Source organism: uncultured Sphingosinicella sp. (assembly GCF_963974575.1).
Classification (GTDB): Bacteria; Pseudomonadota; Alphaproteobacteria; order Sphingomonadales; family Sphingomonadaceae; genus Sphingosinicella.
This window is the reverse complement of sequence record NZ_CAXBBQ010000005.1, coordinates 227,514-284,589: the sequence shown is the minus strand read 5'-3', so window position 1 is coordinate 284,589 and position 57,076 is coordinate 227,514. Positions and strand designations below refer to the sequence as shown.

Sequence of the window (57,076 nt, the reverse complement as noted above, 5' to 3'; positions counted from 1 at the left end):
CGTTCGCGGCCGCGCATCGCGCTGTCGCTGCCGCCGCGCGCGTTCATCCCACCGCCGAAAGTGGATTCCGCGGTGGTCCACATCGTGCCGTCCGAGGCGCCGGAAGGCGTGCCGGTAAAGGCCGTGGAGCGGGTGACGGCGGCGGCGTTCGGTCAGCGTCGCAAGATGCTGCGCGCAAGCCTCAAGGCGCTACCGGGCGGGCTCGAAGCGCTTGCCGCGAGCGGCATCGACGGCGCGCGACGCGCGGAAACCCTGGCTGTCGGTGAATTCGTCGCGCTGGCGCGCTGCTGGACCGAGCAATAGTTCAGACGGTTTAGTTGATCTTCGGCGCAGGCTTCTCGGCGGCCGCCGTGACCGTCGCCGGAGGCCCCTTTTCGATGGCAGCCGCGAGCGTCACCGCATTCTGGCATTCGCTCTGGCAGAGCTTGCGGATGCGCGCCAGATTGTCCTTCGCGAGCGCAACCGCACCGCGCGCCATATAGGCCTCGCCCTGCTCTGAGAGCGCGGTGAGGTCGTTGGGATCGATGGCGAGCGCTTCGCGGTAGAATTTCACGGCGCGGCCGGGAAGTCCGAGGATCTCGTACGAGCGCGCGATACCGATGTAAGCGCGGGTGTTGCGGGGATCGACGGCGAGCGCGGTTTCGAACTGATCGATCGCGGCCTGCGCCTTGTGGCCATTGAGGAGCGCTTCACCGCTGCGTGTGAGCTGCATCGAAAGCGGCGCGACGCTCGGCTCCACCGTCTTGCAATAAGCAACGCTCGACGCCGTGGCGATGGCGACAGCGATTCCGGCGAGCATGATCCTGGACTGCATGAACACTTCCCTCAACGTCACTCCCCCAGAGGCTCGCTTTAGCATGACTTTTCATAACCTGCGATGAAGAAACCGTCCGTTTCGTCGCGATCAGGACGCAGAATTTGTGCGCCGCCGACATCGAGCGCCAGGTCGGAATGCGTCTTGCTGAGCGCCTCTGCCTGAAGCCGCCCTTCCTCGGGAAGCAGCGAGCACACGGCATAGACCAGCCTGCCACCCGGCTTCAGCAGACGCGCGCCAAGATCGGCGAGATGGGCCTGCAGCGCCGTGAGCCGCGCGAGCCGCTGCGGGGTGAGACGCCAACGCGCTTCCGGATTGCGCCGCCATGTGCCCGTTCCGCTGCACGGGGCATCGATGAGCACCACGTCGGCGGCGCCCAAGAGATCGCCAAGCGCTTCGGCTTCGCGGCCCGGATCGAGAAGGCGCGTTTCGATGTTCGCGGCGCCTGCACGCGCCGCGCGGGGGCCAAGGCGCGATAGTCGTGAACGATCGGTATCGCAGGCGATAAGGCGCCCACGGTTTTCCATGTCCGCGGCCAGCGCGAGCGTCTTGCCGCCCGCGCCCGCGCAAAGATCGACGACTGTCATGCCCTGCTGCGCGCGGCAGGCCGCGGCGATAAGCTGGCTGCCTTCGTCCTGCACCTCGACGCGGCCGTCGTTGTAGGCGGGCAGATCCTCGACATTGAGCGCATCCACGAGGCGGAGGCCATCTTGCGCGCGCGCGGTCGGCACGGCGCCCGGAATGAGCGGTAATACCGCGCCGCGCGTTGTTTTCAGACGGTTGACGCGCAGGTCGAGCGGTGCGCGCTCAGCAAGCGCACGCAGCAGACTTTCGGCATCGGCATATTCCGCGGCGAGCTTCGCGGTGAGCCATTCGGGGGCCAAACCCGGCGCGGCGGTGGGCTCATCTTGGGCGAGAACCGCGGGACCGTGCGGGTCGTCGCCGAAATGCGACAGCAACTCCGGAGCTTCGGCGCGTGCATAGCCGATCATGGCGGCGCGGCCGCTTTTCGGGCGTTCGCCGAGCGCGCGGATGACGCGATAGACGAGATCGCGGACGGCGCGGCGGTCCTTCGAGCCCGCATAGCGCCGTGTCTTGAAGTAGCGCTGGATGAGCGTGTCCGCCGCAGCGCCGCCGCCCGCAGCAGCGTCGATGATCTCATCGAGCAGCACGATCGCCGCCTCGACGCGCGCGGCGGGCGTCACCGGTTTGCCTTAGCGCGTCGGATAATTGGGCGCCTCGCGCGTGATCGTGACGTCGTGGACGTGGCTTTCGCGCAGGCCCGCATTGGTGATCCGCACGAACCGCGCACGCTTCTGCAGGTCCGCGATCGTGCGCGCGCCGGTGTAGCCCATCGCCGCCTTCAGACCGCCCGCGAGCTGGTGGATGATGTCCTTCGCTGGACCCTTGTAGGGCACCTGCCCCTCAATACCCTCGGGCACCAGCTTCATCTGGTCCTTGATGTCCTGCTGGAAATAGCGGTCCGCCGAGCCGCGCGCCATCGCGGCGACAGAGCCCATGCCGCGATACGCCTTGTAGCTGCGGCCCTGGTAGAGGAACGTCTCGCCCGGCGCTTCCTGCGTGCCGGCCAGCAGCGAGCCGACCATGACGGCGGAGGCGCCCCCCGCGATGGCCTTGGCGATATCGCCCGACGTGCGCAGGCCGCCGTCCGCGATCACCGGAACGCCGGACTTCATGGCTTCCTCGGCGGCATCCTGAATCGCCGTGAACTGCGGCACGCCGACGCCCGCCACGACGCGCGTTGTGCAGATCGAGCCCGGCCCGATGCCGACCTTGATGCCGTCCGCGCCCGCATCGATGAGGGCGCGCGTGGCCTCAGCCGTCGCAACGTTGCCGGCGATGATCTGGACGGTGTTCGAAAGCTTGCGGATACGGCTCACCGCCTCGGCGACGCGGACCGAGTGGCCGTGCGCCGTATCGACGACGATGAGATCGCACTCGGCATCGATCAGCGCCTCGGTGCGCTCGAAACCGGCATCGCCCGTGGTTGTCGCCGCCGCGACACGAAGGCGGCCCGCGGCGTCTTTGGTGGCTGTCGGGAAGGTCACGGCCTTCTCGATGTCCTTCACGGTGATGAGGCCGATGCAGCGATAGGCATCGTCCACCACGATCAGCTTCTCGATGCGACGTTGATGAAGGAGCCGCCGCGCCTCTTCGTGCGTCACGCCGGGGCGGACGGTGGCGAGGTTGTCCTTCGTCATGAGTTCGCTGATCGGCTGCTCGGGATGCTCGGCGAAACGCACGTCGCGGTTGGTGACGATGCCGATGAGCTTGCCGGGCTGGCCGCTCGGGCTGCGCTCGACGACGGGGATGCCGCTGATGCGGTGACGCTTCATCAGGTCGAGCGCCTCGCCGAGGGTTTCGTCCGCGTGCATCGTGACGGGGTTCACCACCATGCCCGATTCGAAGCGCTTCACCTGGCGCACCGCTTGCGCCTGCTCCTCGATCGTGAGGTTGCGATGAAGCACACCAAGCCCGCCGACCTGCGCCATCACGATCGCCATGTCGGCCTCGGTCACCGTGTCCATGGCCGAGGAAAGTATCGGAATATTCAGGGAAATTTCGCGCGTCACGCGCGTCGAGAGATCGGTTTCGCTCGGCAGGACTTCGGACTCGCCGGGCACCAGCAGGACATCATCGAAAGTGAGTCCGAGCCGGATGTCCATGCCGTTTTCCTTGTTGCCGATTTTCGAGGTGGCGGGCTTATGCCACCGGTTCCCGGGAATTGCTACGGTCGCCGCTGATATGGTGACGATTTCGTCCATGTGGGCCATTCGCGGCTGTTCGCAAGTCCCTGACCAACACCGAGCAGGAGGTTCATGTCGGCCGCCGCGCCGCGATAATCGATGGGCAGCGTCACCGCGTCCGTGGGCTGGTGATAGTGGTTGCCCATGTAGTCGCCGAAACCGCTCCCGGTGAAAATACCGGTCGCGATAACGGCGGGCACGCCGACCTCGGCGAAGGCGAAATGGTCGGAGCGCGCGTAGAAACTCTGGACGTCGGGCATCGCGATGATCCGGCGGCCCTGCGCTTTCGCGGCATCGGCCAGCCGCGCGTCGAGGCTGGTGAGTCCTTGCCCCAGCACGATGACATCGTCGGAAGGACCGTTCGCGGCGATGGTATCGAGGCCGAACGCGGCGACCATACGCCCTGCGTCGATGGGGCCTGACGCGGCGAAGTGCTTGCCGCCGAGCAGCCCGCTTTCCTCGGCGGACGTCGCGAGGAACAGCACGGAGCGCTCGGGGCGCCTGCCCTTCGCGAAGGCTTCGGCAAGTTCGATGAGGCCGCCGACACCGCTCGCATTGTCGACCGCGCCGTTACAGATCGTGTCGACGCCGGTTCCGCAGTGCCCAAGGTGGTCCCAGTGCGCGAGATAGACAACGTATTCATTCGGCCGCCGCCGCCCCGGGAGCACGCCTGCCAAATTGTAAGAGGTGAAGCGCGTCAGCCGATTTTCAGCGGAAAGCGCGCCGGAACCGAGCGTCCTCGGTTTGAAGCCTGCCCCGGCGGCTTCACTTTTCAGCATCGCAAGGTCTACGCCGAGGCCCCTTGCCAGCGCTGATCCGGCCTCACGGCCGACAAGGGCATAAAGCGGTGTTTTTACAGGTGTACCAGCGTCGATCTGCACCTCGGCGCGCCCGGCGAAAGCGCGCACGCGCCGCCACTCGTCCTCTCCGGGGGCCAGATCATAGATCAGTATGGCTCCGGCCGCGCCCGCGCGTGCAGCGTTCTCCAGCTTCACAGTGCGCAGGGATTGCCGCCGCATAGCCTCCGACGGCTCCTCGCTTCCATTGGGAAGGCCCGCGAAAACGAGCGCGATCTTGCCGCCGAGGTCGAGGCCACCGAAATCATCGCGCCCCTCTTCAGGAAGCACGACACCATAGCCCGCGAACACGATATCCCCCTTTGCTGCTGCGCCCTTCTCCGTCATCGGCGCGCGAATCGTCGCCGTCTCGCCGCTTTCGATCGTCACCGATCCTGCCGCTATGCGCCCGGCCCCCACTTCGGATTTCAGCAAAGGTACAGGGAGGCGATAGGTTTCGCCCGAAGCCGGCCGCAACCCGATGCGGCGATACGCAGCTTCGATGTAAGCAAGGGTCTTCGCTTCCCCCGCCGTGCCGGGCTCACGCCCTTCATAGGCGTCCGACGCGAGTTCAGTGACGTGTGCGGCGATGCCCTCGGGCGTGACGACGGGATCGCTTCGCGGCGCAGTCGCACACGCGGCTGCCGAAAGAAGAGCGAAAAGCGGCAGAAAAAAGCGTGATTTCAACATGCGATAACACGCTAATGGCCGAAGCATCGCCTGCCAAGCCTAGCCAACAGGTCTTTCCATTACCGCACAATGGGCGTCGACAAGCGTCGACGCATAGCCTTACGCCCGGCTTTGCAACCGCAGCTCGGCATCGATGTCGCCGAGGATCAGCGTTTCATACGCGATGAGTTCGCGGCATCCGGTGAGCGCGCGGTAATATTCGCGGTTCATCATCGCGAGGCTGACCTGCGCGCAGATAAGACGCACGCGCGGGTTTTCCACCACGTCCATGAACGCATCCATATGCTCGCTGAAACGCGGATAGTGGCTGTCCGCCGCGTCGGCATCGAGATAGGAGAGCATACAGACGAAATACAGGCGGGTTGCCGGCGTGCGTGCCTCATCCTCGCGAATGACATCGCTGTCGCGAAGCACACCGGCCTGATTATCCACCGTCAGCACGGCATGCTGATCGCCGTTGACGATAACAGCACCGTTGACAGCAAATTTCTCGCCCGGATCGAGCGACAGTTTAAAAGCCACGGCCAATTCCCCCTGAAAATCAGCCGCACGATACTTTCATATCGGAAAGAACTTCTTAACGGCGTCAGCCGACTTCTATGATCTGCGTCGCCAACCGATCCACCTCGCGCTCGTCGTGCGTAACGTAAAGGATGGGCAGCTTCAGCGTATCGCGGATGCGTTCGACGACGTGGAGCACCTCCTCGCGGCGCGCGCGATCGAGGAACGAGAGCGGTTCGTCCAGCAGCAGCGCGCGCGGCCCCGAAAGCAGAGCGCGGCCGATGGCGACGCGGCGTGCTTCGCCGCCCGAAAGCCCCTTTGGCCACCGGTCGAGCAGATGCGCGATATCGAGCAAGCGAACCGTGTCGTCGTAGTCCATCCAGCGGTCCTCCGGCCGTGCGAGGCGATGACCATAACGCAGGTTCTCGCGAACCCGGAGATGCGGGAAAAGCCGGGAATCCTGGAACACATAGCCCAGCCGGCGGCGTTCCGGCGGGACATTGATGGCCGCGGCGTCGAACAGCGTCTCTGCGCCGATGCGGACATGGCCCCGCTCGGGCGTGAGCAGGCCGGCCACCATGTTGAGCACCGATGTCTTGCCCGCGCCCGACGGGCCGAAGAGCACGACGAGCCCGCTTCCGGAAAAGCAGGCGGATACCTGCGTTTCGCCGACGCGGCGTGTGACATCGACATCAAAGGACATGGCGCCCCCGCGCGGCACGACGCGCCAGGATTTCGGAGAAGACGAGCGCCGCGAGCGACAAGCCGATGGCGATGGCGGCAAGGCGCAGCACCTGCCCCTCCCCGCCCGGAAGCTGGAGTGCACTGTAGATCGCGAGCGGCAGGGTTTGCGTTTCGCCCGGCACGTTCGACACGAAGGTGATCGTGGCGCCGAATTCCCCGATCGAGCGTGCAAAGCCGAGCACTGAGGCAACGAGCACGCCCGGGGCGGACAGCGGGAGCGTGACCGAGAAAAACACGCGCGTCCGGGTCGCACCGAGCGTGCGCGCGGCGCTTTCGAGGCCGCGATCGACGTTTTCGATGGAGAGCCGCAGCGCCCGCACCATCAGCGGCAGCGCCATCACCGCAGCGGCAATGGCAGCGCCGGTCCAGCGGAACATCACCGTTATGCCGAACCCGTCTTCGAGCCACGCACCGACCGGCCCGTTCCGACCGAACGCAAGCAGCAGCAGCCAACCTGTGACGACGGGAGGCAGTACGAGAGGCAGGTGCACAAGGCCATCAAGCAGCACCTTGCCCGGGAAGCTCGCACGGGCGAGCAGCCATGCAAACGCGAAGGCAATGGGCAGCGTGGCCAGCACGGCCGTGATGCCGACCTTGAGCGTCAGCAGCAGAATCTCAAGCTCGGCAGGCGAGAGCATCAGGGTACTGAAAAACCGTGCCGCGCCAAAATGACCCGGGCCTGGCGCGAACCGAGAAACGCGAGGAATGCCGAAGCATCCTTCGCCTTCGCCGTCTTCAGCTGTGCGGCGGGATAGCGGATCGGCGGATGGCTCGATGCCGGAAACACGCCGACCACGCGGACCTTGCGCGAGGCGGCGGCGTCCGTGGCGTAGACGATGCCGAGCGGCGCCTCGCCGCGCTCGACGAGCGCGAGCGCGGCGCGCACATTCTCGGATCGCACCACGCGTGGTTCAACCACCGCCCAGACGCCGAGCGCTTCGAGCGCGGCGCGGCCGTACCGTCCGGCGGGGACGGCGGCGGGATCGGCCATCGCCAGCCGCCCGGCGCCGAGCGCGCGGGCAAGCGGGAAGCCTTTCGCGATCCTGAGCGTCACGGGCGAATCCAAAGGCGCGATCAGCACCAGCCGGTTGCCCGCGATGACACGGCGACTGCCGGACGCAAGCAGGCCGCGCTGGTCGATATGGTCCATCCACGCTTCGTCGGCCGAGATGAAGAGATCAGCGGGGGCGCCTGCCTCAACCTGCCGTGCGAGGGCCGAGGAGCCGGCGAAGGAGAGTACCGGGCGTGGATGGCGCTGCCGGGCCCAGGCATCCGCCGCCTCGCCCAGCGCTTCCTGCAGCGAGGCTGCGGCGAGGACAACGGGGGCGGCGCTTTGCGCGCGTGCCGGGAGGGCGCCGAAAAGGGCGAGCAAAACGAGAGCGACGATGCGGGCTGCGTGGGTCATTTGCTATATTCTGGCTTATATAGCCCTTACCGCTGCCGCAAACAAAAAGGGCGGCGCCGAGGCACCGCCCTCTTCAAGCTCTCCGCAGGCGGATCAGTTCACGGTCGCTGCCGTCTGCGTGCCGCCCTTGCTGCTGAGATGCGCGAGCCAGAACTTCGCGATGTCGGCGCGCTTGCCACCCTGCACCATGTTGAAGGCCGCTTCCGCGCCGGCCTTGTCGCCGCTGCGAGCGAGCGCGATGCCGATGCGGGTGTTGACCTCCGCCGCGTCGACGCCGCCCTTCTGGAGCGCCAGACGGTAAAGTTCGACGGCCTTGGCGTTCTCACCGTAGCCGAGGAAACCGTCTGCCGTGGCCTTCGCCATGCGACCGGTCTTGTCGGCGCGCGCTTCCTTCTCGAGGCCGGGCAGTGAGGCGCGATCGCTCTTCACCTTCGGCGTAACGATGGTCACGAGTTCCTTCACATATGCCTTGCTGGTGGAGAGCGCGCCCTTCGCGGTGCCCGCGTCGATGACGCTCTTGGCCTCGCCGGCAAGACCGCGCTTGTCGGCGGTTTCGGCATATTCGAAATAGTCGCGTTCGCCGGTGAGCGCGTTCGTGTCGTGCATCAGACGCATGACATCGAGGTTGCCCTGATCGTCGAGGCCGGAGGTTTCGCGGAAGATCACGAGGACGTCGCGCCAGTTCGTCGGCGTCGGATAGGCCTGCACGAGCGCGACCGACGCCGGCGTCACCTGATTCGCGAGCTTGCCGTCGTAAGCGAGCGCGAGCGCGCGCTTGTACCAGCTTTCCTCGACAGGCTGACCCGCCGCCTGCTTCGCCTTGATCGCCTTGTCGATCGTAGCGACGGCTTCGGGCGTACGGCCGGCGCGATTGTACATCTCGCCGAGGCCGACAACGAGGTCCGCATCGTTCGGGTGTTCCGCCACCATCGCCTCATAGACCTTGATGGCACCCGGCACGTCGTTCTTCTGCACCGCGAGCGCGGCGAGGCTGCGCTGGAACTTCAGCTTTTCCTCGGGCGTGGTGCTGCCGCTGTCGATCGAGCCCTGAAGCCCTTCGGCAAGCATCGCATTGTCCTGCTTCGCAAGCGCGACGTTGATCTTGAGCGCATTCGCCATGTACTTGTCGTCCGGCGTCTCAGCGAGCGCTTCGGCCTCGCGAATCTTGACGAGCGCCCCGTCGTTGTCGCCCTTCTGCTGCAAGGCCTGCGCCTCACCGAGCGCCTTCTGCGCCTTTTTGGAGAACTTGAACTTGCGCGCCTCCGGCGCGGCTTCCTTCTTGTCCTTTTCCTTGGCGATCGCGGGCGCAACCATGGCACCACTCGCGATACCGAGAGCAAGCGCGAAGCCGAGCGCCGTGCGTGAAACCATCTTCATTCGTCCAGTCTCCCCAGTGCAAGTTCCCGTAAATCGCCGGGAAAAGCCAAATATGCCGCCGCAGCATGTCGCGTCCGTGACGGTCTGCGTCAAGCCTTGATGCGATGCATAGATGGCACAGCCATGGTGAACCGCGCTTGAACCTCGTTCAGGCGTGTAAGCGCACGATAATCTGCTAAATCCATAACACGACTCGATCCCCGGGGGTGATCCTGCCATGGCTCAACGCATCGCGCTTCCCGCAAGCCTCGCCGCAATCGCGGCGATCGCCTACTTCATCGCCATGAACGCGGGGCTGCCGTTCGCGCTGCATGTCGCGCTGAAAGGCGCCTGCGTCACGATCCTCGCCATCGCCGCCGCTATGGCCGCGCGCCGCACCGATGGGTGGCTGCTTGCAGGCGTCATGGCCTTCGGCGCGCTCGGCGACATGTTGCTCGAATTCGACCTGATGATCGGCGCGGCCGCTTTTGCTGTCGGCCACGTCGTCGCGATCTGGCTCTACCTCCGCAACCGGCGCGCCGGGTCGATGCCCATCAGCCAGCGCGGCGCGGCGCTCGCGCTGCTGCTCTGCGCGCCGCTCCTCTATCTGATCGCGGGGCCGGCCGCGAACGCGGGGATCGCGCTCTACAGTTTCCTGCTCGCCGCGATGGCGGCCGCAGCGTGGACGAGCCGCTTTTCCCGGTACCGGACGGGAATCGGCGCGATCCTCTTCCTCGCCTCCGATGCCTTCATCTTCGCGCGCCTCGGAGGCCGCATGGCCCCGGAGCAAGCCGCGCTCTTCATCTGGCCGCTCTATACGGCGGGGCAGATTCTCATTTTCGTGGGGGTTCGGCAGCGACTAGCGGCGGAGGGGCGTTAACCATATCCCCAGCCGTCCCCACCTGTAGCGGCTCTGCGCGCACTACCGCGGTGAGGGGCAGCGGGCCGTAAATGTGGGGAAACAGCTGGCCGCCGCGTGAAGGTTCCCACTTTACGCCTTGCAGCTTCGCAAGATCGACTTCGACGAGCACGAGATCGTCTCGTCCCGCGAAGTGTTTTGCCGCGGTTTCGGCGACCTGATCGGGCGCGGAGAGGTGGATGTAGCCGTCCGCCAGATCAACGGGCGCGCCGGCGAACGTGCCTTCGGCGTTCAGGCTTTCCCACTCGCCGCGCGTGAGGATCTTGTAGGCGGTGGGGCTCATTCCGTGGGCGCGGCTTCTGCTTCCTCGACGTCTTCGCCTTCGGCGTCTTCCTCGCCATCGGTTTCGATCTTGGCGGCGGAGACCACGTGTTCGTTGTCGGCGACGTTGAACAAGCGGACGCCGGCGCTGTTGCGGCCGATAACGCGAAGCGTGTCGAGGCCAAGGCGGATCATCTTCGCCTGATCGGTGACGAGCATCAGCTGCTCGCCGTCGTGCGCCGGGAAGCTCGCCACGACGGGTCCGTTGCGGGCGATGTTGTCGATATTGCCGATGCCCTGCCCGCCCCGGTTCGTGCGGCGGTACTCGTAGGCGGAGGTGCGCTTGCCGTAACCGTTCGCGCAGACGGTGAGGATGAACTCCTCGGCGGCCGCGAACTCGGCCATGCGCTCGGGCGACAGCGTCGGTTCGTTCTCGTTGTCCTTCCACGGCGCAGCGCGGAGGTACGCCTCGCGCTCATCGGGCGTTGCTGCGAAGCTGCGCAGGATGGAGAGCGAGATGACCTCGTCATCGCCCTTCAACGTCATGCCGCGCACGCCGGTCGAAGTGCGGCTCTGGAATTCGCGCACCGCGGTCGATTCGAAGCGGATCGCCTTGCCCTGCCGCGTGGCGAGCAGCACGTCGTCGTCCTCGGTGAGCAGCGCGACGCCGATCAGACGGTCGTCGCTGTCTTCATCGAAACGCATCGCGATCTTGCCGTTCGAAGGCACGTTGGTGAACGCATCCATCGAATTGCGGCGCACGGTGCCCTTGGCGGTCGCGAACATCACGTGGAGCTTGCTCCACTCCGCCTCGTCCTCGGGGAGAGGAAGCACGGTGGAAATGACCTCGCCGTCGGCAAGCGGCAGCAGGTTCGCCATCGCCCGGCCGCGCGCCTGCGGCGCGCCTTCGGGGAGCTTCCACACCTTCATGCGGTAGACCTTGCCCGCCGTGGAGAAGAACAGCACGGGCGTGTGCGTCAGCGTCACGAACAGGTTCGTGATCGCATCCTCGTCCTTCGTGTTCATACCCGAGCGGCCCTTGCCGCCGCGCCGCTGCGCGCGGAAGCTATCGAGCGGCGTGCGCTTGATGTAGCCGCCCATCGTGACGGTGACGACCATCTCCTCGCGCTCGATGAGGTCTTCATCATCAATGTCGTCGAGGTAGGGCACGATTTCCGTGCGTCGGGGCGTGGCGTAGCCTTCCGAAACGGCGACGAGTTCCTCGCGCATCACCGCGTAGAGCTTTGCGCGGTCGCCGAGGATCGCGAGCAGCTCGGCGATCGAAATCGCCAGCTCCTTGAGTTCGGCGCCGATCTCTTCGCGGCCGAGCTGGGTGAGGCGGTGCAGGCGAAGATCGAGGATGGCGCGGACCTGCGTCTCGCTCATCTTATAGGTGTCGCCGTAGACGGCGCCTTCCACGGCCTCGACGAGTTCGAGATAGGGCCGGATCTCGCCCATCGCCCACTCCCGCGCCATCAAGGTTTCGCGGGCTTCGGCAGGGTTGGAACTGCCGCGGATGATGCGCACGACCTCATCAAGGTTCGACACCGCAACGACGAGGCCGAGCAGGATGTGGGCGCGGTCGCGCGCCTTGTTCAGCTCGAACTTCGAGCGGCGGGTGATCACTTCCTCACGGAAGGTGATGAACGCCGCGATGATGTCGCGCAGGTTCAGCAGTTCCGGGCGACCGCCGCGGATCGCCAGCATGTTGAAGGCAAAGCTCGTCTGCGCGGGGGTGAAGCGGTAGACTTGGTTCAGCACCACTTCGGGGGTCGCATCGCGCTTCAGCTCGATGACGACGCGCACGCCCTCGCGATTCGATTCGTCGCGAATGTCGGACACGCCCTCGATGCGCTTGTCTTTGACCGCCTCGGCGATCTTCTCGACAAGGCCCGCCTTGCCGACCTGGAACGGAATTTCAGTGAGGACGATCTGGCGGCGATCACCGCGACGATCCTCGACAATGCTGCGCGCGCGCATGATGACCGAGCCGCGCCCGGTGGTGTAGGCGCTGAGCAGCCCGCCCTTGCCCATCACCATCGCGCCCGTGGGGAAGTCCGGCGCCGGCACGAACTCCATGAGCTCCTCGACCATGATCGCCGGATTGTCGATGAACGCCACCGCCGCCGCCACGACCTCGCCGAGGTTGTGGGGCGGAATATTCGTCGCCATGCCGACCGCGATGCCGCCCGCGCCGTTCACCAGCAGATTCGGGAAGCGCGCCGGAAGCACCGAGGGCTCGCTTTCGGAACCGTCGTAGTTCGGCACGAAATCGACAGTATCCTTGTCGAGATCGGTCAGCAGTTCATCAGTGACCTTGGCGAGGCGCGATTCGGTGTAGCGCATCGCGGCGGCCGCATCCGGGTCCATCGAGCCGAAATTGCCCTGACCGTCGATCAGCGGCACGCGCATCGACCAATCCTGCGCCATGCGGACCAAGGCATCGTAGATCGCGCTGTCGCCGTGCGGGTGATACTTACCCATCACGTCACCGACGATGCGCGCGGACTTGCGATAGGGTTTGTTCGCCGTGAAGCCGTTTTCGTAGGCGGTGTAGAGAATACGGCGGTGGACGGGCTTCAGACCATCGCGAACATCGGGCAGCGCACGCGACACGATCACGCTCATCGCGTAATCGAGATAACTCGTCTTCATCTCCTCGACGATCGAGATGGGGCGGATATCGGACGGCTCGGCGCCGCTGGTCTCTGGGGCGTCCACTCGGTTTCCTGTACGCTCTGGGGATTATGGTCGGCTTTGACCGATGTCTCTACATGCGCGCGCGCGTGAAGGCCAGCGTTACGATTGGATGACGGCGAGCCGCGAACGGAACCAGTCGGCAGCCGCATCCTCGGGGAGCGTGCCCGCCGCCAGATCGAGCATCATGGCGATCGCATCCGCGGCGCTGAACCGCAGTTCATGGCCGTTCAGTGCAAGGAACAGGCGCGCGATCACCCACGCGGTGCGCTTGTTGCCGTCGATGAACGGGTGATTGCGGGCAATGCCGAATGCATAGGCGGCGGCAAGCGCGGCGGGATCGTCTTCGCCATAGGTCCAGCGGTTGACGGGCCGGGCCAAGGCCGATTCCAGAAGCCCGGAATCGCGTACTCCGGCCCCTCCGCCATGTTCGGCAAGCTGGCGATCATGAATCGCGATGGCATCCTTTGGATCGAGCCAGTTTGGCTCGATCCGCTGATCGACCGTCATTGCGCCAGAACGCGCAGAATATCGCGATCCTCACGCATGATCTTCTCGGCGAGCTTCATCTTCGCCTCGAAATCGGGATTGGATGCCGTGAGGCGCACGCCATCGGGCGATTCCGATACGTAAAGCGTATCGCCAAGCTCGACACGCAGACGCGCAAGCAGCTCCTTCGGCAGGATCACGCCTGTCGAGTTGCCGATCTTCACGAGTTTGAGCGATGCGTTCATACGCACGTTATAACGGCGATGGCCGCAAATATCAACGGGGGAAGAGTCCGGCGAGCACCGCCTCTACCTTTTCGAACTGCGCCGCGCGCGTCAGCCCGTCCGCCGCGCCTGCGGGGAGATCGGGGAGGCGACCGTTTGCGCGCTCCGCGAGCTTTTGCGAAAGCCAATCCGCGATCGTCGCCGGGTCGTTACTGACGAGGCCGATGCCCGTGCGCCGGATGATGTCCGCCGCCTCGCCTTCCTGCTGGCCGTGGCACAGCACCGGCCGGCGGGCGCCGATATATTCGTAGAGCTTGCCGGCAACGACGTGCTTTTCGCCTTCGGTGGAAAAGCGCAGCAGCAGCAAGATATCCGCCGCGCGCTCGATGCGCAGCACCTCGCCGCGCCCGATCGGCGGGTGTGCCTGCACCAGATGGGCAACGCCCGCGCGCTCGGCCATCGCCATCGGCACATGGCTGTCCTCGCCCCAGAAATGCACGACGAGCTTCGCGGGATCGGGCTTCAGGAGCGCAAGCGCCGCGAGCAGCGGCTCGGGTGAGCGGCCGCCGTTGTAGGTGGACCCCGCGTGCACGATGCTGAGCCGATCGGCATCGAGCGCCGGCACGTCTTCCAGGCCGACGAAATCGGCCGGATCGTAGCCGTTCGCCGCGCACACGACAGGCTTTCCGTAGCGCCGCGCGAGAATTTCCGCGCTGCCTTCGGTCACCGCCACCAGCGCCGACGCCTTAGAGAGCGCGCGCCGCTCCATCCAGCGGTTGACGCCATTCGCGATGAAGCTTTCGTTCTGGTAGATATTGTCCGCCCAGAGGTCGCGGAGTTCAGCGACGAAGGGCACGCCCCACGCACGCGACAGCCGCGCCGCCGCCATGTGGCTCGAATGCGGCGGACCGGTGGAGAAGATCGCATCGGGCTTCCAGTCCCACGCCAGCGCGGCCTCGACCGCCGGCTCGATCCAGGTGATGTGCGGATCGGGGAGGTAGGAAAGCTGCCAGATCAGGCGTCTGAGGCCGCCCGGCTGCGCGGCGGTTTCCACGCTCGCCTTCGCGCCCGGCTTCGGCTGATCCGCCTCTGTCATCGGCGCCGCCCGCCCACGCCGCACATAGGGCACGGCGGTGATGCGCTCGGTGGGAATCTCGGGGTCGACCGCCGCCGGAAACTGCAGATTCTGTCCCGAAAGCACCCGAACGTCGTGGCCGCGATCCAGCAGGAAGCGCGCGAATTTCGGCGCGCGCACGGTCGCCGTAGGGGCGTTCGGCGGGTACAGCCCCGTGACGATCAGGATGCGGCGCGACATTCGGCAAGGCTCATCGCAAAGAGCGCGCCACCATGCAACACTGGACGCAGGCACCCCTTCCCCATATTTCCGCGCGGATGAAAACACATGTTCACGTCATTGGCGGCGGCCTCGCCGGTTCGGAAGCCGCATGGCAGCTCGCACGCGCAGGCGTTCCCGTTGTTTTGCACGAGATGCGGCCCGTGCAGGGGACGGACGCGCACCATACGGACGGGCTTGCCGAACTGGTCTGCTCGAACAGCTTCCGGTCGGATGATCCCAATGCGAGCGCGGTGGGCGTGCTGCACGAGGAGATGCGTCGGCTGGGCTCGCTGATCCTCACTTGCGGGGACGCGGCGCGGGTGCCCGCGGGCTCGGCGCTCGCCGTGGACCGCGACGATTTCTCGGCGCGCGTAACCGCCGCCATCGAAGCCGAACCGCTGATCGAGATCCGCCGCGAGTGCGTGGAGGGCCTGCCGCCGGCCGAATGGGGCCAGACCATCATCGCCACCGGGCCGCTCACCGCCGCGCCGCTCGCCGAAGCGATCCGCGCGCAGACGGGCGAGGACGCCCTCGCCTTCTTCGACGCGATCGCGCCCATCGTCCACCGCGAGAGCATCGACATGGAAACCGCGTGGTTCCAGTCCCGCTACGACAAGGGCGACGGCAAGGACTATATCAACTGCCCGATGGACGAGGCGCAGTACGGCGCGTTCATCGACGCGCTGATGACCGGCGAGAAGACCGTGTTCAAGGAATGGGAGGCGAACACCCCCTATTTCGAAGGCTGTATGCCGATCGAGGTGATGGCGGAGCGCGGGGCGCAGACCTTGCGTTTCGGGCCGATGAAGCCCGTGGGCCTCACCAACCCGCGCACGGGAAAGAAGGCCTACGCCGTCGTCCAGCTTCGGCAGGACAACGCCTCCGCCACGCTGTGGAACATGGTCGGTTTCCAGACCAAGCTGCGCCACGCCGAGCAGGTGCGCATCTTCCGCAGCATTCCCGGCCTGGAGAACGCCGAGTTCGCGCGGCTGGGCGGGCTGCATCGAAATACTTTCATCAAATCGCCGGTGCTGCTCGACGGCAGCCTGCGCCTGAAATCCGATCCGCGCATCCGCTTTGCCGGGCAGATCACCGGTTGCGAAGGCTATATCGAAAGCGCCGCAGTGGGGCTGATGGCCGGGCGCTTCGCGGCCGCCGATGCGCACGGCACCGCGCCCGACCTGCCGCCGCGCACGACGGCGCTCGGCGCGCTCCTGGCGCACATCACGGGCGAGGCGGTGGCGGAGACCTATCAGCCGATGAACGTGAACTTCGGCCTGTTCCCGCCGTTTGACGCACGCGTTCCTAAAAAGTCGCGGAAAGCGGCCTATGCGGAACGGGCGCTTGCCGATCTCGATGCATGGATCGCCGCCGAGGCAGGTTAGTCAGCGCAGCTGCAATCGGCTTTCGGCTTCGTGGCGGCGCGCACCGTCCGCGTCTTTTCGAACTCGACGGCCACGAGGTCGCCGGACCTGTCGGCATCGGCATCGTCGAAGCGCGCATTCTGCTTCACGGCGTATTCCGCGAAGCTGAGCACGCCGTTGCCGTCCGTATCGAACCTGTCGAACGATTGGCGGCGCGCGCGCAGATACTCTTCGCGGCTAACGCTGGCGTTGCGATCGCGGTCGTAGCGGCGGAAACGCTTTTCCTCGCGCGTCGCCTCGCTCGCCTGCGGCGGCTCGGGCAGCGCGGCGGGAGCAGCGACGGGGGGCGGCTCCGGTAGCGGGGCGGTTTCCGGCTCGTCGTCCACGCTCACCACGACGGCTGCCGCCACGAGCAATGTTACCGCAATGCCGCCGACCGCCCAGCGCCAAACCATTGTCATCCCTACCCTTTCGATGCGACTCGCGGGATAGAGCCTAACGAGTTCGTTCCGGCAGTGTCACGCTTTCCCTGTCAGCACGTGGCGCAGGATGGCGAACTGCCGTCCTGCCGCGCCGCGCGGCTCCCGCTTGCCGGCAGCGTCGCGCCGGGCGACGGCGGCAAGCGCGGTGACGGGCCGAACGGCGGGCGGGAAGCGCATGCGGCCAGGCTCCGGCACGGCCATCTCAGCGCCCCGGCGGCGCGCCGACGCCATCGCCCAGAACCGGCCGGCATCGGCGAGCCCCATGGGTTCCTCGGCCCCCAGAAAGGTAGCAGCGCAACGGAAAAGCTGCGCTCCGCTCTCGCCGATCTCGGCACCGTCGAGCACATCCATGTGCGCCTCCGCGAGCGCCGCTAGTTGTACCGGATCCAGCGCTGCAGCTGCGACCGCAGCCAGAACGGGCTGGCCCGCCACCGGCTTTTCGCGCGCGCCTTCGACGCTATCGCGCCACCATGCGAGCCGGATCATGCCGATCTGCGGCTCGGTTGTCGTGCGGACCACATCGGCGAGCGACAGATCGAAAGCGTGGAGCGCAAAAAGACGCGGCCTTGCGGCGGGCGGCGCGAACAGCGTCGCGACGTAGCGGTCCCGGTCTTCGGCCCGCACAAAAGCTTCCGTTTCGGAAATCGTTTCGGCAACGCCCGGAATTCCGCCGATCCCGTCTCTCATTAACCAGTCACCTCAACAGCTTCTTAGGCATTTCCCCTTATGCATCCTTGATCATGCGCCTGTTCGCAGGCGGTGCACGGGGGTGAACACTATGTCGCTGGGCAGCAATACGCCGGGCCATCGCATGAAAGCCATGCAGTCGTCGACCTTTCTTTCACGCCTGAGACGCGACCAGAAAGGCAACGCGCTCGCCATCGTTGCAGCATCCGTCATTCCGCTCGTCGGCGCCATCGGCGGGGGCGTCGATCTCACCCGCGCCTACATGGCCGAGGCCCGACTGGCGCAGGCCTGTGATGCGGCTGCGCTCGCTGGGCGCAAGGTGATGACGAAGGACGACACGGACAGCGGCGGCTCCGTGCTCGACAATTCGACCGCCGATCAGGAAATCCAGAAGTTCCTCGATTACAATTTCCCCGAAGGCAAGTTCGACACGGGCGAGATCACGCGCACCGCGCAGGTCGATGACGAGGGCGAACTCACGATCACGCTCGCTACGACGATCTCGACGCAGTTGCTGCGTATCACGGGCATCCAGTCGATGAACATCAGCGCCGAGTGCTCCGCCCGCCGCTCGGGCGTGAATGTCGACGTCGTTCTTGTCGTTGACGTGACCGGATCGATGCGGTGGGACGTGGACAGCAACAGCGGAAGCGACAACGAGCGTATGATCGCACTGCAGGGCGCTTCCAAGAAGTTTCTCGACATCCTCAAAGACCTTCAGGATCAGCTGAGCGGCAGCGGGCTTCGTGTGCGCGTCGGCATCGTTCCCTATTCGCAGGGCGTGAACGTCGGCAAGCTGCTCTACGATGAAAACCCCGATTACATCGATTACTCGGGTGAGCCCTATTCAACGAACATCGGCGAGCCGTACATGGAGACCGTGAGCGGAAAATACGCCTGGAAGAATTATTCCGTGACGGGCTCTTACGACGATGAAAATCTGGATCTCGACCAGTTCGTTTCCCTCGGGCTCGCGGAAACGACGCCTGCCAATCCCTATGCGTGGAAAGGCTGTGTCGAGGCGCGCGGCACAGTCACGACCATCGACGCATCGAGCTCACCCTACACAACCATCCCGGTGGGTGCGTGGGACGTTATCGACGCTGCGCCGGGCACGGAAGTCGAGGGGCAGATCGCGCCGAAATGGCGGCCTTATTTCGCATCGCCCTGGACGAGTTCATCGGTCGGCGGTGTCAGTGTAACCGGCAACAAGTACCGGCCAAATGCGACGTACATGGACATTACGAAGCAACCCTGGGCCAACCTCAACTGGCGTATGCAGAATGACAGCTACACGTACTCGAGCAAGGCAGTTCGCTATGACACGAGCTACTCGAGCCTGACAGCGGCAAGCCACTACGCGGACGGCGTGGCCACGACCGGGCCCAACAAGAGCTGCCCGAACGAGGCAAAGCTGCTTACGCAAATCGATGCCGACGGCGTGACGGCGCTCGGTAGCTATATCGATGCCCTCAAACCTGCCGGCGGCACCTATCACGAGCTCGGCATGTACTGGGGTCTGGCACTTATCAGCCCCGGTGCGCCGTTCCCCAACGAAGACACTTACCTTGCCCCCGGACACACGGGCGAGGAACGGGGCGTCAACCGTTATCTCGTCTTCATGTCCGACGGTGAAATCGATCCCGGCATCAGCTATTCGGCCTATGGCCAATATCTGTGGGATCACCGAACGCGATCCAACACCACCGAACCCAAGCCCGAACATCGCGCGCGTTTCCGCATGATCTGCGAAGCGGCGAAGAAGCAGGGCATCAAGGTTTCAACGGTGGCATTCTCCACCTCGATCGGCACAACGGACAAGAACGCGATCCAGGACTGCGCAAGCTCGGAAGACGATTATTATGTCGCGGAGACCGCCGAAGATCTGAACGAGGCTTTCGAGAAGATCGCGCAGAACATCGGCTATCTCCGCGTGTCTAAGTAGGCACCGCCATGAAGCGCCTCCGCAACCCGCTACGCCGTCTTCACCGGGATGAACGCGGCAGCTATATCATCGAGTTCGCTTTGCTGAGCCTGCCGATGATAACGCTGCTGATGGGCGGCATCGAGCTCGGCTATCTTGCCTATGCGAAATCGAACGTTGAAGGTGCGCTGCGTGAAGTCTCGCGCCTCGCCGCGACCGGGGGCTCGACCCCGGAGGAACTCGACGCGATCCTCGACGCGAAAATCGGGCAGATCAAGGGCGCCCACGCGGAGATCGATCGGAAGAGCTACTCCAGCTTCGGAGCCGTGGGCCAGCCGGAACCACTTACTTCCGATGTCGCGCCTCTGGGCGGTGAACCGGGGCCCGGCGACTGTTTCCTCGACATCAACGGGAACAAGCAGTGGGATGCGGATCGCGGCAGCGACGATCTCGGCAATGCCGAAGACATCCTTTATTATGGCGTGACGGTTACCTACCCGATGATCTTCAAGCTGACCTCAAGCGTCATCAACGGCGGCAATAACGACATGACGATCGAGGCCAACGCCGTGATCAAGAACGAGCCGTTCAGCAACATCGAGGTGCCCGACCCCGAGGAGGAGTGCATTCCTTCATGACAACGAAACGGGTTCGCCTCCTAAAGCTTCGGGCATCGCTCCGTAAGAACGAGTCTGGTGTCGCGTTCATGGAGTTCGCGTTTGCGCTGCCATTTCTGATGGTTGCGCTGCTCGGCGGGCTTGAGCTTGTCCATCTCGCGCTGACGCACCAGCAGCTTTCGCGCATCGCGACCTCAACCGCCGATCTTGCCGCACGATATCGGGCAAGCATCGACGAAGTGGACGTCAACACGCTGTTCATGGGCTCGCAAATGTCGGCATCGTTCGACGATTTCGACACGAACGGCCGCATCGTCCTTAGTTCTGTCACGCGCAATCCTGCCGATGACGGGCACTGGGTCCGCTGGCAGCGCTGCGAAGGCGCCCTCGCACGGGCAAGCGAGATCGGCGACGAAGGCGAAGGCAAGGACGATGCTACCATCGACGACGTGAATGGCATGATCGTCACGGACCCGAACAACGTGCTCGTCGCCGAAGTGACCTATCGCTACACGCCGTGGTTCTTCCCGGTGAGAAGCAGCATATTGAGCAGCATCGCGCCGATTTTCACGGAACGCGACATCACCTATACGTCGGCGTTCATCGCGCGCGAACTGACGCTCAGGAACATCACCAACACGACCGGGCTCGCCGACGGAGACCGCAGGCTCTGCTCCTGACCCCTTCTACCGCGTGAGCTTCTTGTAGCTCATGCGGTGCGGGCGGTCGGCTTCGTCGCCGAGGCGGCGGCGCTTGTCTTCCTCGTAGCTTTCGAAGTTGCCTTCGAACCATTCGACATGGCTGTCGCCTTCGAACGCGAGGATGTGCGTGGCGAGGCGATCGAGGAAGAAGCGGTCGTGGCTGATGACCACGGCGCAGCCGGCGAAATTCTCCAGCGCCTCTTCGAGGGCGCGCAGCGTTTCGACGTCGAGGTCGTTGGTGGGCTCGTCGAGCAGCAGCACGTTGCCGCCCTTCTGCAGCATCTTCGCCATGTGAACGCGGTTGCGCTCACCGCCTGAAAGCTGGCCGACCTTCTTCTGCTGATCGACACCCTTGAAGTTGAAGGCGCCCACGTAGGCGCGCGTCGAGATGTCGTGTTTGCCGAAGTAGAAGCGTTCGTTGCCGCCCGAGACCTCTTCCCAGACGTTCTTGTTCGCATCGAGATGGTCGCGGCTCTGGTCGACATAGCCGAGCTTCACCGTGTCGCCGATCTTGATCGAGCCGCTGTCGGGCGTTTCCTGCCCGGTGATGAGCTTGAATAGCGTCGATTTACCGGCGCCGTTCGGGCCGATGACGCCGACGATACCGCCCGGCGGCAGCGTGAATTCGAGGTTTTCGAACAGCAGCTTGTCGCCGTAAGCCTTGGTGAGGCCCTTGGCTTCGATGACCGTGCTGCCGAGGCGCTCGGGCACCTGGATGAGGATTTGCGCGGCGCCGGGGCGACGATCGTTCTGCTTTTCGACCAGCTCGTCGAACGCCTTGATACGTGCCTTGGACTTCGTCTGGCGCGCCTTGGGCGACTGACGGATCCACTCCAGCTCTTCCTTGATCGCCTTTTGGCGGCCCTCGTCCTCGCGGTCCTCCTGCGCCATGCGCTTGGCTTTCGCCTCAAGCCATTTGGAATAGTTGCCCTCGAACGGCAGGCCGCGGCCGCGATCCAGCTCCAGCACCCAGCCGACGACATTGTCGAGGAAGTAGCGATCGTGGGTGACGAGGATGACGTTGCCCGCATAGTCGATCAGGTGCCGTTCCAGCCACTGGACGCTTTCGGCGTCGAGGTGGTTGGTCGGCTCGTCGAGCAGCAGGACTTCGGGCTTTTCCAAGAGCAAGCGGCAGAGCGCAACGCGGCGCTTTTCGCCGCCCGAGAGGTTCTCGACGCTCGCGTCGCCCGGCGGGCAGCGCAGCGCGTCCATCGCGATTTCAAGTTGGTTGTCGAGCGTCCAGCCGTCGACGGCGTCGATCTTTTCTTGAAGCTCGCCCATTTCGGTCATCAGCGCGTCGAAATCCGCGTCTTCGGGCGGATCGGCCATGATGGTCGAGATTTCGTTGAAACGGTCCATCATGTCGGCGACCGGGCGGACGCCGTCCATGACATTTTCCTTCACGGTCTTCGCCGGATCGAGCTGCGGCTCCTGCGAAAGATAGCCGACGCGAACGCCTTCGGCAGCCCAGGCCTCGCCCTGGTAATCCTTGTCGTAGCCGGCCATGATCTTCATCAGTGTCGACTTGCCGGCGCCGTTCACGCCGATGATGGCGATCTTGGTGCCCGGCAGGAACTGCAGGTGGATATCCTTCAGAACCGGCTTCGGCGCGCCGGGGAAGGTCTTGGTCAGACCCTTCATTACAAAACTATACTGGTAGGACGCCATGCCGCCGCCGCCTTCTCACGTGATCTTTCGGATTTGCGGCGCGTCTAGCGCAGCCGCTCGGCGATGTCGAGGATGCCGGAGAGATAGGCGTCGATGCTCGCTTCGCTTACCGTCCGGCCGTCCAGGAACCGCCGCAAGCGATATGGGTTCGTACCCGGCGCGTTCAAGCCTTCGGTGACGAGCGTCGCGGATTTGATGCCCGCCTCGGCGAGCATCGCCTCCCCGCGCGGGTCGAAACCACCGCTCGGGTAGCAGAAATGATCCTGATGCGCGCCGCCAAGCATGGCGCCGAGCGAGGCGCGGTTGTCGGCGAGTTCCTGCGGCAGCGCGTCGATGTAGCGGTGCAGGCCCTTGTGGCGGTGCGTATGGAGCTGGATATCGAGGCCCCGGCGGGCGGCATCCGCCACCTCTTCGGGGCGCATCAGATGGAACTGACGCCCCGACCACCACGGCTCCGTACCCATGCCGAGACGGTTCGCCACTTCCGCGAGGCCGACCATGCGCGGCTGGAAGCCGACATCGTCGACAGCGGTGCGCAGGCGGTCCCCCGCCTTGTCGCGGCTCGCGGCATCGCCGAGGACGAGCGGCGCTTCGAGGCCGGGAAGGACGCCCGCAAGGTCATAGCTGCCTGCGGGTGCGCGCTCGGCGAGATAGTTCGCGACGACGTTCGCGACCGGGCCATCGTTTTCGACATAGTAAGTCGAGACATAGACGGTCGCCGGAAGGCCGCAGGCTTCGAGCGCGGGGAGCATGTGCGTATAGGTGGAGGCCCAGCCGTCGTCGATGGTGATGACCGTGGCGCCCTTCGGCAGCCTGTCCTCCGCGAGCATGTCCACCGCTTCGCCGAGCGGCAACACCGGATAGGGCGAGGCCGCAAGCCACTTCATTCGATCTGCGAACTGCCGATGCGGCATGAACAGGCGGTTCCCGAACGGTGCGGCGTCCAGTGTCCAAAGGCCGTGGTAGCAGAGAATGCGCAGCTTCCCCGCCGTCAGTGCGCGCGCCGCCGCAAAACCGCCCAGCGCGCGGGCGGAGCCGAGCAATGCCTGCTTCACCGTGATGCGTCCTCGAACGCCGCGTCGATGCGCCGTACGGCTTCGGGGTGCAGCTTGCCGTAGGCGGCAAGACCGTCGCGCAGTTCCCCGATCCGCGCCTCGACATTGTCCGGTGTCAGCACCAATCGATCGTCGAGCGAGGTGTTCATGATGAGGACCATGCGGTCTCCGAGTGCGGGTTTGAAATGACCGGCCTCCCAATACCACCGCATTTGCGTTTTCGTATCCCCATCTTCGGGTACGGCTTCTCCCGTCACCTCGTCGACGCGCGTGAACATATAGGTGAGGATACCGGTGCGCGCCGAAAACGCCGCCAGATCGCGGAGCCAATCCTCGTAGGCCGGCCAAAGACCGGCCTTCTGAAAGCTGAGAAGCAGGTCGGCATGATACGGATACGTGAAGAGGGTGAGCGCAATCCGCCGGGTCTTCGCCGTCTGCACCAGGTCTTCAAGCGCATCGAACTCCGGGTTCTGTTCCGGGCCCCAACGCACGCGCTTGGGGCCTGCCAGATAATATTCCAGGTTTTCCCGGTTCCGCTGGCGAAACAGCCCTGCATGGCCCTCCTCCGCTATAATGGCGGGATACTTGCCAATACCGTAGAAACCGGCGGGGGTGAGCGTTTCGGGCGAAGCGCTATGCTGCTCGACAAGGGCGCCCGCCGTGTCGGTGAGCGCATCGAGCGACAGCAGGAGCTTGGCGGCGAGTGCCGCGCGCTCGGTGACGTCCGGCCGGGGCGGCAGCACGACGGGGCCGCCCTTGCGCCAATCGGCTTTTTCCACCGTGAAGTTGATGAAATCGAGACCAACGAAGAGCGCCCGGGGCTGGTGGGTGAAGAGCGCTGTTTCGACGGCCTGGACGAGGTTGCGCATACCGACGCTTGGCAGGCCGAGGTTGTAGACGGGCTGCATTTCGGACGGCCAGACGCTAGATTCGGGATCGATCCCGACATAGACGCGGCTGTTTCCGGCAACGAGCGTGTTCGGCTGCATCCGTTCGTACTGCCGCAGTTTCACGGGGAGCATGTGCTTGCCCGCCGCGGGGCGGTAGCGATTGACGCCTTCGATGACGGGCGCGTTCCAATAGGCGTAGGGATCGACGAGCCATGCAAGGCCCGCGACGCCTGCGACGATTACCAGCACAGTGGCGGCAAGAATGGCGAGATAGCGTTTCACGGGCGCTGCCTTCAGAACTGGAAATAGAGGAATTCGGACACCTGGTTGAGCGCGAGCAGCCCTGCAGCAGCAAGCGCCCCTGTAAACATGGCCCAACGCACCGCGGGCCGCCACGACAACCGCACAGCGGTCGCGGCCTCGAAGCCGAGACCTGGACGATACCTGCCCATGATCTGCTGCGTGTTCGGCGCAAAGCGCGCGAGCGCGAACAGGATGATGATCCAGAGCCACGCCGCGATGAACACGCCGCCGCCGCCGATTGAAGCCTCCACCCCAAGCGCCTCCAGCCCGCTGCGCAGCGGCCCGAGGCGCGCGAAGATGGCCGTGGGCAGCGACACCCCGTTCAGCCCTGCCATCCCGGCGAGGATTCGCCCGGCACCGTCCAGCGTCGGCGCGCGGAACGGCACCCACGCCGCGACCACGACAAGGAAGGTCAGCAGCCACGCTACTGCGGGATACAGGCGCGCGCTGCCAAGCGCGGTGGGCACAAGCCGCCGCCATGCATGGTTCACGACAAGGAACATGCCGTGCAGCGCGCCCCAGAGCACGAAGGTCCACCCCGCGCCGTGCCAGAGGCCGCCGAGGAGCATCGTCGCGAGCAGATTGGCATGGCGGCGCGCCCGTCCCTTCCGGTTGCCGCCGAGCGGAACGTAGAGATAATCGCGCAGGAACCGCGACAGCGTCATATGCCAGCGGCGCCAGAAATCGATGATGTTTGCCGCCTTGTATGGCGAATTGAAGTTGAGCGGCAGCCGGATGCCGAACAGACGCGCGGCGCCGATCGCCATGTCCGAGTAGCCCGAAAAGTCGAAATAGAGCTGGAACGTGTAGGCGAACGCCGCGCTCCACGCGGTGAGGAGGTCGGGCGAACGGCCTGCCTCCGCCGCATCGAACACGGGGGATGCGTAGCCGGCGATCCCGTCTGCCAGCACCGCCTTCTTGAACAGGCCGATCGCGAAGATGGTGATGCCCACTGCGAAGTTTTCGGCGATCGGCCGGAACGTTTCCGGCAGCCGGAACTGCGGCACCACATCGCGGTAGTGGACGATCGGCCCGGCAATGAGCTGCGGGAAGAAAGCCACGAACAAGGCGTATTCGAGCGGACCCACATCGCGCGCGAGGCCGCGGTGGCTGTCCACGAGAAAGGCGATCTTCTGGAAGGTGAAAAAGGAGATGGCGAGCGGCAGGACGATGGGGCCGATCGCCCAATCCGCGCCGGTAAGCGAATCGACCGTCGACACGAAGAAACCGGCGTATTTGAAATAGCCGAGCGTTCCGAGATCGACAGCGATGCCCAGCCCGAGCAGCCAGCGCGACGGACGGCGGGACAATGCACGTCCGACGACATAGTTGAAAGCCGCAATGCCGATGAGAAGCGGCAGATAGGCGGGGTTCCACCACCCGTAGAACACGAGCGATACGGCGACGAGCCAGCCCATCGCCACCCGCGTACTCGCGCCCGCAAGCACGAAGAAGCCCGCCACGGCGACCGGCAGGAACAGCAGGATGAATTCGTAGCTGTTGAAAAGCATCGTCTTGTCCGCGCCTCTATAGCGGGGAAAGTCTTGCCAAGAGATGCACTTTGCAAGCGCGGACAGCGCTCACCGCCCTTGCGCGTGTCTGCGCGCCTCTCTAACCCGCAGCCATGACTGCTGAAATCGATCCCTTTCACGCCCTTGCCATCAGCCGCCTTGCGCACCGCCTTTCGGCGGAGGGGCGCGAGGTCATCCACATGGAGTTCGGCCAGCCTTCGACCGGCGCGCCGGCCAAAGCCATCGCCGAGGCGCACCGCATCCTCGATACGGACGGCATGGGCTATTGGGAGAGTATTCCGCTCAAGACGCGCATCGCCCGCCACTATCAGGAAACCTACGGAATCGCGCTCGACCCCGAGCAGATCATCCTGACGAACGGCGCATCGCCCGCGTTCGTTATGGCGCTTTCCTGCCTGTTCGCCCCCGGCGCGCGCGTCGCGCTCGCGCGGCCGGGCTATGTCGCCTACCGCAACACGCTGAAAGCGCTGCACATGGTGCCGGTGGAGCTGCCCTGCGGCGAGGCGGAACGCTACCAGATCACTGCCGCAGCGATCGAGGCGCTGGAGCCCGCGCCCCAAGGCCTGATCGTCGCGAGCCCCGCCAATCCCACCGGCACGATCATCCCGAAGGACGAACTCGCAGCGATCACCGAAGTGTGCCGCCGCCGCGGCATCCGCATCATCTCCGACGAGATTTACCACGGCCTCAGCTACGTGGGCCCTGCGCACTCGATGTTGGAGTTTTCGGACCGCACGCTCGTCGTCAACAGCTTCTCCAAATACTTCAGCATGGCGGGCTGGCGGCTCGGCTGGCTGGTGGTGCCGCCCGATCTGATCGGCGCGGCGCGCGCGCGCATGAGCAACCTGTTTTTGACCCCGCCCTCGCTCGCGCAGCACGCAGGACTTACCGCCTTTGAATGCCGCGACGAGCTGGAGGGGCACATCGCCACCTATGCCCGCAACCGCGCGCTCCTTTTGGAAGCGCTACCGAAAATGGGGCTGCGCCGCATCGCCCCGCCCGACGGGGCCTTCTACATCTATGCCGACATCGGCCACCTGACCGACGACAGCATGGCTTTCTGTATGCGTATCCTTGAAGACACCGGCATCGCGACGGCGTCGGGCATCGATTTCGATCCGGTGGAAGGCCACCACTTCATGCGCATCAGCTTCGCCGTTTCAACCGACCGGGTGGAGCGCGCCATCGCGCGCCTCGAACCGTGGTTTGCAAAGCTAAACGCGCGCTGACCCCTCCTTACGGCTGACCGAAGGGGATGTAGAGCGCGCTCGGGTGCGCCTTGTCGTGGAGCAGTTTTACTGTAACCGGCCGCGCATCCGCCATGGTTTCGTCCGCGACCACACCGCCGGAATTGTAGTTCTTCTGCGTGTTGATCGAATTGATCGGCCCGACAACGAGGCGCAAGCGGCTGCCCTTCGCGATCTGCCGCGAGACGAAGGTGAACCGGTTGAAATCATAGCGGAGCGGCGCCTTTGAGGTGACGAGCTTCGCTTCGCGCAGCGACTCGCGGTAGCGCGCGCGCAGGATGTCGTTCGTCAGCAGGATGCTGCCGCCGTCGGGCGTGATCTCGTACACCGAAGCCTGAAAGTCCGTGTCCGGCTGATCGATCGAGATCCACGCGGACAGGCGGAAGAAGCCGGAAACCTCGGTCGGCTTGTCGAAAGGCGTGCTGTGATAGACGAGTTGCTTGCCGTCCGCCGCGAGCACCAGCGTCTGGTCGGTGAGGAGGCTTGGATCGAGGCCGGCTTCGAGCGCGGCGCCCGACACGTCGCGCGGATCGTAGACGTAGCTGTCGGCGCTGCCCTTGCCCGCTGATGCCGGCGAGAGCGATCCCGATGCCATCACGCGGTTGGCGTTGGCGGTGGAATCGAGGAAGAACGGCTTTTCCTCGGCCGTGACGCCTTCCAGCGTGTCTGCATAGCGCCAGCGTTCGGCGCCCATTACGTAATAAGCGACGCGCTTTTTCAGGAAGTCTGGCTTCGCGCCGCCCGCCATCGCCCAGTTGTACCACTCGACATGCAGCTTCGGCAGGTCGACGAGGCTCGCCGGACCGAAGGTCAGCCCGCCGACCTTCGCCTGCGGCGTGCGCGTGCCCGCATGGTCCCACGGTCCGACGATCAGATAGTGGTTCGCGCGGGCCTTCTCCGAGCCCAGCTTCATGTGCGTCTTGTAGAATTCGAACGCGCCGGGCTGGTCACCATCGTAGCTGCCGGTGATGGAGAGGATCGGCATGTCGAACGCCCGGAATTGCTCGGGGGTCGGTGCGTAACTGTCATACCACGCATCGACAGCGGGATGCGAAATCCATTCCACGAGCGTCTTCTGCTCGCCGCCGAAGATGCGGGGCAGCGTGCTGAACGCCTCGCCCTTTTCGAAGCGTTCGCGGGCGATCGATGCCCAGAAGGCGGAATCGCCGAAAATGTTGCCCTGCGAAGCCTTGCCATCCGTGAAGGTCAGCCACTGCATCAGATAGGGGTAGGAGATGTTGTTGCGCGACGGGAAATCGGCGCCCGGATAGGGCGAGGCGACGGGCACGATCGTGGCGAGGTGCGGCGGCGCTTCCTTCGCCGTCGCCCACTGGTTGTACCCCGCGTAAGATCCGCCCCACATCGAAACCTTGCCGTTGCAATACGGCTGCTTCGCGAGCCATTCGACGACGTCATGGCCGTCCTTCGCCTCCTGGATGAGGGGACGGAATTCGCCTTCGGAGTTGCCGCGCCCGCGCACGTCTACGGTGAGGAACGGCAGGCCGTGCGCCGCGAAATAGACGCCGCGATCGTGGTAGCTCTGTGCGATGTAGGGCGTCAGCGTGAAAATACAGGGCGCGGGGGCCGCCTGCCCCTTCGGCAGGTAGACAGTGGCGCTGAGCTTTACGCCGTCGCGCAGCGGAATGCGCTCGCCCCAGCGCATCTCCACCTTGCTGGCATCGGCCGGCGCCTCCGCAGCGGCGACCTGCGCGAAACCGGCGGCAAGCGCCACGCCCAAAACCAGTGCTGCCTTCATCGCGCGACTCCCTGACCCATCCCTGGAAACAATCCTGATCAGGATCATCATTTTCCAGGCGGGATATGTCAACCGGGAGAGCGGGACGGCGCGTTGTCGCCTGACAGGGCAGCCAAAACACGCTCGCCGGTGAGTGGCAGCGTCACGAGCGGCGATGCCGCCCCGAGCGCATTCTGCACCGCACTGGCGATGGCGGCGGGCACACCGATCGTGCCGCTTTCGCCGACCCCTTTTGCGCCGATGGGCGAGAACGGAGTCGGCGTTTCGAAATGCACGAGCTCGACGTGCGGTACGTCCGAGGCCAGCGGCAGCAGATAATCCTGTAGCGACAGGGTGAGCGGCCGCGCGTCGGCATCGTAGCGCACCTCTTCGAACAGGGTCGCGCCGAGCGCCTGCGCGAGACCGCCGATCACCTGTCCCTCCACGATCGCGGGATTGATCTGCACGCCGCAATCGTGACCGAAGACGATACGCTCCACAGCGATCTTGCCCGTATCAATATCGACAGCGACCTCTGCCACGACGCAACCGTAGGCGATGGCGAGCGCGGGCGGATCGTAGGCAGCCCTGTCCTCAAGCCCGGGCTCCAAACCTTCGGGCGTTGAGAACGCCTTGTACGCCGCCGCTGCGATCTCCGCGATACCGACGCGGCGCGACGGCACGTCGATCACCTCGACGCCGCCCTGCACGAAGCGGACGCTTTCGGGCAGCGCGTCGAGAAGATGCGCGCCCCAGCGCAGGATACGCGCCCGCAGTCGCCGCGCCGCAAGCGCGGTCGAGCCGCCCGCGACCCCCGCGCCGCGGCTGCCGCCGCTCGCATAGGCAGTGTAGGCGGACGAAACCGTGTCGCCATGGACAATAGAGATGTCCTCGATCGGGAGCCCGAGTTCGTCGGCGGCGACCTGCATGAGCACAGTTTCGATGCCCTGCCCCATCGGCGTCTGGCCGACGAAGACGCGCACATGGCCGCTCGGCTCCATACGGATCGCCGTGATATCGAACCCGCCGCTGTCGACGCCGATCAGCTTGCAAAGCGGCGACGGGCCGAAGTTCGTGGTTTCAGCGTAGCAGGCGATGCCGACGCCGGTGCGGCGGCGCGACGGTGGCTGGGCAGACCGCGCATTGTCGTAGCCGAATCTTTCGAGGGTCATATCAAGGAGATCGGCGTAGCGCCCGCTATCGAGCACGATGCCGGTCGGCGTGGGGTACGGCATTTCGGAAGGCGCGACGAGGTTGCGGCGGCGAAGCTCCGCAGGATCGAGGCCGAGGCGGGGCGCGGCCATGTCGAGCGCGCGTTCGAGCGCGAAGTTCGCCTCCGGCTGGCCGAAGCCGCGGTAGGCACCAGTCGGGGTCTTGTTGGTGACGACGGCGAGGGCTTCGATGTCGATCGTGTCGATCCTGTATGGACCGGTCATCACCGCGCCGGTGATCCAGGCCGTGCCCATCGAGGTCGCGTAGGGGTCGGCACCCTTGTCGAGCACGATGGTGGAACGGAGGGCGCGGATGCGGCCGTCGGGGTCGAAGGCGACGGCGAGGTCGACGCGTTCGTCGCGGCCGTGGGTGGAGGCGATGAAGGCTTCGGCGCGGGTTTCGATCCAGCGAAGCGGACGACCGATACGGTGCGTGAGGAAGGCGAGGATCACTTCCTCGCCGTAGATGCAGGCCTTCATCCCGAACGATCCACCTACGTCCGGCGCGATGACGCGGATGCGGTGCTCGGGGAGGCCGAGACATTCGGAGATGCCGGCGCGTACCTGGTGGATCGACTGGGTGGAGAGCCACACCGTGATGCTTTCCCCGTCGAGATCGGGCGCGACCACAACGCCGCGCGGTTCGAGCGAACAGGGATGCACGCGCTGGGTCGTGAAGCGGTCGCTTATCACGAGCGCGGCACCATCGAAGGCGGCGGCGATGTCGCCCGCCTGCCAATGGGGACGGGCGACGACGTTGTCGGCCCAATGATCGTAAAGACGCGGCGCATCGGCGCGGAGCGCGGCATCCATGTCGGCAACGACGGGGAGCGCGCGGTACTTTGGAACGATGGCGCGGATTGCCGCTTCGGCGGTGCGGCGATCGAGGGCGACCACGGCGGCGAACGGCTGGCCCACGTAGCGCAGCCGATCGGTCGCCAGCGCCTTCAGGCCCGAATGGTTCTGGCCCGGCAGGTTCCAGAGCGACGGCTGCGGCGCGAAACCCGCGATGTCTTCACCCGTGATGACGGCAAGAACACCGGGCATGGCGCGCGCGGCGGCGACATCGATGCCGAGGAGTTCGGCGTGCGCGACGGGGCTGCGCGCGAAGGCGACCGTCGCCATGCCGGGCAGATCAATGTCGCCCACATAGCGGCCGCGCCCAGACGCGAAGCGATCGAGCGCCGCGCGGCGCACCGATTGGCCGATCACGCTCATTCCGGCACCGAGGCGCGAACGGCGGCGACAATGGCCTGATACCCCGTGCAGCGGCACACGACCGCATCGAGGCGGGAACGGATCGCGGCCTCGTCGCGGTGATCGGCGATGGTATCGTCCGCAAGGAATTCGCGCGCCACCGCCATCATGCCCGCCGTACAGAAACCGCACTGCGCCGCAAAATTCTCGGCGAACGCCTTGCGGAGCCGGGCGCCCGACGGATCATCGAAACCCTCGACAGTCGTAACATCGCCGCCATCCATCTGCGCGGCGAGCGTCAGGCATGACCGCAGAGTCTCTCCGTTCACAAGCACCGTGCAGCTTCCGCAAACGCCCTCTTCGCAGCCGACGTGCGTACCCTTCAGCGCCTGATCGCCGCGCAGGAAATCCGCAAGCGTGAGGTCCGGCGCGACACGCGCCGCAACGGCTGCACCATTGATGCGCAGATTGATGGGAATGTCGGTCACGCCCGCTCCCTCGCGCGAAGGGCGAGCGCATGAAGAACGCGCCGCCGATAGGCCGGGCTACTCGCATCGTCGAGGACGGGGAATTGCCGCATCAGATCACCCAGCCACGCATCGGGATCGTCCGCCATCGGCGCGCTGCGGACGGGACGGTCGACGAGGCCGGACACCGTGTAGCGCATCGCCCCCCCCACCCGTTCGCAGGCCACGGCCACAACGGCGCGCCCGGTCGAATTCCGCACCAGCAATTCTTCAAAGGCGAGTTTGCGTCCAGCTTCGAACGTCGCGGCCAGAATGACCTCGCCGGGTTTGAGTACGGTACACGAGGGACCCGTGATGAAGTCTTGCATTGCGACCTCCCGCCTGTCCGTGACGACGGTTCCGCCGAGTGCAAGCAGAATGAGCGGCAACTCGCCGCGCGGGTCGGCCCACGCGAGGCAGCCGCCAACCGTAGCGCGGTTGCGGATGGTGACGTTGCCGACGAACCCGATCGCGTCCGCAAATCCGCCGGCCACGGTGGGATGCCGTGCGAGCGCCGCGAGCGTGACGCCCGCGCCGACCCGCGCCCGTTTCCCCTCGACCTCGATCGCTTTCAGCGCCGCGATGCGACCGATGTCGACGAACAGCGGAGGTGCACGCCCCCGAAGGCTCGGCAGCAGGCTTTGCCCCCCGGCGAGGATCACCGCGCCGGGATGGGCATCAAGGAACGCACGCAGCGCCCCAAGATCGTTCGGCGCCGCGTAGCCTCCGCTCTCCCCCGCCACGCCCGGCCGATCAGCGAATGAAATCGGCCGAGGGATGCGCCCTCGGGAAATCCCGCATGTAGTCGAAGAAGCGCGCGAGCGTCTTGTCGCTGCGCGTCAGCGTGCCGGGCTTGAAATGGATCGTCTGCATGTTGATGAGATCATCGAGCACCACACGTGTTTCCAGATCGGCCACGAACTCGAGATACTCATCGATCTCTTCGGGCGTGCCCATGTCCTTGCGCGCGCAGACGACGATGAACACCGTGGAGCGGCCCGGCCGGTTGAGGCTGAACGGCGACACGAAACCGAACCAGCGCCCCGCGAAATTGGTGCTCTGGAAATACATGCTGGTGCCGACGATGCCGATGCGGTGGCTGACCGGATCGCCAGTGACGTGCGCGCCCTCGAATTCGTAGTACATCGAATGGTCGGTCCACTCGACGGCGTCGTGGGGATTGTCGCCGTTGATGACGATGCCGTGCAGGTAGCGAATGTGCTGCATGTCCGGCGTGTTGGCGCAGAGCACCCACGGATCGGTGGGGATTTCCTCGCCGAACGTCTTGATCTTGAAGACCAGCTCATCGTCCGGATACGGGAAATCGGGCAGCTGATAGTGCGGGTCGGTGCCGTTGTATGCCCAGACGAGGCCGTATTTCTCACAGGTGGGGAATTCAAAGAGCCGCGCGGTCGGCGGAATCGGATCGCTACTCGGCATACCGGAGCAGCGCCCATCCGCGCCGTAGCGCCAGTGATGGAACACGCAGCGCACCTGCCCATCCACCATGTCGCCGACTGAAAGGTCCGCGCCGAGATGCGGGCAATACGCGCTCATCACGTGCGCCTTGCCTTCCTTGTCGCGGAACACGATGACGCGCCCATCGAGGAAATCGAAGCCGCGCACGAAAGACGACGTTGCCGCGCTCGACAGACAGATCGGATACCACGACTGGGTGAAGAGCCCGTCTTCACCTTCGAACGGCACGGGCTGGCTCAAAGGCCGCTTTACCGGCTGATCGAGACCGCGTGGCTTACTGACATCATCAAGCGACATGCGAGACCTCCCTCTTGGTCCACTGGAATGGAATATGAGGCTGGAGCATCGGTCAAGCATACAGCGGCGCATAGCCCCACGTACGGCCAATGCAGCGGTATGCAGCCCTATCCTAACGGACGGGCAATGCTCGCCGATCGGACGTGTGTGTGCTTGTCCCCGCGCCGCTTATGGTCCTTCCATTCCAATCAGCGGAGCAAGCGGAGCCCGACATGCCCAAGAAAATCCTGTTTATCGTCACCTCGCACGGCGAGCTCGGATCGAGCGGCAACGCCAGCGGCAGCTGGCTTGAAGAGCTGGCGACACCCTATTGGCAGTTCGTGGACGCCGGCTTCGAGGTCGCGATCGCGTCGCCGAAGGGCGGCAAGGCGCCGATCGATCCGATGAGCCTTGAGGATGCGTGGATCAGCGACAACGGACGCCGCTTCCTTGGCGATGCGACCGCATCGGCGAAGATGAACGGCACGCAGCCGCTCGAAAGTATCGGCGACGAAGGGCTGGACGGAATCTTCCTCGTCGGCGGCACCGCGACGACGTGGGACTTCCCGCACAACCCCGTGATCAAGCGCCTCGCCGAAACGCTGTTCGCGCGCGGCGATGTCGTCGCGGGCATCTGCCACGGCGTGATCGGACTGGTGCAGACGGTCGACCCGAACGGCGAGCCACTGGTGAAGAACCGCAAGCTCACATCGATCAGCAACGCCGAAGACGTGATGATGGGCGTCGACAAGATCGTGCCCGTGCTTCCCGAAGACATGCTGCGCAAATTGCGCGCGATCTATTCGGCGGCGCAGCCCTTCGGCGCGCATGTCGTTTGCGACCCGCCCTTCTTCACGGGTCAGAATCCTGCCTCCGCCGAACCGCTGGCGAAGCAGATTATCGATCATCTCGAACGGAAGGCTGCGGCTGCCGCAGCCTGAACCGATCCGGGGGCGGCGCTGCCGCCCCCGATCGCGTTGCTATCCCCCGACGGGTGTGGCGCCGACGAGCGCGCGGTAGCGCGCCAGCGCCTGTGTGCGGTTCTGCGCGCTCAGCTTCCTGTAGATATTGCGCAGATGGAATTTGATCGTCGCCTCGCTGAGACCGAGGCGGTGCGCGGTCACCTTGTTGGGGTGGCCTTCCCCCATGAAATGCAGGATTTGCCGCTCGCGCACTGTGAGCGGATCGCTGGACGCCAGCGCCGGGTCGGTGCCCGCGAGCGGAATGTCGCCGCGCTGCGGATCGGGCGTCGACCAGCCCGGCAGCTCGGCGAGATAGGGCTGAAGGGCCGCGCCCGCCTCCACGAACAGCCGCGCGGGTAGCAGCCCCTGGCAGTGCCCGCACGCCGCCTGCAGCTTCGCGCGAACGAGCGCGGGCTTCGCCTCGGCATGGTGGATACGCGCCCAGGCGATATCGATCTCGGTCGCAAAGCGTAGCGCCGAGGTACGCCCGACCTCCTCCTCGGCGACGCGCAGCCAGTGCGCGGCCTCATCGAGACTGCGCGCCGACGTCTGGAGTTCGGCGAGCGCGAGCAGGCCGCCGATACGCTCCTGCCACGTGAGGGGAATGCCCGGTGCGGTGAGGAAGGCGCCGCCCGGAAGGCCGAGCGCCTCCACATCTCGCCACGCCTTGTCCACAGCGCCGCTGCGCGCCTCGATGAGCGCGCCGGTGAGACCCATGTTCCATGCAAGTCGCGGGGTCTGCAGCCGTTCGCTGACCTCGACCCCGTTCGCGAGAATCGCGCGCGCTTCATCCAGCCTGTTCGCCGCGGCGGCGGCGCGCGCGGCATAGCGATGCGCCCAGAGCTGCACCTCCACCCACGCCTCCACCGCGCCGACCATGGCGGCGAGATCGAGCGGATTGGCGTGGAGATCCGGCTTGCCGAGTTCGAACTGGATGCTGGTGCGCAGCATCTCCGTGAGCACGCGCAACCGCTGGTCTTCCGGGAAGAACAGCCGCACCATCTTCTCGCCGAGCGCGGATTCAGCGAGCGCGCCTTCGAGATCGTTCCGCCAGAACTGCGCGAGCATCCGGTGCACATGCATGAACAGCGCACCGAAAACGCTCTCCGTGCCCGCGTAATCGATCGCGGCTTCCACGGCCGCGCGCTCCGCCTTGACGAGGTCGCCGCCGCAGTAGCTGTTCCACGAGCGGAGGATATGGACCTGCGCGCGTCCATGATGATCGCCCGGCGGGGCTTCGGCGATGTAGCGTTCGAGCGCGGCTTCATCCTCGGCGCTCGCCCGGTGATCGAGGAAGCCGTTGACGAAGCCCTCGGCGATCAGGAACTGGCGTTCGATCAGCGCGGTATCGATTCGGGTCTCCGCGTTTTCAAGCTGGAGTCGCACCGATTGAAGACGCTCGACCGCGTCGACGATGCGGCCTTCATGGGCGCTGACGACGGCGAGCGAAAGCTGTGCGCTCGGGCAGCGCGGATCGGCGGCGATGCCGATCGAATCGAGCATCAGCCGCGCCGCCGCGATACCCTGCCGCGTAACGACGGTGGTCGCGCCGACCTGCTCGATGAGCGCGAGCGCGCGCTCGCGTTCGCCCGCCTCGATCGCGTGGCGAAGCGCTTCCTGAAACAGACCGCGATCCGCGAACCAGTCGGCAGCGCGGGCGTGGAGCGCAGCGCGTTCCTTCGCGTCCATAAGCGCGAGCCGATCATCAAGGAACCGGCGCAGCATCTCGGGGAAATGGAATTCCTGCGTGTAGAGATCGCGGAGCAGCAGGCCTTCGTCGTGATAGAGCTTTTCCACCAGTGACAGCGCCACATTCCCGACGAGTGCCTCGGCAAGCGAAAGATCGAAGCGTTCGACGACGACAAGGCGGCTCATGGCGGCGCGGAGATCGGGATCGAGCGTGCTCAGCACCTCGTCGCGGAAATAATCGCCGAGCCAGTCCTGCCACGTGCCGCAATCGTGCCCGGGGCGCGGCGTGTGATCGAGCGACCGCCGCGCGAAGGCGACCGCGACGGCCGAACCGCTTGTGCTGGCGTGGAGGCGGCGTGTGTAGAGCTCCGGCACCTGGTTCGAAAGCAGTGCGTGAATTTCCGCGGGCGTGAAGGCGAGGTCGCCGGGGCCGATCTCGAGAAGCTGATTGCGCGCGCGGAGGGCGCCGAGCGGAAGCTGCGGGCGACGACGGGACGACAGCACCAGGCGGAGCGCGGGCGAATGGAGGAGCAGGCTCGCGAGGAACGCGAAGGCCTCAGGCGTGTCGATCGCCTCGCAGCCGTCGAGGATCAGGATGGGTTTGCGCGCGGTGCGGTTGACGGCAGCAGCGAGCCGGCGGGCCGAGGCCTCCGGCGCATCCGGGGAGAAGCCGGGCGCGATCGCGGCGAAGGCTTCGGCGAGATCGTCATACCCCGCGTGCGCCAGCGCTTCGGCGATTGCGGCGATGAGCAGCGCGGGGGCGCGGTCCGACGCATCGAGCGTGAGCCATGCCGCCGGGCGCTCCATCTGGCGCAGAAGGTCGGCCCACTGCGTGAGGAGCACGGTCTTGCCGGAGCCCGCGGGGCCGCGAACGATGGTGAGCTGGCGCAGCAGGCTCGCTTCGGTCAGCTCGCGCAGCAAAAGCTGGCGCCGGACGAGCGGCACGTCGCCGCGCACGGGGCCGAAGCGATGCGGCAGCGCGGCAGTATCGGCTTCAAGGCTGTGATCGACCGGCATCGCTCCCTCCCAGCCCCGTCACATCAAGCCCGGGAGCCTATCACGAAAGCGCGCCCCACGCGAAGAAGTCCGTATCCACGCGCCAACCCTTGGCGGTGCGGCGCCAGAGGATGGTGTAGCGCACGCGCGTAGGCGCCTCGCCGGCCGCCTTCGGATGCACGGTGGATTCGCCAAGCTCGAACGCGATGTCGCCGCCGCCGTGGCTGACCTCCACCTGGCGGAGGTCGCACGCCGCGAAGCCGTCCATCAGGCCGCGGAAGACCTCAATCGCAGCGTCGCGGCCTTTTTGCAGCGGCGTGTCGGGCACGGCGATGCGGGGATCATCGACATAGTAGTTCGCGACGAGGCGTTCGGGATCGCCGCTACGGAAGTCCGCCTCGAACTGGTCGCTCGCCGCGCGGATCGCTGCCGCGACATCTTCCGGCGCGGGCGCGGGCGCGCCGCCGAGCTGAGCCTCGATCTCGTCGAGCAGGCTGTTCTCGATGGTCTCCCACTCCCGGCCCCAGCCATCGTCGGTGGTGACGCCCACGAAGCTGTTGCGGATCACCACGTCGCACGCCGCCGGTCCGCACGGCGTGATGCGGAGTTCCCCGACATAGTCGGTGATCGGCAGCGGGCCGCTGTCGACGACGCGGTAGCCGTAGGCGTAGCCGGCCGCGTCGAGCCATTCGAGGCGCTCGCGGATGGGCGGGCCTTCGGGCAGGTGGATCCACTTGGTGGCGCCGACCTCCGCACCCTCGCCTTCGAAGACCACGCGCTTGAAGAAACCGCCGCCTGCGAGCTTTTCCATGCCGCGCCACGACAGATAGCTCCAGAGCGTTTCCGCCGGTACGTTGAACCGGCGGACGACCTGCGCCTTACCCATATCGAAACTCCCCTAAAAGCGCAGCTTCGCCTGCACGCCCCAGCGCCGCCCCGGCGCCGCCGCCGACAGATCGCCCGCGCTCGCGCCGCTCCATTCGACGGGCACGAACTCGATGATATAGTCCTCGTCGAAAAGGTTCTCGACGAAGCCCGCGAGCGACAGGCCGCCCTTGCGCAGCGTGAGACGCGCGTTCACGAGACTGACGCCGCTGCGCTTGTCGGTGTTGTCGACTTCCCAGTAATAAGCGCCGCTGGAGCCGTTCAGCTCCACGCGCGGGGTGATCGACATGTCGTCGCCGAACTCGTGCTCGTACTGCGCGCCGAAGGCATAAGAGAGCTTCGCCATCTGCGGCAGCTTGTTGCCGGTGTAATCACCCGCCGAGGGAAGACCCGCGAAGACCGACGTGTCGTAGCTGATGATCTTCGAATCCGTGTAGCCGATCGAGGCTGACAGATCGAAGCCGGGCACCGGACGCGCTATCACCTCCGCCTCGAAGCCGTAGACTTCCGACTTCGGGATCGGGTTCGTGAGCGTCTGCGCCGAGTTGTTGACGTCGAGCGTGTAGACCTGACGATCCTTGATGCGCGTGTAGAAAACGGCGCTGGTGAGGGTCAGCCTGCGATCGAGCGCGCTCGCCTTCAGCCCAACCTCGTAGTTCCAGTTCTCTTCCTTGTCGTAGGAGCGCGTGATGATATCGAGCGGATTGAAGCCGCCGCTGCGGAAGCCCTTGGCGATGGTCGCGTAGACCATCGAATCGTCGTTCCAGAACCATGTCGCCGAAACCTTCGGCTGCAGGGATTTGAATGTCCGATCATATTCGGGCAGCCCCGGCGCGACGCGATCGACCTGGTGCCGGTCGTCTACGTCGTAGCGCAGAGCCCCGGTCAACTCGAGACCCATATCGAACCGATAGGAGACCTGCCCGAACGCCGCATACGCCTTGTTGTTATCGGTCGAACGGCTCTGCGCGAACAGGAGCGGCGCAAGCTCCGGCGGCAGGCCGAACAGCGGCAGAAAGTCCGCGCCGAGGGAAATTTCCGTATCGAGCTTCTGGCGCGTTTTCAGATAGTAGAGGCCAGCGAGCCACTTGAAGCGCGTGTTGCCCGTGGAGGCGAGCCGCAGTTCCTGACTGAAATTCCGCGTCTTCAGCGTCTGCTGCGCGATGATGCCGTCAAGCGGACTGAGATCGAGTTCCTCATCGATGAACGACGAGACCTTCGAATAGGCCGTGACCGACGTGAGCATCGCAGCGCCGAGATCGACATCCACCTTCGCGGAGGCATCGTTCAGGGTACGCTTAGCCCACGAGGGGTAATCGCCGATAAAAGGTCGCGGCTCATTAATGTCGCTGCCGGGCGGCACGGAGGCGTACCACGCCGCACCCGCTTCTGTTTCAAGCCGCGAATAACGCAGATCGACGGTGACAACGTCCGACGGCGTGAACAGCAGGCTGCCGCGGATGTTCTTATCCTGCGCCCAGTTCGCTTCCTTCGAGCGCGGTGCGTTGACGCTTTCGATGTCGCCGTCGAAATCGCGCAGCGATCCCGCCAGGCGGAACAACAGCTTGTCAGGGACGATCGGGCCACTGATCGCAGCGGACAGGCGCCAGTCCTGCCCCGTACCGTAGCTGCCCTGGATGAAGCCTTCGAAATCGTTCGTCGGCTGCTTGGTGGTGATGTTGATCGCGCCGCCGATGGCGTTGCGGCCGTAAACCGCGCCCTGCGGGCCCTTCAGAACCTCGATGCGCTCGATATCGAACAGGTCCTGCGTGATCTGATAGGCGTTGCTGAGCTGCACGCCATCGACAACGACAGCGATCGGCGGCTCGCCGTTGCGCGCCTGCCCCACACCGCGGATGGTAAGCAGCGCGACGCCCGGCTGCTGCGCCTCAACGATGGAGAGGTTCGGCACGCGAAGCGCCACATCCTTCACATTGTCGATGCGCGTCGCTTCGAGCGCTGCAGCCGTGAAGACGCTGATCGAATCCGGCACGTCCTGCACGCGCTCCTCACGCTTGCGGGCCGTGACGACGATCTGTTCGACTTCTCCGCTATGCGCAGCGGTTTCGCTGCTTGCTTCCTGCGCCCACGCCGGCATCGTGGCGATGGTCGCAACACCAGCCAAAAGGCAGGCGCACGTATAGTTCAGGCTAGATTGGCTCCGCATCCCACTTCCCCTCCGCATCCGCCGGCGATGCTCCCGATCGCTTGGACTGTTCTGCGTCCTCTGTTCGGCGACCTTGGTTCTAGCCCGAGGGCGGGGCGAGGCTCATCCTATCTTTTGGGAACAAATGACACGCGTTCCCGCCTATCCGGACGGATAGGTGGAGGAGAGAGGTGATGGAATGTGGGCAGAGCGCAAGACCCTTGCCGCCCAAACCCATTCATCCACGCCGCAAGACCTTCCGCGGAATCGCTTGGATGGCTTTAGCGAAAGTGCTGAAAACGCTTGGCTGGGGCGGGAGGATTCGAACCTCCGCATGGCGGTACCAAAAACCGCTGCCTTACCGCTTGGCTACGCCCCAATGCGATGCTCGAAACGGCGAATGCCGTGTTTGCGGCGGCCCTTATAGCCGCTGCTTCGACTTTGGGAAGAGGCCGCCCACGGCTTTGTCTCAGGCTCTAACGCCCCGACGAACCGTGCCGCCGCGTGTCGCAGCGATGAGCGTCGCCACGTACATGACGGTGCCGAGGCCGAGCAGCGCGAGGCTGTAGGCCGGGAACATGACGCCGAGGAAATTCGGCAGCGCCACCAGCGCAGCATAGATGCCAAGACCCATCGGCCAGCCCCAGCGCGCATGCAGATAGTGATGGAGGTGGTCGCGATCCCCCGAAAACGGACTGCGGCCCTGCGCGATCCGCCAGGCCATCAGCCGGATCGTATCGAGCACGGGGATCAGGAACAGCAGCGCCACCTGGCCCGCGTCGAATGTCGCGAAGCTGTGGTTGTAGGCATAGATAGCAAGCAGACCGAAAATCGCCGAAATGCCGTAGCTGCCGCCATCGCCAAGAAAAAGCGCGCCCTTCATGTTGAACCAAAGCATGACAACGAGGCTACCGGCGATTCCGAACAGCAGAGGATCGAAAGGTTGAGGGTTGCGGGCGAAGAGCACCGCCGTCCAGATCAATGACAGCGTAAGCACGATGCCGTTCTTGCCGTCCGCCATGTTGACCGCGTTCAGAAGCCCGATGAGGCAGACGAGCGTGAACAGCACCGACGCCCACGCGGGCAGCAGGATGAGCTGATCGACCCCGGCGAAGCGCAGGAAATCCACACGGAAGTCCGGCACTTCGAGGATCGTCAGGACCAGCACGAACGAAGTCAGCGCCAACCTTACAATCGGAGACAGGCCCATGCGATCATCGGCGAGACCGACAAACGCCATCGCCCCGACCGCGAAGCCGAGCCACATGACCTGCCAATCGAGCAGCGCGGAATCCTTGGCGAGGAGGTGATAAAGCAGCAGCGCAGAGACTTCGAATGCCAGCACGACGGCAAGGCCGCCGACCAGCGGCGTCACGCGGGCATGACGTTTACGGCCGCCGAACGGATCGGGATAGTCGAGAAGGCCAAGGACGCCGCCGATGCGGCCGGCGTTTTGTCCCACGAAAAGCGCGGTCGCCACACCTATGGCAGCGCAGAGCATGTTCAGGCTCATTGCAGTCATCGCGATGTCTTGGCCCCTTCCTCGTCAGCGCGGCCGACCTTACCGTTGCGGCCCGGCCAGCGCTACGCTAACTCCCCTCAGTGCAGCGCCGAAGTGCAACGGCTCGGCTTTACGCAGGATGAATCAATGACTTTTCTCGTGACCGGAGCCGCAGGTTTCATCGGCTACCACCTTTCTGAACGGCTACTTTCACGCGGTGAGCGGGTCATCGGAATCGACAACGTTAACGACTACTACAGTCCGAAGCTGAAGCGCGATCGTATCGCAGATCTGAAAAGGCGTCACAACGGCTTTACCTTCATTGAGCAGGACTTCGCGGACTTCGACGGGCTGAAAACCGAGCTTGCGTCGCACCGGGTCGAGCGGATCGCCCATCTCGGCGCGCAGGCGGGCGTCCGATACTCGCTGACGAACCCGCACGCCTATGTGCACTCCAACCTCGTCGGGCACCTCAACCTGATGGAGTATGCGCGGCATTCGGACAGTGTCGAGCACCTCGTCTATGCCTCGTCGTCGTCAGTTTACGGCAAGAACGAGAAGCTGCCGTTCTCTGTGGAGGACCGCGTCGACCAACCGATCTCGCTCTATGCCGCGACGAAAAAGGCTGACGAACTGATGAGCGAGACCTACAGCCACCTTTACCGCCTGCCGCAGACAGGCCTCCGGTTCTTCACCGTCTACGGACCGTGGGGCCGGCCGGACATGGCGATGTGGCTGTTCACCGACGCCATCCTGAAGGGCGAGCCGATCAAGGTGTTCAACGGCGGCGACATGCGCCGCGATTTCACGTACGTCGACGACATCGTCTCGGGCATCGTCGCCTGCCTCGACAACCCGCCGCCCGACGATGGCAGTGTGAAAGCCGGCGGATCGGTGACCCCGCACCGTATCTACAACATCGGCAACCACCGCTCCGAAGAACTGATGCACATGATCGCTGTGCTCGAAAAGGCAGTGGGCAAGACTGCGATCAAGCAATTCGAGCCGATGCAGCCGGGCGACGTGAAGGACACGTTCGCCGATATTTCCGCGATCGAGCGCGATCTCGGCTTCCATCCGACCACGTCGATCGAGGAGGGCATACCCCGCTTCGTCGACTGGTTCCGCACGTATCACGGCGTCTGACGGGCGTGTCGCTGAACTACCTGCTCTGGGCGCTTTTCGGCCCCGCAGCCTGGTTTGTCTGGTTGACACTGCTCACCGCGATCTTCCTGCTTTGCGGCGCGCTGCGGTCCGCGCGCGCCGCCAGCGCGCTTCTGGCGCTCTGGACCATCCTGTTCGCCATCCTGCCGACGGGGAACTGGCTGATGAACCGGCTGGAGGCTGCCTATCCGCGCCCGGCCGCCCTGTCCGACCGGATCGATGCCGTCGTGGTGCTCGCCGGCGCGGAAAGGCTGCGCGCCTCGGCGCTGTCAGGTTCACTGGAATTCGACTCGCACGGCGAAAGGGTGAGCGAAGCGCTCGCGCTCGCGCAGGCCTATCCTCAGGCGAAAATCTGGATCGTCGGCGGCGTCACCCAAGATGGCAGCCGCGATGTCGACTGGACGGCCGACTACTGGCGCCGGGCGGGTCTACCGCAGGGCCGCATCGCCAAGATCACCGGAACGCTCGATACCTGCGCCAATGCGCGCGGGATTGCCGCCTCCCTTCCGGGCAAGCGCGTACTGCTCGTCACGTCAGGCTTCCATATGCCGCGCGCGATGGCGTGCATGAAAGCCGTGGGCGTCGATGCTATCGCCTACGCCGTGGACCGGCAGACAAGCGACCGTCAATTCTCGCCCGCGTTCAACGAAAATATCGAGCGCGCGGACCTTGCTCTCCACGAGTACGCGGGCCTCGCGTGGTATCGATTGAGTGGCCGCCTATAGCTGCCAGCGGCCGATCCCAGCAGGCAAAGCCTTGTCGCGCAGCGCGCCCTTGATGTCTGCGACCAGGCCGCCGTCCTTCACAAGATCGCCGATCGCCGCCGGGCCCATCGCCAGATACTCGGCGTGCGGAACCGCAAGAACCACCGCATTGTAGCGACGCGACAGCGCATCGGCATCCAGCGTGAGGTGGTACTCGTGCACGGCTTCTTCCGGGTCTGCGAGCGGATCGTGTACGGTGACGTTGTGGCCGAGCCATTTCAGGCGCTCGATGACATCGACTACCTTGGAATTGCGGAGATCGGGCACGTCTTCCTTGAAGGTGAGGCCCATCACGAGAACATCACCGGCCTTGCGCAGACGGTCGTGCACACGGTCGGCGACATAAGCGCCCATGCTGTCGTTGATCGAACGTCCGGCGAGGATCACGCGCGGCAAGTGGCCAAGCTGCTGCGCCTTGTAGCTGAGGTAGTAGGGGTCGACGCCGATGCAGTGACCGCCGACAAGGCCCGGACGGAACGGCAGGAAATTCCACTTGGTGCCGGCGGCATCGAGCACGTCGTAGACCGAAAGATCGATCTTTTGGAAAATTTGCGTGATCTCGTTCACGAATGCGATGTTGATGTCGCGCTGGGCGTTTTCGATGACCTTTGCCGCCTCGGCCGCCTTGATCGAAGCCGCCCGGAACACGCCGCCGGTCGTGACATTGTTATAAAGCGCCGCCACCTTGTCGAGAACGTCGGGGCTTTCGCCAGAGACCACCTTGATGATCTTGTCGACCGTGTGCTCGCGGTCGCCCGGGTTGATGCGTTCCGGCGAGTAGCCGAGGAAGAAGTCCGTGCCCTGCTTGAGGCCGGACACCTTCTCGATAAGCGGGCCGCAGATCTCTTCAGTGACGCCGGGATAGACCGTGCTTTCATAGACAACCACGGGCTTCGAGCTCGCGGTGATCGCCGCCGCGAGCGCGCGCGTTGCGCCCTCGACGGGGCCGAGATCGGGCTGGTTGGCGCCGTCGACCGGCGTCGGCACCGTCACGATGATGAAGGCTGCGTCCGCGCAGGAAGCCATGTCGGACGCATATTTGAGGCTGCTTGCCTTCAGCGTGTCGCTGTCGATCTCGCGTGTCGCATCATGCCCGTCTTTCAGCGCGGCGATGCGGGCGGCGTTGATATCGACGCCCGTCGTGTCGAAATGGCGCGCCAGCGCCACCGCGAGCGGCAAGCCGACATAGCCTAGGCCGACGACGACCACCTTCGTTGCAGCATCAAGGCTCATGCATTCTTTCCCACAGGTTCGGCGGCGGGCAACGCGCCCGCTGCGACTAGTTGTTCCGGTCCGCCAGAATCGCGACGGAAGCGACGGCCGTCGCCAATTGCCCGAAAATGGTTGCAACATCGCGAACGATGCCGAGAGTCCTCAGCGGCTGCAGGTTTTTCGGGACAATAATCGTGCTGCCGGGCGGCACAACGACGTTGGACCGCCGCCAGAAGCTGGACCGGACCGGCTGCGCGCTGCCATTGGGCAGAACCAGGAACACACGGCCATCATCGGCGGTCGACTGCGTTCCGCCGACCTCCGAGACATACTCCGAAACCGACTTGCCCGGCTGGAACTGGACGGCGCCCGGGTTAGAGACATCGCCAAGCGCGAGGACGTAGGTCGGCTTCTTGGGGATATGCAGCGTGTCGCCGCCATCGAGTATGGGATCAAGGTCCGGACGCTGGGCAAGCACACGCGGATCGGCCTCGACCACCATGCGCCCGACGGCTTCCGTCTCTGACAAGGTCTTGATCAGATCCCCCGCAGCGATAATCGATTGCCCGTTCACATTTTCCTGTGCGGCCAGCGCAAGCAGCGAGGTGTTGAGTTCGCGCGCGGTGCGCTGGAAGCCGTCCTGCTGCTGCTCCCGAACACTCCTGCGCGTGAAGACTCCGCCATAGGGATACGCCTGATCGGTGAGACCGCCGGCACGGGCGATGAGCTCGGAAAGCCGCTCACCCTTGCGGATCGTATAGAGGCCGGGGCTGTTGAACTCGCCCGTCAGCAGCACCGCGCCCGCTTCATAGGCCGCATTGTTCGCCGTGATGCGAATGTCGTCACCGGCGCTCACGAGAACGTTGGCAAGCCGGTCCTCTTGCCCCGCCACCATTTCATAGCGCGTAAACGGCCCGCTCGCCGGCGTGATATCCAGCATGGGGTCGCGCATGTTCGCCATCACGCCATCAGACGCGGAGACAAGGGCATCGGCAGAGATCGAGCCTGCCACGGGATAGGCGCCCGGTCGGCGAACGGCGCCGCCAACGCTGACGCTGTGCTCGATCAGGACGGGAAGGAGTTCCGGAACATCCTCGAAGACGGCAGGGCACTCGCGATTCTTGCGGGCGAGTTTTTCGGAATCCGATTCTTCAATCTCGTTCCGGTCGTATTGCTGGTCTCGATCGCTCTCGTCCCGCGAGCGGGCCGCACGGTCCATTCTGTCGACGTCCTGCAGAGGCCGTGAACGAACCACCTCCAGCGATTCACTAGACCCGCTCGTACCAGCGCCAGTAAGCGCGCGTCCTGCGCTTGCCGCAACGTCTCGCCCCTCACGTTCAACTGTGATCGTGCCGCGCGTAATCACGTTGAAACGCGGTGATTGCGTATCCGCAACGAGACTTTGGAGCTTTTCAAGCGCGTAGCATTGCGGCTTCGGATTTTCCTGTCCCAGAATAATCTGGCGTGTCGCGCTCGAATTCAGGAAGGCGATGTCGTCGGCGCTGAACACATACACACGATCATCGCCGCGAAGCGCCACGGGGCGACTGCGATCAAGCGCGCTGCGCAGGTCTGCCGCCTCGTAGCTGCGCATACCGGTGAGCGGATTGCGCCGGATGATGATGGCCATCGGCATATAGGTGCCAAGCTGTAAATCCTCGGGCCCGCCAATCAGTTCGGCAAGCGTCGGGACGGCGGCGAGCGCCCGCGGGCCGGGGTTGCGGACATGGCCGGCAAGCATGACCCGGTCAAAAGCCGTGCCTGCGCTACCCGAAAGCACCTGCACGCCGTCCCCCGACCAGATGGCGGCGGCAGTTCCCTGCGGACGGACGAAAATCTCGCGCCCGTCGTCTCCGATGCGGCTGATCGAAATCTGGTATCCGCGGGGGTAAAGCGCGCCGCCGGCGTAAGCGATGACCTCGCTGACGCTCGCCGAGCCGTGAAGCTCGTAAATTCCGGGCCGCGCAACGGCACCGGCGACGGCCACCGTATCGCCGACGACGGGCACCACGATGCGGTCACCATCCTGCACGCGGATGCGCGATGCCGTTCCGATACCGAGAAGTCCGTAGAGATCGACCGTGCGTGTCACCCCGCCCCGGACGAGACGGATGTTCCGAAGACTACCCGCCTTGCGGATGCCGCCTGCAAGCGCAATCGCATTCGCGACATCGGACAGTGCCGTAACCTGATATTGGCCTGGCCTCTCGACCTCGCCGCCAACGAGCACCGTCGCCGAACGCACGCCGCCCAGCGAAACGAACACGTCGGTCCCGAGCAGGTTCTGACGCGTTGCTTGGGAAAGCGACGTGCGCACCGAGCCCAGTGTCCGGCCCGCAGCGCGGATGGGCGGCAGGCTGCCGACGATCAGCCGGCCATCACGGGCCACCCGCGCGCTTTCACTCGCGTTGGTGGCACCCTGAAACGTGACCACCAGTTCATCGCCCGGTCCCAGCACGTAACCATCGGAGACCTCGCCCGTTACCGAACCGGCGCCCCCTTCGGAAACGCGGAACAGATCATAGCCAAATTGCCGAAGCGACGGATCGCCAAGCCGTTCCCGATACTGCTGTTCGACCGGTGACGGCAGATAGAGGGAATTCAACTGAATCCGTGATTGCTGGCGGCGGAGTTCGCGCTCTTCGCTGGTCAGGTCCGTGTTCGACGGCAGCGTGACGCGCCTGCTCTGTTCGCGTGCCTGATCGAGCTGTGCACCCGCATCCTGCGTGCCCTGTAGCCGCCCCTGCAATTGCTCGATGACGCGCGGATCGACCTGCGCCGCAGCCGGAAAGGCCAGACCGAACATCAGGGCAAGCAGCAGTGATCGCCGCGCCGCTCCCACCGCCAAAGCATGTATTGCACTCGACGCCGCGCGCACGATTGCCATGCCCCGCCCTCTCCCGATCACAGTGGTTGTCATGCCTGATAGATAGGCGAGAAATGCCCGTCAACTCGCCGCGGTCCCATATCGAGACAGGTGACCGCGCGGTTCGGACTCAATTCGAAAGAAGGGCTTCAACGGCCTTCAGCGTCTCGTCATCAATGCGCTCAAGATCCGCCTCGTCGCGATCCTGCGCATAGAGCCCCTTGTCAGCATGATAGCGCTGATGAACACTGCTCGCCTGCCCCTGTGAGACGGGAGAGGGCGTAACAATGAACACGGCAGAAATACAGAGCGCCGTCAGAGCCTGAACTCGCAATTTCATACTACATGCCTGTGCTTGGGGACGGGACAATGTCCCAGCCTCTCTTTATCAATTTGCACTCCCCAACCGCGAGCGCAACTAAAGCGCAAGTAATACAAAATCAAGCCGTTAAACAATCATTCCGGTGGGGAGTTCAGTTTAAGGGCTGAGGTGTGACTCAGTTCACACATCCACGATTGCGTGCGTCAAGACCATGAAAGGTGCGCACCGACCTTTCACACCTTCTCCCGAGACGTGATCCATGCAAGATGCGTCAATATGGCTGACTCTTTCTTGCCGCCGTCACCGCTATTCCTTCGTGAGGCCGAGGTTCGCCGCGGCATCGAGCTCCTGTATTTCGGCTATTCCAGCCTGATCAAGCGGGCAGACGACAAGCTCGCCGGCACGCCCTATGGCCGTGCGCATCACCGCGCGCTGTATTTCGTGGCGCGCCAGCCGGGGCTGACTGTCTCGGAGCTCTTGCGACTGCTCGACATCACCAAGCAATCGCTTGGGCGGGTACTGACCGACCTCCAGGAGGGTGGCCTTGTCGAGCAAAAGGTCGGCGAGCGGGACCGGAGGCAGCGCCGGCTGTTCCTGACCGAGGCAGGCAAGACATTCGAACATGAACTTTTCGATCTTTTGCGCAGACGCATGGCCGAGGCCTACGCCGAGGCCGGGCAGCAGGCGGTGGGCGGCTTCTGGTCGGTGCTACGCGGGCTGCTTCCGCCCGATCTGCGTGAAGCAGTGGGCGACCTCCAGCAGGGCGATTAACGCCCTTCGGCGAGTTCCTTCGAGCGAGCGGCTGCGGCACGAACGGCGGCGCGGACCAGCGCCGGAAGGCCGGGATCCGCATCGAGCGCTTCAAGGCCGGCTTGCGTCGTGCCGCCAGGCGAAGTGACCGCAGCGCGGAGATCGCGGGGACTGCGCGGATCGGTTTCTGCGAGAGCCGCGGCGCCGACAACCGTGGCGCGGGCAAGCTTCTCGGCAAGCTCGGACGGCAAACCAGCGGCCTCGCCGGCGGCGGCAAGCGCCTCGATAAAGCGGAAGACGTAGGCCGGACCGGATCCGGAGACGGCAGTCACAGCGTCGAACTGATTTTCCGATTCGAGCCAGACGGTTGGTCCAGCGCGTTCGAAGAGTGCTTCAACCGAAACACGCGCGTCGTCGGAGATGCCATTTGCATAGAGCGCGGTGACACCCTTGCCAACGGCGGCGGGCGTGTTCGGCATGGCGCGAACGGGCAACGCTTCGCCCGCAAAGGCCGCGAGATCGGCAAGCATGGTGCCCGCCATGATCGAGACAACGACCGTTTCCGGCCCGACAAGCGCCGGGAGCCCGGCGAGCGCCATCGGCGCTACCTGCGGCTTCACGGCGAGCACGACGACGTCAGGACGCGGAAGCACACCCGCAGGCAGGGCAGGAAGATGCTCCACCCCTTTCGGCAACTGCGGCGAACCCGGATCGACGACCACGATGGTTTCGGCCGCATCGATCCAGCGCGCCAGCAGCGCGCTGCCCATGTTACCGCAGCCGATCAGCCACAGCGTTCGAATTTTGTTCTCGTTCTGCATAGTCGATGCGCTCCTTAACCAAGCGGGGCGGCAACCGCAATCGCGACTTTCGGAACCAACGGGGCAGCGCGGTGTTATTGGGGGACCGAGGATAAGGAGATCGCTATGCAATCCAGGGTTTTTCGAATCGCCACCGCGGCTGCGGCACTGACAGCGTTCAGCGGACTTGCCGCGTGCAACAGCCCGACTGAGGAGAAGGCGGAAGACCGCGCAGACGCCATCGAAGATCAGGCCGACGCGATGCGCGACAGCGCGGATGCGCAGGCGGATCAGATGGAAGACACTGCCGACACCATGGATCCGACGCTGGACGGGGTCGATTCGGCCACCGAACAGACGATGGAAAATAAGGCTGAAGCCGTCCGCGAAACGGGCGAAGCGAAAGCCGACGCCATGGAAGACAAGGCCGACGCCGTTCGCGACGCCGCCGACCAGTAAAACGCGGTCTCACTCAAGAAAAAGCCCGGTGAGCAAAGGCGCACCGGGCTTTTTTTCATGCCGCCTGCCGAAGCGCCTCGCCCGGCCACTTCGCCCAGAGCGCCGCAGCGCGGGCGGCGACCTTCTTCACCGCCTCTTCCTTGACCGGCCCGTAGCCGCGCACATCGAGCGGCAATGACGCGATCGACGTGGCAAGCGCGACGTTGTCGGCGCGGAGCCCGGCGATCAAACGATCGAGATCACCCTCGAACGCGGAAATGGCCGCGCGCTCATCCTTGCGCTCCTGCGAATAGCCGAAGATGTCGAGCGGCGTGCCGCGCAGGCCCTTGAGCTTCGCCAGCAGCTTGAACACCGGCATGATCCACGCTCCGAATTCGTACTTCTTCGGGCGTCCAGTGCGCGGATCGGGACGCGCGAACAGCGGCGGGGAAAGCTGCACCTTCATTTTGTAGTCGCCGCCGAACTGCTGACCGATCGCAGCCGCGAAGCGCCCATCCGTGTAGAGGCGTCCGACCTCGTACTCGTCCTTGTAGGCCATCAGCTTGTAGAGCGACCGCGCCGCCGCCTGCGTCAGGCACTCCGAATCGGGGTTTGTCGCCTTTTCGGCCGCACGCACGGCAGCGATCCGCTGCGCATAGCGCTCGCCATAAGCCGCATCCTGGTACGCCGTGAGGTCCTTCACGCGGCGGGCGATGAGATCGTCCAGCGTTTCGGAAAGCGGCTCATGCGCTGGGCCCTTCGCCTCCTCCACCATCGCCATCACCTTGTCCGGCCGGTGCGCGAGCATCCGCCCGAGCGCGAAGGCGCGCTTGTTGAACGGAATGGCGACGCCGTTGAGATCGATCGCCGCATCGATGCTCGCCAGCGCCAGCGGTACAAGCCCCTGCTGCCACGCATAGCCGAGCATCAGCATGTTGGTGCCGATGGCATCGCCGAGCAGCGCGGTCGCGATCTCGTCCGCGTTCACGAAGGTCGTGGCGTTCGGGTTCGCGGCTTTGCGGATCGCCCGCTCGATGGCGGCGTGCTGGAAGTTGAGATCGCGGTCGCGCACGAAATCGCTGACCGGCGAGATGTTGGCGTTCGCGACCACCGCCGTGCGGTTCGGCAGCATCAGGTTCTGCGCGGCCTTGTCCACCGCAACCACCGCATCGAAAGCGAGCACGAGATCCGCCGAGCCGGCGATGATGCGCGGGCTGAGCAGCTGATCGTTGCGGTCCGCGAGGCGGACGTGGCTGTAGACAGCCCCGCCCTTCTGCGCGAGGCCCGCCATGTCGGCGGTCGTCGACGCCTTGCCTTCGAGGTGCGCGGCCATGCCGAGCAGCGCTGAGATGGTGAGCACGCCGGTGCCACCGATGCCGGTGACGAAAATGTTGTAGCCGTGGCCGGGCGCGTTCAGCACAGGCTGCGGCACGTCCGACAGATCGACATCCGCCGACTTCGCCTTTTTGATCTGCGCGCCTTCAACGGTGACGAAGCTGGGGCAGAACCCCTTGAGGCAGGAGAAATCCTTGTTGCAGCTCGACTGGTTGATACGGCGCTTGCGGCCGAATTCGGTCTCGACCGGCTCCACCGACACGCAGTTCGACTGCACCGAGCAGTCGCCGCAGCCTTCGCAGACGGCAGTGTTGATGAACACGCGGCGATCGGGATCCGGGAACTTGCCCTTCTTGCGGCGGCGGCGCTTTTCCGCAGCGCAGGTCTGGTCGTAGATGATGACCGTGGTGCCCTTGGTTTCGCGGAATTCGTTTTGGATCGCGGGCAGATAGTCGCGGTCCTTCACCGGCACGCCCGAGACGGTCTCGCCCTCGTAGCGCGACATGTCCTCGGTGAGGACGACGACCTTCTTCGCGCCTTCGGCAAGCATCTGCGCGGCGATCTGGCCGACCGATATCTCGCCGTCGTGCTGCTGACCGCCAGTCATGGCGACGGCGTCGTTGTAGAGGATCTTGTAGGTGATGTTGACGCCCGCCGCGATCGACTGGCGCACGGCGAGGCTACCGGAATGGAAATAGGTGCCGTCACCGAGGTTCGCGAAGATGTGCGGCTCGTCGACGAACGGCGCCTCGCCGATCCACGGCACGCCCTCCCCGCCCATCTGCGTGAAGTTGCCGGTGTCGCGATCCATCCACATCGACATGATGTGGCAGCCGATGCCCGCCATCGCGCGGCTGCCTTCGGGCACCTTCGTCGACGTGTTGTGCGGGCAGCCCGAGCAGAAATAGGGCGCGCGCTTGGTGGGTGGCGTATAGCTTTCCGACGTTTTCGCACGCTCTTCGAAGAAGGCGAGGCTGGCGCGGATGCGGTCCGTATCGTGATATTTCTGGATGCGGCTGGCGATCACGTGCGCGATCATGCCGGGGGTCAGTTCGTTATCGGGGCTGAGCAGCCATTCGCCGCTCTCGTCCTGCTTGCCGACGATGCGCGGGCGCACGTCCTCGCGCCAGTTGTAGAGCTGCCAGCGGACCTGGTGTTCGATGAACTCGCGCTTTTCCTCAATGATGAGGATTTCCTCGAGGCCTTCGCAGAACTGGCGGATGCCGTCCGGCTCCAGCGGCCAGGGCATACCGACCTTGTAGATGCGAAGCCCGATGTCGCGCGCGACCGAAGCGTCGATGCCGAGCGCGTCGAGCGCCTCCATCGTATCTGCATAGGCCTTGCCGGTGGTGATGATGCCGAAACGGGGGCGCGGCGTATCCCACACCGTGCGGTCGATGCCGTTGGCCTTGGCGAAGGCCATCGCCGCGAAGCCCTTGTAGCGCTGCAGGCGCGTGTCTTCCTCGCGCCAGATATCGCCTTCGCGGATACCAAGCCCACCTTCGGGCATTTCGAAGTCGCCCGGCAGGATGATGCGGCGGTGTTCCTTGGCAAGGTCGATCGTCGCCGAGGTTTCGACGGTGTCGGCGGTCGCCTTGAAGCCGACCCAGGTGCTGGCGAAGCGCGACATGGCGATGCCGAGCAGGCCGTATTCGACATATTCATCGACGCTCGCCGGGTAGAGGAACGGCACAAACGCGGCGAGAAAGTTGTGGTCCGACTGGTGCGGCAGCGTGGAGGACTTGGCGCCGTGATCGTCGCCGACGATGGCGAGAACGCCGCCGTGCTGCGAGGTGCCTGCGGCGTTCGCGTGCTTCAGCACGTCCATCGCGCGATCGAGGCCCGGGCCTTTGCCATACCAGATGCCGAACACGCCATCGAACTTGCGGTGCGGATTGAGGCCGACGTGCTGCGTGCCCCAGACGGCGGTGGCGCCAAGCTCTTCATTGACGCCCGGAATGAAACGAACGTCCTGCGCTTCGAGGAGCTTCTTGGCCCGCCAGAGCTCCTGATCGTAGGTGCCAAGCGGGGAGCCGCGGTAGCCCGAGATAAAACCGGCAGTGTTGATGCCGGCGGCGCGGTCGCGCGCCTTCTGGATGAGCGGGAGACGGACCAGCGACTGCACGCCGCTCATGAACACCCGCCCGTCTTCGAGCAAATACTTATCGCTGAGCGTGATGGCGGGCTTGGTGGCCATGTATCGATTCTCCCTCAATAGGTCAGTTATACTGCCTTATCCTTTTCCGCGCAAGATTGTTACAACACCTCAAAGCTGCATTTTTGGCCGATACGGGCGCCAAACCTCCCATTATGAGCAGATTCAACCCAAAACCTTCCATTGATTGGCAGAGATCTTCTTCGACCCTTTCCAAACTTCAAAAGAAAGACAGAATCTAGCGACTTTGCATGTTCACCGCCCCAGCGGGCATCCGCACCTCAAGCTCCGACAGACCTTCGGCCGTGTAAAGCTGGCAGGCGAGCCGAGAGTTGCGCGTGACGCCATAGGCGAAATCCAGCATGTCCTCCTCCTCGACGCTCGGGCGCGGCAGCAGCGCCGCGTGCCGCTCCGCGACGATGACGTGGCAGGTAGAGCAGGCCATCTGCCCTTCGCAGACGCCCTCCAAGGGCTGATCATTCAGCTGTGCGATTTCCAGCAGACGCTCGCCCGGCTTCGCTTCCACCTCGACGATCTTGGCGCCATCCGCCGATATGAACCGCACCAACGTCACGCCGCTGTCCTCCGCTGCATAAGCACCGCCTCTTCGATCATAGTGGCGGCAGCGCGCACCTCGTCTTCCGTCGAGAAGCGGCCCCAGCCGATCCGGAGGCTCGCCTTCGCCTGCGCGCGGCTGAGCCCGAGCGCTTCGAGAACGTGGCTGTGCCGCCCCTTTGCGCTGGCGCACGCAGCGCCCGAGGAAATGGAGAGACGGCGCAGGTCCGCGATCAGGCGGTCACCATCCAGCCCTTCGAAGCGCAGGTTGATGTTGCCGCGCCAGCGGTGCGCGGTGCAGCCGTTGATGACGTGGGGCACATGGAGCGCGGCGAGAAAGGCATCCCACAGTGCTTCGGCCTGGGCAGCATCTTCCTCCATGTGCGCGGTGGCGATCTCGGCGGCCTTGCCGAAGCCGACAGCGAGCGGCGCGGCGAGCGTGCCGGAGCGAAGGCCATCCCCTTCCTGCCCGCCGCCGTGCATCTGCGGTTCGAGATCGAGGCCCGGGCGGAGGACAAGCGCGCCGATGCCCTTGGGCCCATAGATCTTGTGCGCCGAGAGGCTCATGAGGTCGATGCCGAGCGCGGGCATATCCAGCGGGATCTTGCCGAAGCCCTGCGCCGCGTCGCAGTGGAACAAGGCGCCGGCGGCGTGCGCGGCGGCGGCGATCTCGGCGAGCGGCTGGATAACACCGATCTCGTTGTTGACCGCCATGACGGAGACGAGCGCAACGTCGGGACCGAGCGCGGCTTCAAGGGCCGCCAGATCGATGAGGCCGTCCGCGCCGACATGGAGCACGGTGAGATCAAAGCCCTGCGTTTCGAGGTAGCGCGCGGTTTCGAGGACGCAGCTGTGCTCCGTGGCGACGGTGACGAGGCGACGACGCCCGGCGCGGGCCATAACGCCCTTCAGCGCAAGGTTGTTCGCTTCGGTGGCACCGCTTGTAAAAACAACGGATTCCGGATGGGCGTTGAGCAGGCGTGCGATGTGGGCGCGGGCGACATCGACGGCGGCCTCGGCCTCCCAACCGTATCGATGATTGCTGTGCGGGTTGCCGAACTTCGCAGTCCAGAACGGCTCCATCGCCGCAACGACGGCGGGATCGGTGGGCGTTGTTGCTTGATAATCGAGGTAGATGTTCATGCCGCCTGCCTTGCCGCCGCGAGCGTTTCCCACACGGCGCAGAAGGCGTCGATGTCGGCCTCAGTCGTCGTCCAGCCGAGGCTGACGCGGATCACGTCGACAGACCCGATCCCCATCGCGGCGAGCACGTGACTGGCGCCTACCTTGCCTGAGGAGCACGCCGAGCCGCTGGAAACGGCGATGCCCGCCATGTCGAAACGGATGAGCTGCGTAGCGGCGGGGACGCCCGCCAAGCGGATCATGCTCGTCGTCGGCAGGCGGGGCGCGGATGCGGCGACGACTTCCGCACCGAGCGCGGTGAGGCGGGTCTCCATGCGATCGCGCAGGGTGCCAGCACGAGCGGGCCAGTCGGTGTCCGCGCGGCGCGCTTCGAGCGCGGCGGCGAAACCGGCGATGCCGACAAGATTCTCGGTGCCGCCGCGAAGCCCCCGCTCCTGCCCGCCGCCTTTCTGGATCGCAGCGAAATCATCGGCGCAGCGCACGATGAGCGCGCCCACGCCGGGCGGGCCGCCGAGCTTGTGCGCGGAGACGGCGACGAAATCGGCAGGCGGGAGCGGAAGTTTTCCGGCGGTCTGCACGGCGTCGCACACAACGCGCGCACCGGCCGCGTGAGCAGTTTCGACGATCTGCGCGAGCGGCTGGATGACACCGGTTTCGTTGTTGGCGTGGCTCACGGCGAGAAGATCGCCGGCCGCAAGCGCGGGAAGCCGCGCGAGGCCGTTCGCATCGACGGGGACGATCACGGCATCCGGCGCGGCGGCAAGGACGGCGGCATGTTCGGTCGCAAGGACAAGGCGGCGGCTCGCCTTCGCACCGTTCAGCGCGAGCGCGAGCGCCTCGGTGCCGCCGCTCGTGAACACGGTCTGCTGCGGAAAGGCTCCGAGCGCGACGGCGATGCGTTCGCGGCAGTCTTCCAGAAGCGCCTTGGCGCGGCGCCCCTCGGCATGAACGGACGACGGATTCGCCCACGCGCGCGCGGCTTCCGCCATTGCCTCCGCGGCGGGAACAGCCATCGGCGCGGTCGCATTCCAGTCGAGATAGATTCGTGCCTTCAATTCACTGCCTTGCTGAACGCGACTCATTCATTGAGTCCGGAAGGGTCTTTCCTATATAGGCACGAGCTTTCCCGCGCACAGTATCAGGACCATCGATGCCCGAAGTGATTTTCCCCGGACCGGAAGGCCGGCTCGAGGGACGCTATCAGCCCGGCAACAAGCCGCGCTCGCCCGTCGCCATTCTGCTCCACCCGCACCCGCAGGGCGGCGGCACGATGAACAATGCCATCGTGCAGGCGATGTACCAGTCGTTCGTGCGGCGCGGCTTCGCGACGCTGCGCTTCAACTTCCGCGGCGTGGGCCGCAGCCAGGGAACGTTCGACCAAGGCGTCGGCGAGCTGTCGGACGCGGCGAGCGCGCTCGACTGGCTGCAGCAGTTCAACCCGGAAGCGCCCGTCACCTGGGTTGGCGGCTTCAGCTTCGG

The 57,076-nt window shown here is 65.0% G+C and carries 50 protein-coding genes and 1 tRNA gene (2 of these 51 only partly in view); 13 read left to right on the top strand and 38 right to left on the bottom strand.

The window, feature by feature from the left end:
- Positions 1–303, top strand: the end of a protein-coding gene (gene rsmA / locus AAC014_RS11570; protein ID WP_339708599.1) for a 16S rRNA (adenine(1518)-N(6)/adenine(1519)-N(6))-dimethyltransferase RsmA. The gene continues 546 nt to the left of window position 1, outside the view; 303 of the gene's 849 nt are visible here — the last part of the coding sequence; the start codon falls outside the window, past its left edge; the stop codon is at positions 301–303.
- A gap of 10 nt (positions 304–313) precedes the next feature.
- Here rsmA and AAC014_RS11565 read toward each other — a convergent pair whose 3' ends face one another.
- The 9 genes from AAC014_RS11565 to AAC014_RS11525 form a co-directional block, all read right to left on the bottom strand.
- Entirely contained in the window at positions 314–814 is a 501-nt protein-coding gene (locus tag AAC014_RS11565; RefSeq protein WP_339708597.1) for a tetratricopeptide repeat protein, read from the bottom strand.
- Positions 815–852: 38 nt separating this feature from the next.
- Entirely contained in the window at positions 853–2,019 is a 1,167-nt protein-coding gene (locus AAC014_RS11560; RefSeq protein ID WP_339708595.1) for an RsmB/NOP family class I SAM-dependent RNA methyltransferase, read from the bottom strand.
- A gap of 9 nt (positions 2,020–2,028) precedes the next feature.
- A complete protein-coding gene (gene guaB, locus AAC014_RS11555) occupies positions 2,029–3,501 on the bottom strand; it encodes an IMP dehydrogenase (RefSeq protein WP_339708593.1) in 1,473 nt (490 codons plus the stop codon).
- A 62-nt stretch (positions 3,502–3,563) separates the two neighbouring features.
- Positions 3,564–5,108, bottom strand: coding sequence for a M28 family peptidase (locus tag AAC014_RS11550; RefSeq protein ID WP_339708591.1), 1,545 nt, complete (start codon positions 5,106–5,108; stop codon positions 3,564–3,566).
- Positions 5,109–5,207: 99 nt separating this feature from the next.
- Complete coding sequence (locus AAC014_RS11545) at positions 5,208–5,630, bottom strand: flagellar biosynthesis repressor FlbT (protein ID WP_339708589.1); 423 nt, start codon at positions 5,628–5,630, stop codon at positions 5,208–5,210.
- Between the two features lie 64 nt (positions 5,631–5,694).
- Positions 5,695–6,312, bottom strand: coding sequence for an ATP-binding cassette domain-containing protein (locus AAC014_RS11540; protein WP_339708587.1), 618 nt, complete (start codon positions 6,310–6,312; stop codon positions 5,695–5,697).
- Positions 6,302–6,991, bottom strand: a complete 690-nt coding sequence (gene modB / locus AAC014_RS11535) for a molybdate ABC transporter permease subunit (RefSeq protein ID WP_339708585.1) — start codon at positions 6,989–6,991, stop codon at positions 6,302–6,304. The genes AAC014_RS11540 and modB overlap by 11 nt, the downstream gene beginning before the upstream one ends.
- Complete coding sequence (modA, locus tag AAC014_RS11530; protein WP_339708583.1) at positions 6,991–7,758, bottom strand: molybdate ABC transporter substrate-binding protein; 768 nt, start codon at positions 7,756–7,758, stop codon at positions 6,991–6,993. The genes modB and modA overlap by 1 nt, the downstream gene beginning before the upstream one ends.
- A 93-nt stretch (positions 7,759–7,851) precedes the next feature.
- A complete protein-coding gene (locus tag AAC014_RS11525; protein WP_339708581.1) occupies positions 7,852–9,135 on the bottom strand; it encodes a tetratricopeptide repeat protein in 1,284 nt (427 codons plus the stop codon).
- Between the two features lie 217 nt (positions 9,136–9,352).
- On the opposite strand from AAC014_RS11525, the gene AAC014_RS11520 reads away from it, so the two are divergent.
- Complete coding sequence (locus tag AAC014_RS11520; RefSeq protein WP_339708579.1) at positions 9,353–9,994, top strand: lysoplasmalogenase family protein; 642 nt, start codon at positions 9,353–9,355, stop codon at positions 9,992–9,994.
- Here AAC014_RS11520 and AAC014_RS11515 read toward each other — a convergent pair.
- The 5 genes from AAC014_RS11515 to AAC014_RS11495 form a co-directional block, all read right to left on the bottom strand.
- The gene (locus AAC014_RS11515) at positions 9,948–10,316 is read right to left on the bottom strand and encodes a DUF952 domain-containing protein (protein WP_339708577.1); all 369 of its coding nucleotides are present in this window, start codon (positions 10,314–10,316) and stop codon (positions 9,948–9,950) included. The two genes, AAC014_RS11520 and AAC014_RS11515, sit on opposite strands and share 47 nt — an antisense overlap.
- Positions 10,313–13,015: a DNA gyrase subunit A gene (gyrA, locus tag AAC014_RS11510; RefSeq protein ID WP_339708575.1), complete on the bottom strand. Its 2,703-nt coding sequence runs from the start codon at positions 13,013–13,015 to the stop codon at positions 10,313–10,315. The genes AAC014_RS11515 and gyrA overlap by 4 nt, the downstream gene beginning before the upstream one ends.
- Positions 13,016–13,093: 78 nt before the next feature.
- Positions 13,094–13,501, bottom strand: a complete 408-nt coding sequence (locus tag AAC014_RS11505; RefSeq protein ID WP_339708573.1) for a type II toxin-antitoxin system death-on-curing family toxin — start codon at positions 13,499–13,501, stop codon at positions 13,094–13,096.
- Entirely contained in the window at positions 13,498–13,725 is a 228-nt protein-coding gene (locus AAC014_RS11500) for an AbrB/MazE/SpoVT family DNA-binding domain-containing protein (RefSeq protein WP_339708571.1), read from the bottom strand. The genes AAC014_RS11505 and AAC014_RS11500 overlap by 4 nt, the downstream gene beginning before the upstream one ends.
- Positions 13,726–13,756: 31 nt before the next feature.
- Positions 13,757–15,019 carry a glycosyltransferase gene (locus AAC014_RS11495; protein WP_339708569.1) on the bottom strand — a complete coding sequence of 421 codons (1,263 nt, stop codon included), beginning with the start codon at positions 15,017–15,019 and terminating at the stop codon, positions 13,757–13,759.
- Between the two features lie 77 nt (positions 15,020–15,096).
- On the opposite strand from AAC014_RS11495, the gene trmFO reads away from it, so the two are divergent.
- Entirely contained in the window at positions 15,097–16,425 is a 1,329-nt protein-coding gene (gene trmFO / locus AAC014_RS11490) for a methylenetetrahydrofolate--tRNA-(uracil(54)-C(5))-methyltransferase (FADH(2)-oxidizing) TrmFO (RefSeq protein ID WP_339708713.1), read from the top strand.
- Here the strand turns inward: trmFO and AAC014_RS11485 are convergent.
- On the bottom strand, positions 16,422–16,865 hold the full coding sequence (locus tag AAC014_RS11485; RefSeq protein ID WP_339708567.1) for a histidine kinase: 444 nt from the start codon (positions 16,863–16,865) through the stop codon (positions 16,422–16,424). The genes trmFO and AAC014_RS11485 overlap by 4 nt on opposite strands.
- A gap of 57 nt (positions 16,866–16,922) precedes the next feature.
- The gene (locus tag AAC014_RS11480) at positions 16,923–17,573 is read right to left on the bottom strand and encodes a squalene/phytoene synthase family protein (protein WP_339708565.1); all 651 of its coding nucleotides are present in this window, start codon (positions 17,571–17,573) and stop codon (positions 16,923–16,925) included.
- 91 nt (positions 17,574–17,664) lie between these two features.
- Here AAC014_RS11480 and AAC014_RS11475 point away from each other — a divergent pair, with 91 nt between their 5' ends.
- Genes AAC014_RS11475 through AAC014_RS11465 form a run of 3 tightly spaced genes read left to right on the top strand, consistent with a single transcriptional unit; the run spans position 17,665 to position 20,794 of the window.
- Positions 17,665–19,518 (top strand): pilus assembly protein TadG-related protein, encoded by a 1,854-nt coding sequence (locus tag AAC014_RS11475; protein ID WP_339708563.1) that lies wholly within the window; start codon positions 17,665–17,667, stop codon positions 19,516–19,518.
- 8 nt (positions 19,519–19,526) lie between these two features.
- Positions 19,527–20,135 (top strand): TadE/TadG family type IV pilus assembly protein, encoded by a 609-nt coding sequence (locus AAC014_RS11470; protein WP_339708561.1) that lies wholly within the window; start codon positions 19,527–19,529, stop codon positions 20,133–20,135.
- Positions 20,132–20,794 carry a TadE/TadG family type IV pilus assembly protein gene (locus AAC014_RS11465; protein ID WP_339708559.1) on the top strand — a complete coding sequence of 221 codons (663 nt, stop codon included), beginning with the start codon at positions 20,132–20,134 and terminating at the stop codon, positions 20,792–20,794. The genes AAC014_RS11470 and AAC014_RS11465 overlap by 4 nt, the downstream gene beginning before the upstream one ends.
- Before the next feature lie 6 nt (positions 20,795–20,800).
- Here AAC014_RS11465 and ettA read toward each other — a convergent pair whose 3' ends face one another.
- From ettA to AAC014_RS11445, 4 genes are read right to left on the bottom strand one after another with little or no spacing between them, the layout of a single operon-like run.
- A complete protein-coding gene (gene ettA, locus AAC014_RS11460) occupies positions 20,801–22,483 on the bottom strand; it encodes an energy-dependent translational throttle protein EttA (RefSeq protein WP_339708557.1) in 1,683 nt (560 codons plus the stop codon).
- A 44-nt stretch (positions 22,484–22,527) separates the two neighbouring features.
- A complete protein-coding gene (locus tag AAC014_RS11455) occupies positions 22,528–23,538 on the bottom strand; it encodes a polysaccharide deacetylase family protein (RefSeq protein ID WP_339708555.1) in 1,011 nt (336 codons plus the stop codon).
- Positions 23,535–24,710 carry a hypothetical protein gene (locus tag AAC014_RS11450; RefSeq protein WP_339708553.1) on the bottom strand — a complete coding sequence of 392 codons (1,176 nt, stop codon included), beginning with the start codon at positions 24,708–24,710 and terminating at the stop codon, positions 23,535–23,537. The genes AAC014_RS11455 and AAC014_RS11450 overlap by 4 nt, the downstream gene beginning before the upstream one ends.
- Before the next feature lie 11 nt (positions 24,711–24,721).
- Positions 24,722–26,242 carry an MBOAT family protein gene (locus tag AAC014_RS11445; protein ID WP_339708551.1) on the bottom strand — a complete coding sequence of 507 codons (1,521 nt, stop codon included), beginning with the start codon at positions 26,240–26,242 and terminating at the stop codon, positions 24,722–24,724.
- Between the two features lie 113 nt (positions 26,243–26,355).
- Between AAC014_RS11445 and AAC014_RS11440 the strand changes: the two genes are divergently transcribed.
- Entirely contained in the window at positions 26,356–27,492 is a 1,137-nt protein-coding gene (locus AAC014_RS11440) for an aminotransferase class I/II-fold pyridoxal phosphate-dependent enzyme (RefSeq protein ID WP_339708549.1), read from the top strand.
- A gap of 7 nt (positions 27,493–27,499) precedes the next feature.
- On the opposite strand, the gene AAC014_RS11435 is transcribed toward AAC014_RS11440, so the two are convergent.
- From AAC014_RS11435 to AAC014_RS11415, 5 genes are all read right to left on the bottom strand, one after another.
- Entirely contained in the window at positions 27,500–29,266 is a 1,767-nt protein-coding gene (locus AAC014_RS11435) for a CocE/NonD family hydrolase (RefSeq protein WP_339708547.1), read from the bottom strand.
- A gap of 68 nt (positions 29,267–29,334) precedes the next feature.
- The gene (locus AAC014_RS11430) at positions 29,335–31,674 is read right to left on the bottom strand and encodes a xanthine dehydrogenase family protein molybdopterin-binding subunit (RefSeq protein WP_339708545.1); all 2,340 of its coding nucleotides are present in this window, start codon (positions 31,672–31,674) and stop codon (positions 29,335–29,337) included.
- Positions 31,671–32,141, bottom strand: a complete 471-nt coding sequence (locus tag AAC014_RS11425) for a 2Fe-2S iron-sulfur cluster-binding protein (protein WP_339708543.1) — start codon at positions 32,139–32,141, stop codon at positions 31,671–31,673. The genes AAC014_RS11430 and AAC014_RS11425 overlap by 4 nt, the downstream gene beginning before the upstream one ends.
- Positions 32,138–32,902, bottom strand: coding sequence for an FAD binding domain-containing protein (locus AAC014_RS11420; RefSeq protein WP_339708541.1), 765 nt, complete (start codon positions 32,900–32,902; stop codon positions 32,138–32,140). The genes AAC014_RS11425 and AAC014_RS11420 overlap by 4 nt, the downstream gene beginning before the upstream one ends.
- A 10-nt stretch (positions 32,903–32,912) precedes the next feature.
- Positions 32,913–33,935: a Rieske (2Fe-2S) protein gene (locus AAC014_RS11415; RefSeq protein WP_121052828.1), complete on the bottom strand. Its 1,023-nt coding sequence runs from the start codon at positions 33,933–33,935 to the stop codon at positions 32,913–32,915.
- Between the two features lie 212 nt (positions 33,936–34,147).
- On the opposite strand from AAC014_RS11415, the gene AAC014_RS11410 reads away from it, so the two are divergent.
- Positions 34,148–34,855, top strand: a complete 708-nt coding sequence (locus tag AAC014_RS11410) for a type 1 glutamine amidotransferase domain-containing protein (RefSeq protein ID WP_339708537.1) — start codon at positions 34,148–34,150, stop codon at positions 34,853–34,855.
- Positions 34,856–34,894: 39 nt separating this feature from the next.
- Here the strand turns inward: AAC014_RS11410 and AAC014_RS11405 are convergent, their stop codons facing one another.
- From AAC014_RS11405 to AAC014_RS11385, 5 genes are all read right to left on the bottom strand, one after another.
- On the bottom strand, positions 34,895–37,582 hold the full coding sequence (locus AAC014_RS11405) for a LuxR C-terminal-related transcriptional regulator (RefSeq protein ID WP_339708535.1): 2,688 nt from the start codon (positions 37,580–37,582) through the stop codon (positions 34,895–34,897).
- Between the two features lie 40 nt (positions 37,583–37,622).
- Positions 37,623–38,447 (bottom strand): DUF4440 domain-containing protein, encoded by an 825-nt coding sequence (locus AAC014_RS11400; protein WP_339708533.1) that lies wholly within the window; start codon positions 38,445–38,447, stop codon positions 37,623–37,625.
- Between the two features lie 12 nt (positions 38,448–38,459).
- Entirely contained in the window at positions 38,460–40,613 is a 2,154-nt protein-coding gene (locus AAC014_RS11395; RefSeq protein WP_339708531.1) for a TonB-dependent receptor, read from the bottom strand.
- 283 nt (positions 40,614–40,896) lie between these two features.
- Positions 40,897–40,971 (bottom strand) — tRNA-Gln (locus tag AAC014_RS11390).
- A gap of 90 nt (positions 40,972–41,061) precedes the next feature.
- Positions 41,062–42,114, bottom strand: a complete 1,053-nt coding sequence (locus AAC014_RS11385) for an MraY family glycosyltransferase (RefSeq protein ID WP_339708529.1) — start codon at positions 42,112–42,114, stop codon at positions 41,062–41,064.
- Positions 42,115–42,240: 126 nt separating this feature from the next.
- Here AAC014_RS11385 and AAC014_RS11380 point away from each other — a divergent pair, with 126 nt between their 5' ends.
- Both AAC014_RS11380 and AAC014_RS11375 read left to right on the top strand, forming a co-directional pair.
- Positions 42,241–43,239 (top strand): GDP-mannose 4,6-dehydratase, encoded by a 999-nt coding sequence (locus AAC014_RS11380; RefSeq protein WP_339708527.1) that lies wholly within the window; start codon positions 42,241–42,243, stop codon positions 43,237–43,239.
- Positions 43,240–43,244: 5 nt separating this feature from the next.
- Positions 43,245–43,982 carry a YdcF family protein gene (locus tag AAC014_RS11375; RefSeq protein ID WP_339708525.1) on the top strand — a complete coding sequence of 246 codons (738 nt, stop codon included), beginning with the start codon at positions 43,245–43,247 and terminating at the stop codon, positions 43,980–43,982.
- Here AAC014_RS11375 and AAC014_RS11370 read toward each other — a convergent pair.
- The 3 genes from AAC014_RS11370 to AAC014_RS11360 all read right to left on the bottom strand — a co-directional run bounded on the left by AAC014_RS11370 (position 43,977) and on the right by AAC014_RS11360 (position 48,439).
- The gene (locus tag AAC014_RS11370) at positions 43,977–45,254 is read right to left on the bottom strand and encodes a nucleotide sugar dehydrogenase (protein WP_339708523.1); all 1,278 of its coding nucleotides are present in this window, start codon (positions 45,252–45,254) and stop codon (positions 43,977–43,979) included. The genes AAC014_RS11375 and AAC014_RS11370 overlap by 6 nt on opposite strands.
- 46 nt (positions 45,255–45,300) lie before the next feature.
- Positions 45,301–48,120 (bottom strand): SLBB domain-containing protein, encoded by a 2,820-nt coding sequence (locus tag AAC014_RS11365; protein ID WP_339708521.1) that lies wholly within the window; start codon positions 48,118–48,120, stop codon positions 45,301–45,303.
- Positions 48,121–48,229: 109 nt separating this feature from the next.
- A complete protein-coding gene (locus tag AAC014_RS11360; RefSeq protein ID WP_339708519.1) occupies positions 48,230–48,439 on the bottom strand; it encodes a hypothetical protein in 210 nt (69 codons plus the stop codon).
- A 258-nt stretch (positions 48,440–48,697) separates the two neighbouring features.
- On the opposite strand from AAC014_RS11360, the gene AAC014_RS11355 reads away from it, so the two are divergent.
- On the top strand, positions 48,698–49,192 hold the full coding sequence (locus AAC014_RS11355) for a MarR family transcriptional regulator (protein ID WP_339708517.1): 495 nt from the start codon (positions 48,698–48,700) through the stop codon (positions 49,190–49,192).
- Here AAC014_RS11355 and proC read toward each other — a convergent pair.
- Entirely contained in the window at positions 49,189–49,992 is an 804-nt protein-coding gene (proC, locus tag AAC014_RS11350) for a pyrroline-5-carboxylate reductase (RefSeq protein ID WP_339708515.1), read from the bottom strand. The two genes, AAC014_RS11355 and proC, sit on opposite strands and share 4 nt — an antisense overlap.
- Positions 49,993–50,097: 105 nt before the next feature.
- On the opposite strand from proC, the gene AAC014_RS11345 reads away from it, so the two are divergent.
- Complete coding sequence (locus AAC014_RS11345; protein ID WP_339708513.1) at positions 50,098–50,430, top strand: hypothetical protein; 333 nt, start codon at positions 50,098–50,100, stop codon at positions 50,428–50,430.
- A gap of 55 nt (positions 50,431–50,485) precedes the next feature.
- Here AAC014_RS11345 and AAC014_RS11340 read toward each other — a convergent pair whose 3' ends face one another.
- The 4 genes from AAC014_RS11340 to AAC014_RS11325 all read right to left on the bottom strand — a co-directional run bounded on the left by AAC014_RS11340 (position 50,486) and on the right by AAC014_RS11325 (position 56,652).
- A complete protein-coding gene (locus AAC014_RS11340) occupies positions 50,486–53,941 on the bottom strand; it encodes an indolepyruvate ferredoxin oxidoreductase family protein (protein WP_339708511.1) in 3,456 nt (1,151 codons plus the stop codon).
- A gap of 196 nt (positions 53,942–54,137) precedes the next feature.
- Positions 54,138–54,473, bottom strand: a complete 336-nt coding sequence (locus AAC014_RS11335; RefSeq protein ID WP_339708509.1) for a 2Fe-2S iron-sulfur cluster-binding protein — start codon at positions 54,471–54,473, stop codon at positions 54,138–54,140.
- Positions 54,470–55,597: a cysteine desulfurase family protein gene (locus tag AAC014_RS11330; protein WP_339708507.1), complete on the bottom strand. Its 1,128-nt coding sequence runs from the start codon at positions 55,595–55,597 to the stop codon at positions 54,470–54,472. The genes AAC014_RS11335 and AAC014_RS11330 overlap by 4 nt, the downstream gene beginning before the upstream one ends.
- On the bottom strand, positions 55,594–56,652 hold the full coding sequence (locus tag AAC014_RS11325; protein WP_339708505.1) for an aminotransferase class V-fold PLP-dependent enzyme: 1,059 nt from the start codon (positions 56,650–56,652) through the stop codon (positions 55,594–55,596). Before AAC014_RS11325 ends, AAC014_RS11330 begins: the two co-directional genes overlap by 4 nt.
- A gap of 95 nt (positions 56,653–56,747) precedes the next feature.
- Here AAC014_RS11325 and AAC014_RS11320 point away from each other — a divergent pair, with 95 nt between their 5' ends.
- Positions 56,748–57,076, top strand: partial view of an alpha/beta hydrolase gene (locus AAC014_RS11320; protein ID WP_339708503.1) — the 5' portion only. The gene runs 319 nt beyond the window's last position; only the first 329 of its 648 coding nucleotides appear in the window; its start codon is at positions 56,748–56,750; its stop codon lies beyond the right edge, outside the window.

Excerpts from the sequence above, each read along its gene's own strand:
- AAC014_RS11565 (WP_339708597.1), bottom strand. The coding sequence starts at position 814 with ATGCAGTCCAGGATCATGCTCGCCGGAATCGCTGTCGCCATCGCCACG.
- guaB (WP_339708593.1), bottom strand. The coding sequence starts at position 3,501 with ATGGACATCCGGCTCGGACTCACTTTCGATGATGTCCTGCTGGTGCCC.
- AAC014_RS11550 (WP_339708591.1), bottom strand. The coding sequence starts at position 5,108 with ATGTTGAAATCACGCTTTTTTCTGCCGCTTTTCGCTCTTCTTTCGGCA.
- AAC014_RS11540 (WP_339708587.1), bottom strand. The coding sequence starts at position 6,312 with ATGTCCTTTGATGTCGATGTCACACGCCGCGTCGGCGAAACGCAGGTA.
- modB (WP_339708585.1), bottom strand. The coding sequence starts at position 6,991 with ATGCTCTCGCCTGCCGAGCTTGAGATTCTGCTGCTGACGCTCAAGGTC.
- modA (WP_339708583.1), bottom strand. The coding sequence starts at position 7,758 with ATGACCCACGCAGCCCGCATCGTCGCTCTCGTTTTGCTCGCCCTTTTC.
- AAC014_RS11525 (WP_339708581.1), bottom strand. The coding sequence starts at position 9,135 with ATGAAGATGGTTTCACGCACGGCGCTCGGCTTCGCGCTTGCTCTCGGT.
- AAC014_RS11520 (WP_339708579.1), top strand. The coding sequence starts at position 9,353 with ATGGCTCAACGCATCGCGCTTCCCGCAAGCCTCGCCGCAATCGCGGCG.
- AAC014_RS11515 (WP_339708577.1), bottom strand. The coding sequence starts at position 10,316 with ATGAGCCCCACCGCCTACAAGATCCTCACGCGCGGCGAGTGGGAAAGC.
- AAC014_RS11505 (WP_339708573.1), bottom strand. The coding sequence starts at position 13,501 with ATGACGGTCGATCAGCGGATCGAGCCAAACTGGCTCGATCCAAAGGAT.
- AAC014_RS11500 (WP_339708571.1), bottom strand. The coding sequence starts at position 13,725 with ATGAACGCATCGCTCAAACTCGTGAAGATCGGCAACTCGACAGGCGTG.
- AAC014_RS11495 (WP_339708569.1), bottom strand. The coding sequence starts at position 15,019 with ATGTCGCGCCGCATCCTGATCGTCACGGGGCTGTACCCGCCGAACGCC.
- trmFO (WP_339708713.1), top strand. The coding sequence starts at position 15,097 with ATGAAAACACATGTTCACGTCATTGGCGGCGGCCTCGCCGGTTCGGAA.
- AAC014_RS11485 (WP_339708567.1), bottom strand. The coding sequence starts at position 16,865 with ATGACAATGGTTTGGCGCTGGGCGGTCGGCGGCATTGCGGTAACATTG.
- AAC014_RS11480 (WP_339708565.1), bottom strand. The coding sequence starts at position 17,573 with ATGAGAGACGGGATCGGCGGAATTCCGGGCGTTGCCGAAACGATTTCC.
- AAC014_RS11475 (WP_339708563.1), top strand. The coding sequence starts at position 17,665 with ATGTCGCTGGGCAGCAATACGCCGGGCCATCGCATGAAAGCCATGCAG.
- AAC014_RS11470 (WP_339708561.1), top strand. The coding sequence starts at position 19,527 with ATGAAGCGCCTCCGCAACCCGCTACGCCGTCTTCACCGGGATGAACGC.
- AAC014_RS11465 (WP_339708559.1), top strand. The coding sequence starts at position 20,132 with ATGACAACGAAACGGGTTCGCCTCCTAAAGCTTCGGGCATCGCTCCGT.
- ettA (WP_339708557.1), bottom strand. The coding sequence starts at position 22,483 with ATGGCGTCCTACCAGTATAGTTTTGTAATGAAGGGTCTGACCAAGACC.
- AAC014_RS11445 (WP_339708551.1), bottom strand. The coding sequence starts at position 26,242 with ATGCTTTTCAACAGCTACGAATTCATCCTGCTGTTCCTGCCGGTCGCC.
- AAC014_RS11440 (WP_339708549.1), top strand. The coding sequence starts at position 26,356 with ATGACTGCTGAAATCGATCCCTTTCACGCCCTTGCCATCAGCCGCCTT.
- AAC014_RS11435 (WP_339708547.1), bottom strand. The coding sequence starts at position 29,266 with ATGAAGGCAGCACTGGTTTTGGGCGTGGCGCTTGCCGCCGGTTTCGCG.
- AAC014_RS11430 (WP_339708545.1), bottom strand. The coding sequence starts at position 31,674 with ATGAGCGTGATCGGCCAATCGGTGCGCCGCGCGGCGCTCGATCGCTTC.
- AAC014_RS11415 (WP_121052828.1), bottom strand. The coding sequence starts at position 33,935 with ATGTCGCTTGATGATGTCAGTAAGCCACGCGGTCTCGATCAGCCGGTA.
- AAC014_RS11410 (WP_339708537.1), top strand. The coding sequence starts at position 34,148 with ATGCCCAAGAAAATCCTGTTTATCGTCACCTCGCACGGCGAGCTCGGA.
- AAC014_RS11405 (WP_339708535.1), bottom strand. The coding sequence starts at position 37,582 with ATGCCGGTCGATCACAGCCTTGAAGCCGATACTGCCGCGCTGCCGCAT.
- AAC014_RS11400 (WP_339708533.1), bottom strand. The coding sequence starts at position 38,447 with ATGGGTAAGGCGCAGGTCGTCCGCCGGTTCAACGTACCGGCGGAAACG.
- AAC014_RS11395 (WP_339708531.1), bottom strand. The coding sequence starts at position 40,613 with ATGCGGAGCCAATCTAGCCTGAACTATACGTGCGCCTGCCTTTTGGCT.
- AAC014_RS11385 (WP_339708529.1), bottom strand. The coding sequence starts at position 42,114 with ATGACTGCAATGAGCCTGAACATGCTCTGCGCTGCCATAGGTGTGGCG.
- AAC014_RS11380 (WP_339708527.1), top strand. The coding sequence starts at position 42,241 with ATGACTTTTCTCGTGACCGGAGCCGCAGGTTTCATCGGCTACCACCTT.
- AAC014_RS11370 (WP_339708523.1), bottom strand. The coding sequence starts at position 45,254 with ATGAGCCTTGATGCTGCAACGAAGGTGGTCGTCGTCGGCCTAGGCTAT.
- AAC014_RS11365 (WP_339708521.1), bottom strand. The coding sequence starts at position 48,120 with ATGGCAATCGTGCGCGCGGCGTCGAGTGCAATACATGCTTTGGCGGTG.
- AAC014_RS11360 (WP_339708519.1), bottom strand. The coding sequence starts at position 48,439 with ATGAAATTGCGAGTTCAGGCTCTGACGGCGCTCTGTATTTCTGCCGTG.
- AAC014_RS11355 (WP_339708517.1), top strand. The coding sequence starts at position 48,698 with ATGGCTGACTCTTTCTTGCCGCCGTCACCGCTATTCCTTCGTGAGGCC.
- proC (WP_339708515.1), bottom strand. The coding sequence starts at position 49,992 with ATGCAGAACGAGAACAAAATTCGAACGCTGTGGCTGATCGGCTGCGGT.
- AAC014_RS11345 (WP_339708513.1), top strand. The coding sequence starts at position 50,098 with ATGCAATCCAGGGTTTTTCGAATCGCCACCGCGGCTGCGGCACTGACA.
- AAC014_RS11340 (WP_339708511.1), bottom strand. The coding sequence starts at position 53,941 with ATGGCCACCAAGCCCGCCATCACGCTCAGCGATAAGTATTTGCTCGAA.
- AAC014_RS11330 (WP_339708507.1), bottom strand. The coding sequence starts at position 55,597 with ATGAACATCTACCTCGATTATCAAGCAACAACGCCCACCGATCCCGCC.